The following is a 57,671-nucleotide window of genomic DNA, read 5'->3' as shown; positions in this document are numbered from 1 at the left end:
ACCATTTTTGCTACTAAGCTTAATTTTTAGGCGCAAATCGTTAGGAGAGTCAGCATGAAGAATGGCTTCTTTATAAGTGATCTCTCCTTGCTCATACAGGTCAAATAAGGCTTGGTCAAAGGTCTGCATACCACTATCTCGTGAGCGCGTCATGACACCTTTAATTTCATGAACTTCACCTTTACGAATATAATCACTGATGAGCTGTGAGTTTAATAAAATCTCAATGGCTGCACGGCGACCTTTACCATCAGGGGTTGGGATGAGTTGCTGAGCGATAATAGCTTGCAAGTTAAGTGACAAATCCATAAATAACTGGTTGTGGCGATTTGATTCAAAGAAGTGAATAATACGATCAATGGCTTGGTTAGCATTGTTGGCATGTAAGGTTGCAAATACTAAATGCCCTGTTTCTGCATATTGAATGGCGTAGCTCATAACCTCACGGTTACGAATCTCACCAATCAAGATAACGTCAGGTGCTTGGCGCAAGGTATTTTTTAGCCCTGCTTCAAATGAGTGGGTATCAATACCGACTTCACGCTGCGTCACAATACAACCACGATGTTGATGTACAAATTCAATAGGATCTTCGATGGTAATAATATGACCATGAGAGTTTTGATTACGGTGTCCTATCATGGCAGCGAGGGTCGTAGATTTACCAGTCCCCGTTGCCCCTACTAGTAGAATAATACCGCGTTTTTTCATAGCCAGTTCTTTTAACGCTGGTGGTAAACGCAGTTCTTCAACGGTAGGAATTTTATTTTCGATCTTCCGTAAAATCATTCCTGCCATATCACGCTGTATAAAGGCGCTGACACGAAAGCGTGCTTGCTGTGCCTGATCAGCAATGGCAAACTGACATTCGTTTGTTTCTTCAAACTCTTTTACTTGGCTTGGCGTCATGACACCTTTCACCAAGCGCATGGTTTGCTCTGAGGTCAAGGGGGTTTTGCCGACAGGTAGAATTTTCCCATTTACTTTCATGGAAGGTGCTACATCAGCGGTAATAAAAAGGTCAGAGCCATTTTTATTGATCATTAACTGTAATAATTTATCAATGTCCATATCGTACCTGTACTGGATATAAATCGATTAAAAAAAGATCTAAAGTCATGTTTGAAAGATCGCTAATAACGAACAATAAAAATAGGCCTACAAGAATGCATCAGGCTGTTTGGCGTACGGACGAGCAACGTCTTTACTGATAGTGCCTTTGGATACTAGATTTTTTAGTGTTTGATCAAGTGTAATCATACCGTCGCCAGCACCTGTTTGAATAGCAGAGTACATCTGAGCAATTTTGTTTTCACGTATCAAGTTACGAATCGCGGGCGTACCTAGCATGATTTCGTGTGCAGCAACACGTCCACCTGCTTGACGCTTTAGTAGGGTTTGCGAGATAACCGCTTGTAGTGATTCTGATAACATGGCACGAATCATGTCTTTTTCTTCTGCAGGAAATACGTCGATGACACGGTCAATTGTTTTAGCAGCTGAGCTGGTGTGTAGGGTACCAAATACCAAGTGACCAGTTTCGGCAGCAGTCAATGCCAAGCGAATAGTTTCAAGATCACGTAGCTCACCAACCAGAATAACATCCGGATCTTCACGTAGCGCTGAACGTAATGCAGGTTCGAAACCTAAAGTATCACGATGAACTTCACGCTGATTAATCAGACTCTTTTTGGAGTCATGAACAAACTCAATCGGGTCTTCAATGGTCAAAATATGTTCTTTACGGCTTTCATTGATATAATCAACCATGGCTGCTAGCGTTGTTGATTTACCAGAACCTGTTGGACCAGTGACTAATACAACACCACGCTTAAAGTCTGAGACGCGTTTGAATACTTCACCCATACCTAGATCTTCCATCGTTAATACTTTGGAAGGAATGGTACGAAATACGGCTCCAGCACCGCGATTTTGATTAAAAGCATTTACCCGAAAGCGTGCTAAGTTAGGAATTTCAAAAGAAAAATCCGTCTCATAAAATTCTTCAAAGTCAGCACGTTGCTTGTCATTCATGATGTCATAAATAAGCTGATGCACGACTTGATGGGTCATCTCTGGCATATTAATACGTGTCATTTCACCATCGACACGAATCATAGCGGGCATACCGGCTGAAATATGTAAATCTGATGCTTTGTGCTTAACGCTAAAGCGTAGCAAATCTTCGATGCTTAAATTATTTTTTTCAGCCATAATTAGGTATTCCTATCAATCAATAAGGGTAGGACAAAAGAGCATAAAATTGCGTGGTCAATAACCAATAAAAGGTTTACCTTAAATCAGTTATGATAATAGAAAATAAGCCAAGGCTTTTACCATTACTACTATATTCAGTAGTATATGTTAAACCATGTAACAATATAATAACAAGACTGTCGACATTTAACCATCTACTAGGCTAAGAAAATGTAAATTAACCATTCACACATTTTATGGACGTAGGTGTGACTATGATATTGTTCGATGATGAAGAAGGCTTGTGGCAAGTTTAACCTTGAATAATAAATAATATTGGCAAAAACGTTAAGAGTCATTGATTGAAAAATGTTCAAATTATCTTTGAGAGTGTTATATGAATAAGAGTGAAAATAATATTGATCAGCCAGGTTTGATAGAGAACTGGCGGCAAGTCTGTACTCAAATGTCTCAAGCGTGTGATCATGCGGGACAACAAGCCAAGAGTGTTACGTTATTGGCTGTTTCTAAAACAAAACCTGCGGATATGATAGCTGTCTTAGCGCAGCAAGGGCAGCGTCATTTTGGTGAGAACTATCTACAAGAAGCCATTGAAAAAATGAACACGCTAACATCAAAACCTGAAAGCCAAGATATTGTTTGGCACTATATTGGCAGTATTCAGCGTAATAAGACCCGCGATATTGCTGAAAATTTTGATTGGGTGCAGACAGTAGAGCGTGACATCATTGCCAAGCGTTTAAATGACCAACGTCCCGCTGAGCTACCACCGTTGAACGTGTTGATTCAATTAAATATTGATAACGAAGAAAGTAAGTCAGGCTGTTTGCCAGACCAGCTATCTGAATTGATAGCTACCATCAAAGGATATGAGCGGCTAGAGTTGCGTGGATTAATGATTATTCCTGCTAAGGCAGATACTGATGCTTTTTCTCGTACCAAGCAGTTGTTTGAAATGGTTAAGCAAAACCATCCAGAAATCAATGCTTGGGATACACTAAGCATGGGTATGAGTGGTGATATGAAAGAAGCAATTGCTGATGGATCGACGATGGTACGTGTTGGTACGGCTATTTTTGGTGCAAGATCTTAAACTAGAATGTGTTTATAGATTCATGGGCTAAGGCAGGTCTTCAATTCAATCGATAGTCATCTGAATAGAGCAACAATGGCTAGATATTGCTAAACATCATACAATAGCTGGTCAACACGCCCTAATATTATCTGCGCTATTTTCTTGTTTGACGGTGATTGGTCTCATCGTTATCAGCATTTTTAAAATGACGACAGGCCCTAATTTACTTGCTCATACTTAATGCTGTTTTAATCAGACAACATCATCAATGATAGTTACTAGCATTTGAGTGATTTTGAGATTATCGGTGGCGATAATTTCAAAGCGATAATTGGCATACTCAATAGTATCTGTTTTCTTTGGAATTTTGCGGAGCATATACATCATAAAGCCACTGATGGTTTCGTAGTTTTGATTTCGTGGCAGATTGACAATGCCTAAAGTGCGAACAACATCTTCAATGGGTGTCATACCATCTATTAACCATGAACTGTCTGTACGTTGGACGATAGGCTGTTCTTCTAGAGTCACAAGCTCACCCATGACGATACTCATTACGTCCTTGAGTGTGATGACGCCTACCACTAGTCCATACTCGTTAACGATAACGGCAAAGTCAGCCCCCGTGGATTTAAACATCTCTAGTACTTCAAATAAAGATAAGGTATCAGGCACGAAGAGTGCAGGCATCAATAACTCTTTGCTTGTCAAACTGACTTCTTGCTGATTGAGAATCAATGCTAAAAAACTGCGTGACTCGACATAACCAACAATATGCTCTAAGTCATCGTCATGACAGACCAAAAATTTGTTATGCGGTTGATCAATCATAACCTCGACAACTTTTTCAGTGCTCGTTTTGGTATCAAAGTAAACAATATTTTCGCGTGGGTTCATCACCGAGGTGACCGTGCGCTCTTGCATATCAAAAATGTTTGCTATCAGGTGATGCTCTTGTTTCTTAAGCACACCAGCTTCGGCACCAGCATCCATCACGGCATAAATATCTTCTGGTGTCATATCATCCTGACGTGTGGTTGAGATACCAAGCACTTTAAAGAGAACATTAGCTGCACCATCAAATATCCAGATGACGGGTTTAAAGATAAAAATTAACAGCATCATGGGTCGTACGAGTCGTACAGCGATTGTCTCAGTGTTTGACATTGCCAATCGTCTAGGCATCAAGTCAGCGAGTAGAGAAAATAAGCTGGTAATCAACACAAATGATATAACCGATGACACCGCTTCATTATTAAACAATATCCGTAAGTAAGGGCTGACAGCTGATTCTCCTACTGCACCAGCCGAAATAGCCACAGCGTTCAACACTACTTGTACGACAGTGATAAAACTGCCAGGGCTGTCCTGCATTTTTAGGACGTCAAGTGCACGGACATCGCCTTCTTTTGCCATGATTTGTAGCTTAATTTTGCGACCTGCTGCGATGGCAATCTCAGCAGCAGAGACAAAGGCACTTAAGGCCAGCAATAAAATAAGAAAAATACTAGCAGTTAGCAAACTCATGACATACTCGGTAAAAATAGGAATTAACAATGAAAGTGGTGAATGATGAAAGGAAATGATGGTCTGTAAAAATTCAACTTATAGAACCTAAAAAAGCTGGGTAAGCACCCAGCTAGTCATAGAGCAATCCGATTTTCTATAAAAAAGGTAAGCTATCAGTGCTGCCCAAATTTCAGGTAATAGAAATTGGACAAGCACTGATATTTAATCTTGTTTAGCCTTTTATTGACCATTTATTGACTAATGGATAGCGGCGCTCACGTCCAAAAGCTTTGTGGCTGATTTTGGTGCCGATCGGTGATTGCAAACGTTTATATTCGCTATTGTCTACCATCTGGATGACCTTTGCGACCATTGCAGCATCGAAACCTTTATCAACGATATCTTGATAGCCCATGTCCTCATCGATGTATGACATGAGGACATTATCTAGTACATCATAGTCAGGTAAACTGTCCTGATCTTTTTGATCTGGACGCAGTTCAGCTGATGGTGGGCGGGTGATGACGCGCTCAGGGATGACAGGAGTGTCTTCTAAACGATTGCGATAACTGGCTAATTTATAAACCTGTGACTTATAAACATCTTTTAGTACATCAAAACCACCTGCCATATCACCATATAATGTTGAGTAACCCACCGCCAGTTCGGACTTGTTACCAGTGGTGATCACTAAATGACCAAACTTATTGGATAATGCCATCAAGACAACACCGCGTGCACGCGCTTGGATATTTTCTTCAGTGGTATCTGCAGGAGATTTATTGAACAGTGGTGCTAGGGTATGACGGATGCCTTCTACGGCATCAAATATAGGACAAACCGTGTAAGATACATTCAAGCGACGTGCTTGCGCTTGTGCGTCTTCTAAGCTGATTTGAGAGGTGTATTCATAAGGCATCATCACAGCATATACCTTGTCAGCACCCAAAGCATCCACGGCGATACATAATGTTAAGGCCGAGTCGATACCACCTGATAGACCGACGATGATGCCTTTGAATCCTGAGTTGTTGACATAGTCGCGTAGGCCCACAACAAGTGCCTGATACATCTCTGACTCACGGCTCAGTGTCAACGGTTCTTTATCTTGGTTATCAAACTGGGCTGTTTTGACGTCTAAAGTAGCTAGAGTCAACTGGTTCATAAAGCGAGGAGCTTCGTGTGCAACACTGCCATCAGCCTGTATTGCCATAGAGCCACCGTCAAACACCAAGTCATCTTGGCCACCAACAGCGTTGACATAAATGATTGGTAAGTTGTTTTCGCGGCTGCGCTTGGCAAGCATTGCTTTACGATTTTCTTGTTTTTCGATTTCAAAAGGAGATGCATTTAAACTAACGATTAGATCTGCACCTTGCTTTTTGAGCTCAGCAACAGGGCCTTTTTCCCATAAGTCTTCACAAATCAGTAGACCGATGGTGATACCTTTATAGTCAAATAGAACTTGATTACGACCTTTATCAAAATAACGACGTTCATCAAAAACGCCATAGTTTGGCAAGATTTGCTTATGGTAAAAGCCTTTTTGATGACCATTGTGTAGGATAGCAGCAGAGTTGAATGTGCCATGATGATCGACATGTGGATAGCCAACAATCATCACGATATCATCAATATCGCTTAAACTAGAGAGAGCATTTTTGACGCGACCTGATAAGCTTGGGCGTAGCAGCAAATCTTGTGGAGGATAACCCAATAGTGCGAGCTCTGGGAAGATAATGACATCCGCGCCTTGATCGCGTGCTTCTAATGCTAATGAGCGCATTTTGTCGGCATTGGTAGTGATATCACCAACCAAAAAATGTGACTGAGCCAAAGCAAAAGTAACGGTTTCTTGTGATTTCTTAGTCTTACTGGCCTCGGTTGAGGGATTTATATTGGGATTATCAGTGTCTTTTGACATTGTTATTGTTCCTATCGATATATTATTTAAAATTTGGTGGGTCAGTATTGATTTAAAATAAAATCATAGTCATCCGAAGTTAACTAAAAATAGCACTTTTTCATATTGAGTTCTAATAGTGAATCTATATGATGAGCTTAAATGATGCATAAATTATTACATAACGCTTGCGAGATACAGTGTTTACGAAGGCTTACGCATAATATCCAAAATTATGGAGCCACTCTAAAGGTTATATCTTATGATGGTCTATAGAGGGTCGATAAAAGAGGGTTGTGGCATATAGTTTGATAAAATCGGTGGCAGTGTAATGGTTAAAATAAATAAGACCATACAGACCTAACTATATTGAAAAGCTTAAAATAATTGCTTTAGTATAACATCAATTGTCGCTACAAATAGAACGCGCCAGTGAATTAGCTCACAAGATATTGCTATAGCATGTCAATGTAAAATGGGCTATTAGGGCATTGTTTTTATACATTAAACCGATGTACTCATTTTTATCTGCTAGTGTTCTAGTCTGGTAGGCTAATGCGCAGAAAGTTGTAAGTAAAGATTACAACATAGCGTTATATAGTTACTGGATTTTATTGCATAATAAGTGCTGATAATAACTTATGGTTTATCCTGCTTTGGTCAAAATTGTAGTCGGTAAATATGTTACGGTACTCTATGATTTAATACTTGCAAAGTAGGCTTTAAAGCATGTTCTTATTTAGTTGATTGATAACCCTCGCTAATGGATGCCACTAATAGACAAGGTCTATAAGTTGCGCTCCATCTCACATTTATAAACTCGTCAGCGGAGTCATAATAGGTCTTTGCTGTCTGCAATTGGTTTATACGCTATGATTGAAAATTGGACAAAAGAGTTTATTATTCAGCGCTTATTGGCCATTACTTTATTGGTCGTGCTGTTTGTATTGTGTTTTCAAGTGATACAGTTTTTTATCGTGCCAGCACTATGGGCAGCTATTTTAGCGTATGTGACTTTTCCAGTTTATAACTTTTTTTATGAAAAGGTGAAGCTGAGTCCCAATTTTAGTGCTGCCATCATGACGATGAGTATCTCTTTAATGATAGGTATCCCACTTGTTATTGGCGTATTTATTCTACAACAAGAAGCTTTAAGTTTAATCAGTCACTTGATATATCGTATCAAAGTTGGCTATTTAGATGTGCCGGACTCTATTAAGGACTTACCTATTGTAGGTCAGCAGGTCAAAGATGTACTGTGGAGAATTAATAAAAATCCTGAAGGAACGCTAGAAGCCTTTCGTGTTTGGGTGCAGTCACATTTATATTATGGAAAAGTAGCATTTGATGTGGTGTTTAGTAGCCTTGCCAAGCTAGGTATGGCGCTGATGACGTTATTCTTTTTCTATCGTGATGGCACCAGTCTTATTCGCCAAATCCGCCAAGCATTACGCAATATTATTGGTAATCGAATTGATGGATATATCGACTCTGTGGGTACGACCACGCGTGCTGTAGTATATGGTATTGGTCTAACTGCATTAGCGCAGGCGATGCTTGCGGGCATTGGTTATTATTTTTCTGGCGCACCAAGTCCTATTTTATTGAGTATATTAACCTTTATTATTGCACTAATTCCATTTGGCACGCCGTTCGCTTGGGGCGGTGTCTCTATTTGGTTGATGAGTCAAGGGCATACGGCAGAAGGTATTGGCTTGGCATTATGGGGCGTATTAATCATTAGCTGGGTTGACAATCTAATCCGTCCTATTGTTATTAGCGGCGCGACCAAAATCCCATTTATTATTATCTTTATTGGGGTACTAGGTGGTCTGACAGCATTTGGCTTTGTTGGCTTGTTTATTGGTCCTGTGGTACTGGCCATCGGACTTGCAGTTTGGCGTGAATGGATATCGCAGCATAAAAATGAAATATTTGCGCCACAAGAGATGGTGTTGTCCGATAGCCAAGCATCACCACCAGTAAATGAACCTAAATAAAGCTATTTCTATAGAAAAGCTATAGCTGTTCGACTATGTTATTAATTATGTGGCAAAACCATGAAGGGTAGGGTAAATACTATTAAACATATTACTATTTTGGCGGATAGCAATATCGCCAGTTTGGACAAGTTTTTTAACGCATCTACACTTGGTCAATCATCAGAGCAGGCTGTAGATATCATCACTGTTGCTGGACGAGATATCAATGCATCATTACTTGCAGAAGTGCAGCCTGATGTTTTATTAATCCGTTCGGTGACGCAAGTAGATGAGGCATTGTTGGCTGGTAACAATAGTGTGCAATTCGTTGGTTCTGCAACCATCGGCACCGATCACGTTGATCAAGATTACCTAATGCAGCGTTGTATCACTTTTGCCAATGCTTCAGGTTGTAGCAAACACTCTGTCGCGCAATATGTATTGACAGCGGTTCTAACGTTGCGTCCACAGTATTGGCAACAACCTATGACCCTTGGTATTATTGGCTTGGGCAATATTGGGAGTACACTTGCTCAGTATGCCAGTGATTTGGGCTGGCAAGTATTAGGTTATGATCCACTATTACCAAAATCCAAGCTTAATAATGCGAGTTTAGAGCAGGTGCTCAGCCAAAGCGATGCGGTTAGCTTGCATGTACCTCTGACAAATGAGAAAGGTGATGCGCATCCTGGAGGTAGCAATTATCCAACACGGCATATCATTGATGCCGATGCATTGGCCATGATGCCTGCTGATACAATACTCATTAATAGTGCGCGTGGACCTGTAATTAACGCGGATGCGCTGGTAGCAGATATTGAGCGTACTGGGCGACAAGTAGTGCTTGATGTGTTTGAGCATGAACCTCAGATTGCAGAGCCTTTATTATCCAAGCTTACCTTTGCTACACCGCATATCGCTGGCTATACGCTAGAAGGTAAGCTGCGTGGTACGCAAATTATTTATGATGCGCTATGTGAGAAATTAGCAGTCACACCTGTTCAGTCAATGCAGGCATTACTACCGCTTAACTTATTTCTATGGTCTGAATTAAAGGCGCATCCAGACAGACTAATAAAGTTTTATGATATTAGGCAAGACGATGCCTCCTTGAGAAATAAGGAAGTCGATGGACAGATAAACGGTACTGATTTTGATGGATTAAGACGTGATTATCATTTACGCCGTGAATGGCAGTTTTAAAAATCAAACACTCAATTACCAAACTGATTATTTAACAATCGTAGTAGACCACAAATGACTCAAGCAAATAACATTTCTGCGCAGCCTATTACTTCTAAGTCTATCAGTTCTAAGCCTAGCTACGCACCGACCATGGCATTATCTATGGCGCAGCAGCGTGCGCGGTTTATAAGCAATATCCGTCAGTTTTTTGCTAAAAAGCAAGTGTTAGAGGTGCAGACACCGCTATTGTCACAAGCCGGTAATACCGATACTTTTTTGCAGTCAATCGCGGCACAAGTCACTTATCAAGACAAACCACAGACCTATTATTTGCACACATCACCTGAATTTTCGATGAAGCGTTTATTGGCTAGCTGGCAGGTACCTATCTATCAGATTTGTCCTGTTTTTCGAAATAATGAAATAGGCGTGCAGCATAACATTGAATTTACGATGCTCGAATGGTATCAGCCAGATTATAGTTTGGATGATATGGCAGTTGAGCTTGGCGAGTTATTAGAAGTGCTTTATGGCAGTTCTGTAGTGATGAGTCACTATCGTTATGTCGATGCCTTTATGGATTTCGTCGGTATACATCCACTGACAGCCAGTCTTGGCGCATTACAAGCAGTGGCAGAAGATAAGGGTTTAACAGGCTTCGACTTTAACAGTGAGGCGAGTAGAGCCGTGGATACTGAAGAAGATCGACGTCAAAGTTGGTTGGACTTATTGTTTAGTCATGCAGTCGAGCCTAACTTGGGACATGATTTACCAACCTTGATTATTGAGTATCCGCCAGCGACGGCGGCTTTGGCAAAAACGGCATTAGATAAAGAAGGTAATCGTATTGCCAAGCGTTTTGAGTTGTATATTAATGGCGTAGAGATTGCTAATGCGTATGACGAGTTAGCAGATGGACAGGCGTTGAGAGCGCGTTTCGAGCAAGATAATGAGTTGCGTCAGCGTCATAATCTACCACAAATGCCAATCGATGAGCATCTACTAGCGGCATCTGATGATTTGGTACCCAGTAGCGGTATTGCAGTTGGTATAGATAGGCTGCTAATGGTCATTACAGGAGCTAGCAGTCTAGAAGAAGTCATTCCCTTCCCAAGTGGTTTGGCATAGTTACTCTTTAGAGGCTAAATATTATTACTCATCTAATAATATAATCTCAAATAACAGCCATAAAAAAGCGAGCAAACCTTTCGACTTACTCGCTTTTTTTGCTTCAATAATTATAACCTTTCGATCGCTTTATCGATGGCTATCTCACCGTTTTGCATACTAAAGACGGTCTTGATAGTATTGTCTGCATTTAACACAACTGCCAAAGTAGTAGCGACATCTTCAATTGAGTTCTCACCTGCGTCATCACTGTTAATAGTAATTTTGCCAGTTGCCTCACGCTCTTTTAATGCGCCTGCTTGGACTATGGTGTAGTCCAAAGTGCTGTCGTTGATTAACCATTGGTCAGCATAGTGTTTACAGATATAGTATTCTTTTAGGTCGGCAATTCTATCCCATTTACTGGTATCTAATGAGAATACCGTGCTGAGCATGATATAACGTTTGATACCTTTGTCTTGCGTTGCTTGGATGGTTTTGACTGCACCATGCAGATCCACTTCTAAAACGTCTTTACCACCAGAGCCTGCAACAAAATAAACGGCGTCGATATCTTGGTCTATTTGCGTTTGAATGTCTTCTTTTTCAGCAGTAATGTCTAAGTCTAGTTGACTGTATTTTTCATCGTCAAATAGTTTTTTATCTTGACGAGTAGTACCGATCACTTGATGATTGTCAGCCAATAACTGCTTAACCAAATCTGTACCCACTCGACCGCTTGCACCAATTACTAAAATTTTCATAATCATTCCTATTCTTATATGCGTTGTCTTTCGTATAAACTGTATTTTTTAAAATAAATATCGAAAGTAATATCAAAAACTGATTATAGGTTAACAAAAAAATCGGCACGCTTCGTTATGAAGCGTGCCGATTACATAGTGTTTGGTTATAGACTGTATAGAGATTGAAAGAAATACAATGTTAGAAGTTAACGTACCAGTTTATTTAATCCATCGGCAAAGGCTTTTTTGTCACGATCACCGTAAGGCTTCTGTCCGCTCATCTCTTGTAGCTCTAGTACACCAGTACCACGCATGGTGTCCATAAAATCACGCATATTAAGCTTTTGCTTAATATTGTTTTTGTCATAGACCACACCGCGAGTGGTCAAAACCATGCCACCTTTGTCCAAGATATCGTTGGCTAAAGGTATGTCGCTAGTAATGGCCAGATCGCCCGGTTGTATTTGCTCAACGATATAGTCATCTGCTTTGTCAAATCCTGACGGCACCACTGTCATAGTGAGCAGTGGTGACTTGCGCAGTTTAATTGGCTGATTGGCAACGAATATCGCCATGGTTTGTGTGCGTTCAGCTGTTTTGATAATCAAATCTTTGGCAATCAATGGTACTGAGTCTGCATCCACCCAAATCTGCATTATTTCTTAGCCTTATTTGCTTTTGCTGCTACAGTCTTATCGGATGCGGCAGTTTCATTGCTTGATTCGGTATTTTCTACAGGTTTTTTAGCATCAGTATGTTCCTGATTATCTAACGCTATTGGCTGTTCATCAGCTGCCACTGATTTTTTCTCAAGTCCCATTTTATTGGGTAGAGTCGCGACGAGCTTGGCTAGAGCTGGTTCTAAATCTGCCACATCATTGGGCATCAAGGTAATATGCGCAATTTTACGATCGTTACGTTCGGCTTTATGATAGCTATGATAGTGTACACCATCGATATTTAGCACGGCGCTGATGTCAGGATATTGCCCCAAGACATTGAGCATAATCGCTGGATGGACATTGTCTGTATCACCTAATGGCAGATTGACTACTGCACGGATATGATTTTCGAACTGGCTAGTAATAGCACCTTCGATGCTCCAGTGCCCAGAATTATGAACACGTGGGGCAATCTCATTTGCCAGTAACGTGTCATGACCACGTGCATCTTTGGTCACAAACAGCTCAAGCGCCATTACACCGACATAGTTTAGATGGTTCATGACAGTGGTAATGGCATCTTGAGCTTGCTTAAATAAATGGCTAGTACCAACAGCAGGGGCTTGGGTTTTGGCTAAAACACCTTGATGATGATGGTTTTCGACCAAATCATAACAGCGAACCTGACCGCTTTGTGCACGTACAGCGATAATAGATAGCTCGCGGCTAAAGTCAATAAAACCTTCGGCAATCAATGGTGCTGGCGTTGGTGTCAGAGAGCCTTTACCTGTGACCGCATCTTTTAATTCTTGCCAAGCAGCTTTGATATCGCTGTCTTGTTTGATGACGAACTGACCTTTACCATCATAACCACCGCGACTGGTTTTTAGGACGATAGGCAAGCCCAGCTTGTCACATGCTTGCTGCAATTCTGCTTCAGAATTGACAGCCATAAAAGGTACTGTGGCGATATCAAGGTCATTAAACATCTGCTTTTCTTTGAGACGGTCTTGTGCGATATCAAGAGCCATTAGCGGCGGAGACATGCCATGTTTTTTACCAGATTTTGATAACTCAGTAAGCTGTTCGACAGTAGATGTCGGTGTGTTTTCGAACTCAAGAGTAAAAACATCAGCGGCTTCGATAAATGCTGCTAATTGTTCACTATGAAAGACGCGTCCATATAAGCTGGCAGGGCAGTCAGCGTTGTCTTCTAAAAAAACACATTGATAACCAAGCGGCAAGGCGGCTTCGGCAAGCATCATACCAAGCTGACCACCGCCTAAAATACCGATGGTACGAATGGTTTGGGTAACGGGATAAGCGTTTGCTGTAGTCATGGTAAGCTCTTTGAGTAAAAAAAATATTGGTGTATTAAAATAGGAAAAGGTGCACTGTATGCACCTTGTATTAAATAAATCTTAGTATTAAGTAAAACCCATCTAAAAATAAATATCAAGTGAATAAGTTTGGTGGTCACTTTGCTTGAGCTAAGAATGATTAGCTATTGATAATTAGTTATTGATGATACCGGGTGTTGGGCTGGCTAAAATGGTTTCGGTTTGCGTCTCACGTAAGCTGTCTAGTTTAGTCGCAACGGTCTCATCGTGTAGGGCTAAAACTTGAATCGCAAGCAAAGCAGCATTATAAGCCCCTGCTGTACCAATCGCTAATGTCCCAACAGCGACACCTTTTGGCATTTGTACGATAGACAGTAAGCTATCCCATCCGCTGAGCATCGATGATTTTACAGGAACACCGAAGACAGGTAGCGGCGTTTGGCTGGCGCACATGCCGGGTAGATGCGCAGCACCACCTGCACCAGCGATGATCACTTGTAAGCCCTTACCTTTTGCATTTTTGGCATAATCAAATAATCTATCAGGGGTACGATGTGCTGAGACCACTTCGCACTCAAAGGCAATATCAAAGTCTGCGAGTAGTTGTGCCGCACCGCTCATGGTTGCCCAATCAGATTGCGAACCCATGATGATACCAACTTTTGGTTGACCAGCAGGAGAAGTGATAGGTCCGTTTTGTTCAACAGTGTTAACAGTCGCTGATGTGGTGCTCATGCTTTGATATCCTCAAAAAGACCATCATACAAAAATTGTGCCGTCTTCGTAAAGCCAAGTTTACTTTTTAATACTATAGATGAACAATCTTATTGGGATTGTCGACCTATATCAATGTTTTCATTATGTCGATGTTGTACGAAGTTTTCAGGTTTGAGTGGTAGAGGCTGCTGAGTATCGAGCTGATAACAAGTAAGGTAGCCGCTATCTACTGCAGCTGAATAGTCGGTACAGACAACCTTTTGGCTAAGTGGTTCAGGCATACCTGTTAACCAGTAATGACCAACAAAGACAGGTTTGTGCGTCTTTATAGCAAAGTTGATGTTTTCGGCCATCGCATCTTTGGGGATTTGCGCCATGGCGGATGAAGGCGCACGTGCAATCTCATGTAGCGTACGTTTTTCTAATTCGTCAAGCCACCAACGTACCCGTACCCGTGAGCGTTTAGTGCCTTCTTTATCAATCATCACCAAACCATCAGGTAGCGGGGTTTCAACGCCTTTTAATACTCGCTCTAAGGCATCGAACTGTGCGGTGTCTTCTTTGGCGGTAGCGATTAAACCTTGTGGCGTTAGGCAGTTGGCATCAGTCAATAATGGTTTTAGCATCGTCATACTATCTACATCCCAGCAAGCATGTACAAAGCAGGCATAATCAGTTTCGATCCACAATGGAATCTCATACAACCGTTGTAGCCAATACTGATGAGCTTCGGAATCAAATGGTAGTTCTGCTAAAAATGCCTCATGCTGGCGTACATGCACCTCATTGTGTGAGCGCAGATATTGAGTAGGGTTATCAGGATCGAGCGTGGCAAAAGCCAGTGCATTGTACTCATGATTACCCATCACCGCATCAGCCACACCAGCATCTAGCATGGCAAAGACAATCTCTAGTGTCGCTACCTGCTGTGAACCACGGTCGACTAAATCACCGATGAATAGTGCACGATGACCTGCGGGCGGCATAAAGCACGTACCATCATGCACGTAGCCTAATTGTAGTAGTAGGCCGACTAACTTGTCTGCATAACCGTGAATATCACCGATAACATCTATAATCATAATTAACTATTACATCTTAATATATAAAAAAAGTGAGTAGTTTATAACAATACAATAGGGTTGGTCATTATCTGCCAGAATTTCAGAGTATCATGACTTGAGAGCATCATGACTTTCGAGCATCATGATTTTAAAAAGTGGCTGCTAAAGACTAGGCGACAACAAAGCATTGATAAAATGTAACAATATGCGCGGATCTAGAATAATCGTGGCTATTACGCCAAAAGCACCGCCCCACATATGCGCCATGTGATTAATGTTTGAACCACCACGTTTATCTGCATAGATGCTATAAGCGACATAAGCGACAGCAAATAATATGGCTGGAATAGGAACAACGGCAAACAAATAGATTTTGTCCCATGGTGCGAGCAGAATAAAAGCAAATAAGACAGCTGACACACCGCCTGAAGCACCAAGGCTCAAGTAACTGGCATTTTTTTTATTTTTCAGGTAGCTTGGAATCATTGCAACAACAATGGCCAATACATAAAAAATCACAAAGCCATAACCAAATAAAAATGACCGATACAACCCTTCAATCGCGCGTCCAAAAAAATACAAGGTAAACATATTAAAGAGCAGGTGCATACTGTCAGCATGAATAAAGCCATGCGTTACAAAGCGATCCCATTGGCCGTTGTTTACCGCTGGTGGATAAAAAATTAGTCGATTAAACAAGGTTTTGTTTTGCCATGCTAATAAGCTGACAATAACGGTAATGATAATAATCAGGGTCGTATGATCGAACAACGGGAAATCCTTAGGCTACGCCTGATATGGAGCAGCACTATAAATGGCGATGTGACAAATAATTAATAGTGAATTATTGAGCGCTAATATTAACAACAAAGTTATACTAATAGTAGTTATGATGCTATGAAAAAACTATTGTGCGACAAAACAATGCACTTTTATGCTTTTATAGTCAATAATATAGCAATGTGTCAGACATAGTACGTAATGCTTCGTATGATGACCGTAACGATGACTGCTGATTTATGACTGGCTCTAATATAGTCACCGCACTCTAAAATGGCCATAAGACAGCCGGCTTCAGATTGTAGAAGTAGTGCCTTTAGAAAAGGTAGTACTGTAGCAGTTTATGGTTTTCTGACTATATATAAAATAATAATGAGCACCTCATTCTTTTTCAGATGTAAAGCAAAGGCCGCAAGAGGCAATAATTTATGAGTATTATCGACCAATTAGAAAAAACCGTTACTCCTGCTGTATTAGGGGAGTGTGATAGTAAGGACAGCGTGGCTTATGTCAGTCTACTTGAGCAGTTTTATGCCATTTTAGCAGCGCGCCTCGCGTTGCCAGAGATTTACTCGCAATTACTTCGCACAGAGGAAGTTACAGACCAGTCGCTTTTCAAACAGTTATGGTCAGAAAATGATATGCAGCAGGTTGTCATCCAAGAGCTAGCAGCGACACATCATATTGACGATTTGATTACTGAACAGTTACTTATAAACTCAGCACCATTGGTTTATAGCGAGCTTAAAATATTGGCCAATGGCCAGTTTTTACCAGCATTCCTGCAAGGAGAGCAGTCAGCGTTACGTAATTATTTGCCAGTATGGGCGGCAGAGGTTATCAATGCTTATCAAGACAGCGACAAACAATCTACCTCAAGCAGCATCGCAGATACCATTACTGTGCCAGTAACTGACAACTCCTCAATTGCCTCTTTAGATAAGCCTGATGAGTTCAGTGCAGAGACAAGCTCAATTATCACATCGACATCGCCTGATATAGAAAATATCACGGCAGAAGATAATGAAATACCAGCATCTGACGACGATTTTGCTATGAATACTGATGCGATTCATGCCAATCCTTCAGATCATCATTTGGCAGAAAGTGGTAGAAATTCGCGAGGAAAAGTACGTACCCGCAGTCAGCGCAACGATTTATTGGTCAAAATAATATTATTAATAATAGCTATTATGGCGTTAGCACTGGCTGCTTGGGCCATATTAATTAGGCCTAATAACGTTCCACCGGTAGAGCCTGTTGTGCCAGAGCCTGTCGTTGCTGCACCCATGCCACCTGTGGAAGTATTGACGCCAGTCGAGCTCAACGTTGGAATGGACAACAGTGGAGGGCTATCTAGCTGTAGTGCTGTTGTTGGCGATGAAGCGCTACAGAATGCATTGCAACAAGCACTTAATACCAGTTTAGGTCAACAAGCGAGTAATTGTGAGCTGACAGTACAGGAAGGCGTCGCTACCAGTATGGTGAACCTACCTACGGAGGTGCTGCCTAATATTTTTAATCTGCTCAGGGCTGTGCCATTTGCACGTTTAGAGTTGCAGAATGATCGTCTCACGTTGGCCGCGCCAGATAGTATGTTATTGCAACGACTGGTTACGGATATCCGCACGTTGGTGCCAGCTATGAATATAGAAAGCACGGCGCCATTGCCATTACCTGAAAACGTCAATAATAATGAAACGGCAGGCATGGACGATCAATTTGGAAATGAGGGCACAGCTCCAAATGATCAGTATGTTGAAGGCTATAACGATAGTGAGTCTAGAGATTTCCAAACTGCAGATGATGATACTGATGATCGCATGTTACCTGTACCTAATCCTAACAGTTTTGACAACAATACTCGCAGTGAGTCGACTAACAATACTCCTAGTAATGTACCGACGAGTAGTCCACCACCAGGTCCTTTTTCAGAATCAGAAGTGGATGAAATGGCAAATACCGTGATTATTGCTGAACCTGCGCAAGTAAGACAATAATCAATTTGATAAAAAGGTTAGGCTAACCGTGGTTGATTTAAGGTGATGATATAAGATTCTCTTATCAACATCACTTTATTTATAATGATGTTTGACAATCAACATATTATCTAACGTATCATTTACACAACAACGTGTTGATTGTTGATTGTTGATTGTTGACTTAATACTTTTATAATAATGAAAATAGAATTTGGTTCAGAAATTTTTATGTATAGTTGGTTTAAGTAAGATGAAAGCTTTTACTTTATATCATCATGATGTCTAGCTATATCGATAAACACTAATAAATAGGGGCGTTATATTATGGATATTACCAGTCATTTGACTAGAACAGTGAGCCCAGCAGTACTAGAAGATGACCATAGTCCAGCTAGGAAAAATTTACTTGAACAGTTTTATGCTATTTTTGCGGCTCGCTTAGCGGACAGTAGTACTTATAACCGTTTTGCCGATGAAAATATCGCTCGTGATGACCAAGCGTTTTATGACCGTGTATGGACCGATGGCTCACAACGTGATCAAATTGCTCGTGAGTTGGCGGGTAAGCATGATGTCGATGCGACAGCCTCTCGTGGATTGATTGCGATGGCCGCACCACTTGCCTTTTATGAAATCAAAAGTTTGGCAGGTAGTACGCCTGTACCGCAATTTTTGAGTGATAATCTTGCCAGCTACCAACAGCATATACCTGCATGGGCAAGCACTGTATTACCGGGAACTATATCAGCTAGCACAGCGGCAGTTGAAGAACCTCTTGCTGATACGGTCAGTACCACTACAGCACCACAGCCACAGCAAGAAGAGCAACAAGGTGGGTTTTTGAAAGCACTATTGCCAATCATTGGTTTGATTATTTTGAGTGCATTGGCTTGGGCGTTACTGCGTGGTTGCCAAGAAAACCCTGAGCCTGTTGCCACGCCAGCCATGTCACAACAGATAGCAGGTGCAAGTAATGTAGAAGCGGCTTCATTACGTGTGGCCACAGATGAAAACAGTGAATTGTATGCTTGTCGTATGAGTGTGGGCGATGAAACGCTACAGACCAATGTAATGGCTGCGCTCACTGCTGCATTTGGTGATGAAGCCAATAAGTGTCGTGCTGATGTTGATGATCATTTTACGGTAGACATGCCAGTAGCAGCTCAGCTTACGACTGTTTTGCCTATTCTAAAAAGTGTACCAAATGCTAGTATGATTATTGAAGGTGACACTATCACTGTCAATACGTCTGATGCGTTAGCATTGGACAAGCTAATAGCTGACTTAAAAGCAGCGGCGCCAGCGATGAAAGTGCAGGCTGAGAGGCCATTAGACTTAAAAGATGAGATAGAGAGTAGTTTGTTCGCTGCAACTAATGCGATGAAAAATCTTGGTGACAATCCAGATCCAAGTGATGTGGCTCGTGCATTAAGTGTTCAGATTATTAATTTTTCCGTAGATGACGCAACGCTGCCGGAGGTAAATAAAGAGTTACTTGATCAGGCCGCCAAAATTATCGCCGAAGTGCCAGATATCAAGCTGATGATTATCGGTCATACAGATGGTCAGGGATCGGATGATCATAATAATGAGCTGTCTCGTGAGCGTGCCAACGCCGTCAAAGAATATTTAGTATCGCAAGGTGTCGATACCAATAAGCTTACGACGAGAGGTATGGGTGAGTCAGAACCTATCGCTGATAACTCGACTGAGCAAGGGCGTTTTCACAATCGTCGCATTGAGTTTGTTGTCAATGATGAGCCTAGCAGTGCGAATGATGGCATGACCATCAATAATGAGTCGCTTGATCCAGATTTAAATCCTCTTGATAGTGATAATGATGACGTGCTACCAGATAGTGATGATGTTACTCAAGATATGGATGTAGACACAGCAAACTAATCTATAATATTTTGAGTGAAAATAGTTCATGATGGAAAAACCGCACTTTATAAAAGTGCGGTTTTTGTTTTTTTATATTTGCCATTCTATTATTTATGGATATTTCACAAGCCCTACTTATATGCCGTAGGGTCTTTGGCACTGTCATGATTATTTGTCGCTTGCGGCTCAGGTTTTGTGTCAAAAAAGGTTTGAGTCACATTCTGTTTGGCTTGTTGCCAATATTCAAATTGCTGGCAGGTAGATTCCAGATCTCCTTGCCATAGTGGAATATTGCCACACATGGTTTTGATACGATTTTGATTGGGGTAGGGCAACTCTTGTGCCGCTTCAGCTGCTTCATGGGCGGCGACTCGATCATTACAAACTAGTGCGATATCACAACCTGCTTCAATAGCGGCTTTTACACGTGCGCTGACATCACCTGCTGCTTGAGCACCTGCCATACATAAATCATCAGAGAATAAAACGCCATTAAAATCGAGTTGATCACGGATAATGTCTTTTAGCCAAATCTTGGAGAATCCTGCTGGTTGGTCATCGACTTGCGAAAAAATAACGTGAGCAGGCATTAAAGCATCGAGCCATGGCAGTGTTTGTGCAAAAGGCTGCATATCACTCTGCATAATCTCGTCCAAACTCCGTGTATCTACTGCTTCAGCCACGTGTGAATCAGGAGCAATGGCACCATGACCAGGGAAGTGCTTGCCTGTAGTTGCCATACCCGCTGCTTTCATGCCGCGCATAAACTGAGTTGCCAACGCAATAATGGATTGTGGCTCCTGATGAAAGCTACGGTCACCAATCACTTGACTAATACCATCTCTATCAAGCACAGGAGCAAAGCTCAAATCTACCCCGACCGCCAACACTTCTGTGGCCATCAGATAACCACAGTCATAAGCAAGGCTCAGCGCATGGCTTGGGTCTTGATTAAACAACTCACCGAGCCTTCCCATAGCAGGCAAGGGTGTAAAACCCTGACGCAACCGAGCAACTCGACCGCCTTCTTGATCGACACCGATGAGTATATCGGGGTTGTGATAGCGTATGTCATCGCACAAGGTTCGCACTTGTGCAGCATCTGCTACATTTCGAGCGAATAAAATTACCCCGCCAACTTGTGCCTGCTTGAGTAAACTAACATCTTCAGCAGTCAGTGCGGTACTATCGATATCAATCATTAAGACGCCGTACATTGCGTAATCCTTATGGTGTTATATGATGGGTAATGCTAAAACAAGCATGAACAGTCAATATGTTCTTATTATGACAGTTATTATTAATTGAGCATAATATGGCAGACTGATGAATCCAAATCAATTTGTATAATCAGTGAGCTACCAAACCGCTACGGTGTTATTCTCCTTAGATATGCAATCTGCAGTCGGCTGCTTTGTATCTATTTTAGAATTATTTGACTGCAGGTAGGTGCTAAGTCATTAATCATAGGCGTAAATAATTATGTAGGATAAATATAATAGAAAATTTGGTATGTGCACGCGTAGCGTGTAATATTGCTTATACAGTTTGAGACAGTCCAGCATTTATGCTTATGATAATATTGATTGATTTTTAACAGTACATATTGGCAGTTAGTGGCGACATTTAATATCGGTAACCAATGCTTTAAAGTAAAGCATAGAGAGGGTAGAGTGTATGGGTTGTAATTAACTCAATCACTTTCGGTTTTTATAATATAAATAATATTACTAACGCAAAATAACTAGGTATATATAATGAAAAAACAACCAGCACAGTGGCTACTCAGTGCAGCGTCAGTGGGCATCGCCGGTATCATTCTTGCTCAAAGCTATGGAACCGCCGTAGCCGACACCAATACTGGAAGTTTCGTACAAACTCCTGAACAAAAAGTCACCACTCGCCAAGTCGCTGCATTGTTGGATCGTAGTCATTATCTCAATCAGCCTCTGGATAGTAAAACTGGTGCTGAGATTCTGTCCATGTATATTGACAGCCTTGATCCAAACCATACATTATTTTTGCAGTCTGATGTCGATGAGTTTAAGAAAAAATATGGCGATGATTTCGGTGCTAGGCTCAAGCGTGGCGATTTGTCTGCGGGAGTCGATGTTTTTGAGCGCTATCGTAAGCGCTCAAAAGAGTATTTTGAGATGGCAAGTAAAATGCTAAAAACTGATATCGACTTGACTGGTGACGACACAATCGTGCTTGATCGCGAAAAGCTTAATCATTTCAAAACCAAAAAAGAGCAGCGTGACTATTGGGCACGCCAGTTAAAATTTAGTTTGATAAGTATTACGCTTGGTCAAGAAGACGAAAAAGCCAAAGAACAAGTTTTCTTGGATAATCCAGACATTACGCGTGGACAAGACTTGGTTCGCAATGATCAGCGAACACCAAGTGAAATTTTATTAAATCGTTTGTCACGCCAGCAAGAGCAGTCACAACGCCTTACTAATGATGAAATCATGGAAACGGTTCTCAATACAGCGATGCTGACATACGATCCACACAGTAATTATTATGCACCAATTCAGGCAACTGAGTTGCAAATTCAATCCAGTTTACAGTTAGAAGGAATCGGTGTATCTATTCGTCCAGATCGTAAAAATCCAGATTATACTCGTATTGTGACCTTAGTAGATGGAGGACCAGCGGCTAAGTCTGGTCAAATCAAACCCAATGATTTGATTGTTGGTATTGCAAAAGACGGTGAGACCATGACAGATGTAGTGGGTTGGTCAACCCGCGAAATTGTCGGTTTGATTCGTGGTAAGCGCGGTACCTCAGTAACGCTTAAACTACGCCAGCCTAATACACCTGATGCCAGTGCTCGTACGGTAACTGTGGTACGCGATATCATTCAGCAAGAAGAATCGGGCGTGACCCATCGCGTTGTAGAAGTGCAGCGCCCTAATATTGATAAAACGCCGAAGCGTATTGGTGTCCTAGAAATTCCAAGTTTTTATCTCAATTATCAAGCACGCCGTAATGGTGAAGACTATCGCAGTGTCAGTATCGATACCGAAAATGCGCTGAAAGCCTTGAACAAAGAAAACATCGATGGGCTAGTTGTTGATTTACGTAATAACCCAGGCGGTTCGTTAGATGAAGTGGCTAAAATGCTTGGCTTCTTTATTAAAAGCGGACCTATGGTACAAATCCGTGACAATCGTGGCAATGTTCAAGTCTACCGTGATGACGATGGTGGTGAGCAGCTTTATGATGGTGATATGACGGTCATTACCAACTTAGCCTCTGCATCAGCCAGCGAGATATTTGCAGCGGCTATTCAAGATTATGGTCGTGGCCTGGTCGTTGGTAGTACCACGACAGGTAAAGGTTCTGCTCAAATTCAGCTAGATAGTTTGGCGTTGGGTTCTGCTACTTTAACGCAGCGCAAGTTTTATCGAGTGACTGGTGGTAGTACGCAAAATAAAGGCGTTGTGCCTGATGTTGAATTGGTCAATATCTATGATGATGCAACCTTTGGTGAGCGAGCACAGAAAAAAGCACTTCCTTGGGATACTATCAAAACAGCTCCTTACAAGCCTGAAGGGAAGTTTACTAGTGATACATTAGCGACTCTTAATCAACAGTCTAAAATTCGTCAAGAGCAAAATCCACAGTTTGTGTATTTATCAGCGTTGAATGATATTCGTGATATGGAAGATGAAAAGAAACCTATCAAACTTGATATTAATAGTCGCCGAGCTAAGATGAAGTTGATTGAAAAGCGTTCATTAGAAGCTGAAAACAAACGCCTCATTGCTACTGGAGAGCGTCCTTATGCAAATTGGAACACTTATCAAGCAGCCATGGATGCAAAGTTTGAAGAACGTAGCCGTATGAAAGCCAGTGAGCGCCCAGAGTTACCTGAAGATGAAGTCTTCATCAACGAAGCGGCTTATATCATGCTCAGTGCTAAACCTGAAATGCTGCTAAGTCCAGAAGATAAGTTGTAACAGGTTCATGTAAGCATATGCTTACGTTAATAGACGTTTATACCTCTTACTAACTATGGGTCAATCTGCGATTATAACTGTACGGCACGACTGAACGAATAGGTTCATTGGTACTAGGGATTGGTATCTTAAAAGTCGCATCAAGGATAGATGGTTTGCTGATTAAGGATGATAGGGCTGGATGCCCGAAATAGTTAGAAAATACCCCGGGATTAGGTATCTTTTAACGATGACATGGATGGTTAATGATAAAAGCCGCATAACGCTTGTCGTTATGCGGCTTTGTTATGTTTGAAGGGTAGTAGTCAACAGGTTTATGACGACATACTTATTCTTTATTGTCTATCATCTATAAAGGAGCGGAGCTACAGCGTTGACCTCGCTTGAGGTATCACATATACGCTTATACCCGATTGCTTGATATTTATCTTTAACTGAATCAACCGTATCTGACGGCATACAGTTTGACGACATAAAGCCTTAGTAGTATTTTCTATAAGTTATAGGCCTAAAAACAGGCACAAAAAAAGCCAGTAGCGATAACTACTGACTTTTTAGATAAAATGATAATAGCTTATCACCTCATCTTTTCTTACTATTCTTTAGAATAGATTAGTGCTCAACGCCACCAGCACCATGCACATGGCCATGGTTTAGTTCGTCTTCAGTTGCTGCACGTACTTCTTGAACTTCAACGTCAAACGTTAGACGCTTACCAGCCAATGGATGGTTTGCATCAACCGTTACTTCTTTGTCGTTTACGTCAGTAACGGTCACTAGCATTACTTGGCCGCCAGCTTCTGACTGAAACTGCATACCAGGTTGGATGTCATCAACGCCTTGGAAGTTTTCACGTGGTACGTGCTGTACCGCTTGCTCTTGGTATTCGCCGTAGCCATCAGCAGGCTCAACAACAGCATTTACTTGTTCGCCAGCAGATTTACCTTCTAGCTGTTTTTCAAGACCTGGAATAATGTTGCTATGGCCATGCAAATAGGCAAGTGGTTGACCTTCTGGTGATTGGTCAAGGATGTTGCCTTCGTCGTCTTTTAGTGTGTAATTGAATTTGACGGCTGTATCTTTTGCGATAGTAGTCATAAATTATCCTAAATATTATATCTATGTAAAAAATTAAATACGGTTGCAATAAACCTAAAAAATTCAATTAGCAAGCCAAATAGCCACGTCATGAGTCAATTATCATCAGTTTATTAAAGTAACTTTAACAGTTAGCATCTTTAATTGAGATGCTACATATAACTTTCAAGGTAAAAGTACGAAAAAATGCTATTTAATCCTAATAAATGCCATATTTTATAGAAAAATTTTTGCTTTTCATCGTTTGAAGACGGTTATAAGGTGTTGCTAGTTTGGCATTTGCGTTTTTGGGTAAGGCTCTCTAACATAACTATAAAAATAAGGATGAAATGACCATGACTTCAGTTACTAGCAATCAGTCAGTAGTAACCAATAACATCAAGAATAGTTTTAATAATAATGATTCGAATACGATGCCTAATATTAGCTATCGATTCGATTTTAAGCGTTTCTGTGAACATTTGGTTGATGTATCGCTTAGCTTTACCGCAACGATTGACGTTCCCCAGCTTTGGTTACCAGCATGGATACCGGGCAGTTATTTGATGCGTGAGTTTGCTCGAAACATTACCGCTGTGCATTATGAAGTGTTAGATAGCCAAATAGTAGGCGATAACAAAAAGTCCGAGAGGTATCGTGGCCAAAAAATAGACAAACATACTTGGGCGCTGCCGCATATTAAAACAGGACAGACAGTAGTCGTGCACTATGAAGTTTATTGTTATGATCTGTCGGTACGTACCGCTTATGTCGATCAGCAGCGATTGTATGGTAACTTCACTTCACTTGCATTGGCAGTATCAGGGCAAGAAGATACGGCTGTCACGGTGAGCTTAATCGTACCGGCCACATTCTTTGCAGATAAAAAGGAAGATCATGTACAGTTAGCCTCGGGCTTAGAGTCTGTGCATTTAAAAACCGACGCTCAGCACAGTTATGGGTTACAAGCTGAAAGCTATCATGAGCTGATTGATTATCCTTTTGAAATCGCAGAACAAGATAAGTTTGATTTTATTGTTCAAGATGATACGCATCAAGCGTTACCTCACAGCTTCTATTTGGCTGGTAAACACAGTGCTGATATGGGCAGAGTCCAGCAAGACGTCACTCAAATTTGTCAGACGTACTTAGACTGGCTGGGCGATGCACCGTTTAATGATTATACTTTTATGACGTTTGCCAGTGGTCAAGATTATGGCGGTTTGGAACATATCAATTCGACCAGTTTGATCATTCCGCGCCGTGATTTGCCAAGTGTCGATGAGCCAAAAATCCCAAGTGCTGAGTATCAGCGCTTTTTAGGTTTGTGTAGCCATGAGTATTTTCACGCATGGTGGGTTAAAACAGTACGTCCAGATGTAATGTTAGATGTCGATTTGCGTCGTGAAGCTTTTACGCCATTGCTATGGGTGTTTGAAGGTTTTACCTCTTATATCGACGATTTTATGTTGCAAGCGTCAGGTGTGATTGATAAGGAAAGCTATCTTAAATTATTAGCCGAACAGATCAATCGTTATTATCAAACGGCTGGTCGTGCGCACCAAAGCGTTGCAGAGTCGAGCTTTGATGCTTGGATTAAGTTGTATCGCAATGATGAGAATACAAACAATGCTGGTATCAGCTACTACAATAAAGGAGCGTTGGTAGCCTTGTGTTTGGATTTAATACTGCTGCAACACACAGATGGTCGCTATCGTCTGTTTGATGTGGTTAAGGATTTTTATACGCAAGCCAAGCAAAACGACAACAAACGAGTTGGTATCAATAGTGCTGATATGGGTGCGGTAATTGGGCAGTTTATACCACTAACTGTTTGGGAGGATTTTGAGCGTCGATATGTCAATGGTGTTGAAGAGCTCCCTATCGAGGCACTGTTGGCGGCCAATGGCACTAAAATACGTGCCAATACCAAAGAGACTGCTGATAAGCATGTGCCGTGGGGCATGCGCTGTACGGAAACACCAGCAGGACTGAAGGTCAATCGCGTACAGCGTGAGAGTGCAGCTGCTAAAGCTGGTATATCAGCGAATGATATTATCGTAGCGATTGACGGTATCAAAGCTGATACAAAACAGTTAGCATCACTTAGTACTGCCACGCGTGACGTGGAATGTCACTTATTTCGCCGTGATGAACTGATATGTGTGAATGTACTACCTAAAGCGGCTATTGAGCTTGACGCTGATGAAGGTATCGATACTAGTCATGACACGACTGTTCCATATAAAGTCAGTCTGCATTTAATCAAAGGCATGACACTGTCCAATACCAATGATAAACAGGATTTAATAGAGGAGGATTGGCAAGCATGGCTCAATGCCATGAGCCGCTATTGAGTATCGAGAGTTTTTCTATCCGTAAGTGTTATAGTAGCTACTGACAATCAGATATTAAGCGCCACCCTGTACCAAAAACAGATTTGGTGCAGGATGGCTAGGTTTATGGCGAAGAGTTATCAGCAATTCGCTATATTTTATAGACCTTAAAGTCTAATTCACTGGCTGCTCAATTTGTACTTCATCATTATCAGTGCTGTTGGTATCATCATCAATTGCGCTATTGTTGGCTTTAGGCTCATTATTAATAACTTCTAAAGCAGCAATCCAGTTTTGCATTAACTGAATTTCAGCTTGCTGTGCGTCAATGATATCTTTAGCGAGCTGACGCATCTCTTCATTAGTACCGTATTCCAGTTGAATTTTTGCCATTTCTACCGCGCTAATATGATGCGGTAGCATGCCGCGCGCAAATGCCATATCAGGTACGGGATCTGCAATTCCTAATACCATGTCACCATTCAAGACATCCATACTTCTTGCATAGGCTTCTTGCATGGCCTCAGTATTGGGTTTAGGCTTGACGGTATCAGGGTGGCTGGCAAGCCACTTATTTAAAATAGCGATCTCTACTTGCTGATTGTCAATAATATCTTGAGCCAGTTGGCGTATCTCTTCATCACTGCCATATTTCAGTTGAATTTTTGCCATTTCTATCGCACCACGATGATGACCAAGCATCGCTTTAGCAAAGGCGGTATCAGGATCGTTATAACTCATGCCAATCATCATTTCATCATGCATTCTTGTCATCGCTCTTGTGTAATCTCTGAGCTCATCCGTCATTTGGCTTTCGTCTATGGTATCTTCGTCTTCTGACAGGTCATTAGCATCGTTTTCCTCAGGGGTTTCAGCCATGTCTGTTACGGGTGAGATGGTCTCTTCGTCAAGACTTGCTTCGCTATTTTCTGTTTTCGGCTGACAGGCACTCAGTATAAGTGCAGTAGAAATACTGGTGGCCAATAACACAAAACGATGAGAAGCAATCATGAGATATTCCTAAAATAAAAAATCAATAATAAATAAATGTGGCCTATTATACATAACCAATGATGTGTTTAAGCTTAACAGACAAACCTTACTCGTTCGAGACACTCTGTTTAATAGGTCGTAAGCTATTTTCTTGAGCCCGTATTCGATGTGTATGGGATTGACGGTAGGTTAGTCTTAAATACCTAGCTGCTGGAAGTGCGCACTATCTAAATGAATTCGTATAGACTCACCAACTGCTAAATCATTCAATTTAAACCCTGCAACTGACCAACGTATCAAACGCAAGCAAGGCAGTCCCACATGTGCAGTCATGCGTCTCACTTGACGGTTTTTACCTTCATAAATAGTTATCATCAACCATGAGTCTGGCACACTTTTACGCTCACGTATCGGTGGATCACGTTGCCATAGCGGCATCGGTAGATCATCTGCACTGATATGTTTTACCTCAGCAGGGATGGTTTTGCCATCTTTTAGCACCACGCCATTTTGCAGCGCTTTTAGTTGTTCAGGAGTTGGAACTCCTTCGACTTGCACCAAGTAAGTCTTGCCTTGTTTGCGCCCGGCATTAGCTTTGGGTGGATGGGTAATCGCTTTATTGACGCGTCCATCATTGGTCAAAATCAGCAGACCTTCTGAAGCAGCATCAAGCCGACCAGCTACTCGTAAGGATTTATCAGTAAAATACTGGGATAGGGTAGTATGGTTATTATTACTGTCATCTCTGAACTGGCTTTGTACCCCATAAGGCTTATTAAATATAATGAGACTAGAAGTCGACATGGAGTGATATTTCCTGAATTTAAATCGTTAGTGAGTTATTACAACAGATATCTGATACTAAAAATAAGCTAAAAGTAGCTATAGGTTAATTACTATAGCCAATCTCATGTAAATCCGCTACATCGTCATCCTCGCCAACCATAATAGTGTATAGCTTGCACTCGGTTTTTTTGTATCGAAATTATTTAAACGTAACTATATAGTTTACATGTTTGCTTATAACACTAGGGCGTGTCTTCAATTCACCCGATAGTCATCTAAATGGGCTGAAAATGGCTAAATCTTGCCAAACATCGTCAAATAGCTGGTTAATATCTCGATATTATCTGCGCTATTTTTCTTGTTTGACGACAATTTATCTCATTTTTATCACCATTTTTGAAATGAAGACACGCCCTAGATCAATACCAAAATAATATTTGAATGTTCAACACACTCTAAAGTCATTTTGTAAAAATAGTATTCATATTTTTGATACATAAATGTGCTGTATGTAAGAGCAGTTGTTGTCTTCAAGTTTGTTTAGTTAATGAGTGTCTAAAACACTATTATAATAAAATAGCTAGCATAACAGAATGCCAGTGACGCTTGCGATATCTAACAGACAACTAAGAAGTTTTGTTTTTGGTAAAGCGATAATCCACGATGGGTATTTCCTAAGAGTATTTAAGCTTTGAGTAGTATGGTTTATAGATGTGTATCCACCCCCAGCTACTTATGTAAGTGTTTTTTATTTGACTCTCTACAAAACTTGTAGAAGACACATAAAAAAACACCTCAACGCCATAAGAGGGTTGAGGTGTTTTGTTTATTAAGACTTAATAGCCTAAATATAATCGCTTAGCTATTACAGCGATGCTAATGCTTCATTAAACAAAGCACTTGGGCGCATTGCTTGTTTGGCCAATGTTTCATCGGCATAGTAGTAGCCTTTGATATCTACAGGTTTGCCTTGAACTGAGTTAAGCTCTTCAACAATGGCAGCTTCATTTTCTTTGAGCTTTTGCGCCAATGGTGTGAATTTCGCTTTTAGCTCGCTATCTTGATCTTGTGCTGCTAGCTCTTCAGCCCAGTACATAGCTAGATAGAAGTGGCTGCCACGGTTATCTAACTCACCAGTCTTACGTGATGGTGATTTGTCATTTAATAGCAGCTTTTCTGTCGCTGTATCTAGTGTGTCTGCTAATACTTTGGCTTTAGCATTTTTGTCATGTTCTGCCAAATGCTCCAAAGATACTGTTAAGGCTAAGAACTCGCCCAATGAATCCCAACGTAAGTGGTTTTCTTCTGTTAGCTGTTCAACGTGCTTAGGTGCTGAACCGCCTGCACCGGTTTCAAACAAACCGCCACCCTTCATTAATGGAACAACAGACAGCATTTTAGCACTGGTGCCTAGTTCTAAAATTGGGAACAGATCAGTGAGATAGTCACGTAGAATGTTACCAGTAGCAGAGATGGTATCAAGACCACGAGCGACACGCTCTAAGGTATAGCGCATGGCACGTACTTGTGACATGATTTCGATGTGTAGGCCTTCAGTGTCATACTCTTTTAAGTACGTTTCAACTTTTTTGATCAGCTCATTTTCGTGCGGACGGTATGGGTCAAGCCAGAAGATAACTGGGGTATCTGATTCGCGCGCGCGGCGTACGGCAAGTTTGACCCAATCTTGGATAGGCGCATCTTTGACCTGACACATGCGCCAGATATCACCTTTTTCCACACGTTTTTCTAGCAAGACTTCATCGGTATTAATATCAACAATACGCGCAATACCTGCATCGCTAGACTCAAACGTTTTATCGTGTGAACCATACTCTTCGGCTTTTTGTGCCATCAAGCCAACGTTAGGAACCGTGCCCATGGTTTTCGGATCAAAGTTACCATGCCATTTGCAGAAATTAATCATCTCTTGGTAAATACGTGCAAAGGTAGACTCAGGCATGACGGCTTTACAATCATACATTTTGCCATCAGCGCCCCACATTTTACCACCTGAACGGATCATCGCTGGCATAGAGGCATCAACGATCACATCACTTGGTGAGTGGAAGTTAGTAATACCTTTTGAAGAGTCAACCATCGCTAGACGTGGACGATGCTCTTGGCACGCATGCAAGTCTTGTTCGATCTCTTCACGCTTTGAGGCTGGTAGTTTTGAGATTTTGTCATACAGATCGGCCATGCCGTTGTTGACGTTGATGCCTAGCTCATCAAAGAAAGCACCATGTTTCTCAAAGGCTTCTTTGTAGTAGATACGAACTGCGTGGCCAAATACGATAGGGTGAGACACTTTCATCATGGTGGCTTTTACGTGTAATGAGAACAAGATACCAGCTTCGCGGCAATCTTCCATTTCACGCTCATAAAACTCTAGCAGTGATTTTTTGCTCATGACCATCAGGTCGATGACTTCTTTATCAAGCAGAGCAATCTCAGGCTTTAAGACTTTTGTGGTGCCATCATCAAGTAGTAGGTCCATACGTACAGTACGAGCTTTATCTAAAGTGATAGACTGCTCGCCATCATAAAAATCGCCACCGTGCATGTGTGATACGTGCGTGCTTGACCACTGTTTCCATTCACCCATAGAGTGTGGATGCTTACGTGCATAGTTTTTAACGGCTTTTGGTGCGCGGCGATCTGAGTTACCTTCACGTAGGACAGGGTTAACTGAACTGCCTAAACTTTTACCATAACGCTTACGTAATGCTTTTTCTTCGTCAGTTTGTGGATCTTCTGGAAAATCAGGAATGGCAAACCCTTTGCTTTGCAACTCTTTGATACATGCTTTGAGCTGTTGTACAGAAGCACTGATGTTTGGCAGTTTGATAATGTTGGTATCTGGATCTTGTGTCAGGCGACCTAGCTCCGCTAAGTTGTCAGGTACGCGCTGCTCTTCAGTTAGGTACTCAGGGAATTCAGCCAACACTCGAGCGGCGACTGAGATATCAGTGGTTTCAACAGAAACGCCTGCTGTTTGGGCAAAGGCCTCAACAATGGGTAAAAATGACAGGGTCGCTAGCGCTGGGGCTTCGTCAGTTTTTGTATAAATGATTTTTGACATTGTAATCGGGTATCCCTTTAGTTGTCGTTAAGAATAATGCATACATATAATGTCGAATACAGTTTGAAAATACTACGTACAAACAAATTATATGATTGGATCAAGTACATCATGTGTCATCTCTAATAAATGATTAGAAATCACTTAAGTTTTTCTTTTACTTGCATTTGTTAATAGTCATTAGGGTAATGTGATTTTTTGACTGTCTACACGTGACTGCCTGAGAGTCATAAATCACTAAGTTTATATTATAGTTGATTGACTACAAACGAGCTATGATGTCAATCTTGTATAATGAACTAATTATACTATGTTCATACATACCCTATGTGTTCAAATTATTATAAGCTAATAACAACCTTATTCTATCAGTCATCAGCTTTGATATCATCTTTTCCATGCAACTACTGTCTTTTCATTGGCTTTTATTGCGTATATAAGGTGTAGAATATTTGCATTGTTATAAAAACCACCTACATTATAGTCGGTGGTTTTTTATTGGATATAGATAAGTTTTTGCAAATTGTGACAGCATGCACACAAAAATTTGTTAGGCTAACAGCTAATAAAAAGCAAAAAATAGTGAATCTTATGAGTTTACAGTATGCATTACTCAGTGATACTAGCTGGCAGGGCTTAACAAATTGGCAAACGCCTGACACGCCTTTTATGTCATTTGCTTTTTGGCAGGCATTGACGGACACAGGTGCTATCGGTGAAGCAGCAGGGTGGTTACCTATTTTTATCGTTGTTTATGAAGTCGATGATTTGCCAGACGCAGAAAGTGCTGAAACCACAGCAGTAGAAAATACCGCTGAAGTAGACATCACGCATCCAGTGGCAGTTATGCCTGTGTTTGTAAAAGGTCATCATCGAGGTGAGTTTGTTTTTGATCACTCATGGGCGGAGGCGTATGCGCGTTATGGAGTTGATTACTATCCGCGACTGGTCACCAGTGCGCCATATACCCCCATTACTGGTCAGCGTTTGTGGCTAGCTGAAGGTGAGAGCCTAAGTGCAGACATTATAAAGACCGCTATTGCTGGCGTAGATGACATTGCTCAGCAAGTCGGTGCCTCAAGTTGGCACGGTTTATTTGTCACACCTGAAATGGTCAATGTCGCTAACGATGCTATGCCGACAGGTGTCGATGTAGAACGAGCGCTCGCCGCCCAATCTACCCAAAACGGTTTAGAAGCGACCGCTATTGAGATGCCTATACTTGAACGTCAAGGCTGTCAGTTTTTGTGGCAAAATAAAGATTTGCTCAATGACAGTCAGCCTTTTGCGGACTTTGACGCATTTTTAATGACGTTAAAAGCCAAAAAACGTAAAACCATTCGGGCAGAGCGTCGTAAAGTTGCTGAGCAAGGCATCACCTGTTACCGAAAATGTGGTGCAGATATTACCGATGCTGATTGGAAGGCATTTTATCACTGCTATGTGATGACGTATGCGGTGCGAGGTCAACATCCTTACCTGACGATAGATTTTTTTATGGAATTAGCACAAAGCATGCCAGAGCATCTGATGCTGGCACAAGCACTCAATGATGCCGGTGAAATCATTGCCAGTAGTCTGTTCTTATACGATAAATCTGATAGCGGCAGTGTTGGTGGTGATATTGATGATAATGCGACTCTGTACGGGCGTTATTGGGGTGCGCTGGGTGAATATGACAGTTTGCATTTTGAGCTGTGCTATTACCAAGGTATTGAGTTTGCTATCGAGCAAAGTTTGAGCTACTTTGACCCAGGTACGCAAGGGGAGCATAAGCTGATACGAGGCTTTGTGCCAACCAAAACGCATTCGTTACATCGCATTTACGATCCACGTTTTGTGCCAGCTATCGCCAATTTTTGTACCCAAGATCGTCATCATATGGCGCAATACCGACAGCAAGCCCATGAAGCATTGCCTTTTAACGCTGATAATATGCCTGATTTTTTGGAATAGGTATTTGTATTCTTATTGGTAGCATCCCATCATTAATATTAGCTGTGAATTATGACCAATCGTTATTCTGTACTATCTTTCCAAAATGTACCGCCACCTGAATTATTGCCATGGCTGCATGCCAAAGGCTCGTTAACAGCCTTGCTAGAAGTCAAAGCGGGGCAACCTTTGCGCGTTACCCGCAGCTTTGAGGGTTATCGTCAGCTGTCTTTGATGCAAAAGCAGCAATTAGGGCTACAAGGGATGGCACTGAACCGTCCGATGCTGGCATGGGTGCGTGAGGTGAATTTATACGGTGATGATGAGTTGCCATGGGTCGCGGCTCAAAGCATCTTTCCGTTATCTAGTCTAAAAGGTCGCGCACGGCGATTGCAGCAGCTCAAAGGCACACCCATTGGTTACGTACTATTTAAGCGGCGTCGCACTCTGCCCAATCAGCGGTCTATTTGTCACACGGCAGAGGGTTGGCAACGACATACTCGTTATGATTGGTATGGGCGTCAATTTATGATTAGCGAGACTTTTCTGCCCAGTTTTTAGCAAAGGGTATTACCATAAATAACACGCCCCATATGAAGTAAAATATTATCAATTTTTATAGAAATGGGTATGATTGATAACCGTTTAAAAAATGGCTACTTGATGTGATTTACTCAGGGTAAACTGAGCTTTTTTGCGTTTGTAATATTACGTTTCATGATACACTTGCGCTAGCAATGACGAAGATACCGCATGCCTAATATTGAGTATGGCTGAACGTCATTAGCCGCTTTAATATTGGCTGCCTTTTAATCGCGCCCTTTTAATACTGACTTTGTAATCGCGCCTCTTTAATTCCAGACACTTTTCATTACAGACACTAAATAGGACATCAATATGTTTAAAAATATCTCTCTTCAAAGTTTTGATCCAGTACTCGCTGAAGCGATGGCCGCAGAAAGCGTTCGTCAAGAAAACCACATCGAGCTTATCGCTTCAGAGAACTACTGCTCACAAGCAGTGATGGAAGCGCAAGGTACTGATCTGACCAACAAGTACGCTGAAGGCTATCCTGGCAAGCGTTATTACGGTGGTTGTGAGCATGTGGATGTTGTAGAACAATTGGCCATTGACCGTGCTAAAGAGTTGTTCGGTGCAGAGTGTGTGAACGTTCAGCCACATTCTGGTAGCCAAGCAAACTCAGCAGTATTTTTAGCATTGCTAGAAGCAAACGACACGGTATTAGGCATGAGCCTAGATGCTGGTGGTCACTTAACTCATGGCGCACACATCAATTTTTCAGGCCTAAACTACAATGCCGTACAGTATGGCTTGGTAGATGGCACTGGCTTGATTGATTATGACCAAGTAGACGCTCTAGCACGTGAGCACAAGCCTAAAATGATTATTGCTGGTTTTTCGGCATACTCACAAGTGGTCGATTGGCAGCGTTTCCGTGATATCGCGGACGAAGTAGGCGCTTATCTGTTAGTAGATATGGCTCACGTTGCAGGCTTAGTTGCTGGTGGAGTTTATCCAAGCCCAGTACCATTCGCTGATGTGGTCACTACTACCACGCACAAAACCCTACGTGGTCCACGCTCAGGTATGATTTTGTCTCGTGACGAAGTACTGGCCAAGAAACTAAACTCTGCTGTATTCCCAGGCAACCAAGGTGGCCCATTGATGCACGTTATCGCTGCTAAAGCGGTTTGTTTCAAAGAAGCGTTGGAAGACAACTTCTCTACTTATCAGCAGCAAGTGGTTAAAAATGCTAAAGCGATGGCAAAAGTCGTTCAAGAGCGCGGCTATGAAGTCATCTCTGGCGGTACTGAAAACCATCTAATGCTGATCAGCCTAGTTAAGCAAGAAATGACGGGTAAAGAAGCAGACAAATGGCTTGGCGAAGCTCACATCACTGTGAACAAAAATGCCGTACCAAACGATCCAAAATCTCCGTTCGTAACCTCTGGTATCCGTATCGGTACACCAGCGATTACTACTCGCGGCTTCAACGAAGCGCAAGCGGGCGAGTTGGCAGGTTGGATCTGTGACGTATTAGACAGCCGTGGTGACGAAGCAGTCGCTACTGAAGTACGCGGTAAAGTAGAAGCGATCTGTGCAGAATTGCCAGTTTACGAAAAAAACCAGTAAGCTTGAATCTGTAATGATTTAGACGGCGCTTATTAAGCGTTGTATAACAAAAAACCGCTTAGCATTTGCTAGGCGGTTTTTTTGCTGTAGTCGATTCAATTTAAAAGTAGTACAAGACAACCAAGTGTAGATGTATATGTGATACTTCAAGCGAGGTTAACGCTGTAATACTTTTGTAGTGGAGTGGCTATATTACTCTCTATGAGTATTAGATCATCTAACGCAAACCTATGTTGATATTGTCATTTAGCGCTTTTGATTATATTTAAGTCCGTTGTTTATACTAAAAAATACTACCGACATTTTTCGGTAATTATAGTGAGCTTGACCGAGTTCGGCTATCGGTTTTAACGAGCTAAGTTAATGTTTAATTGAGAAAAACATGTAAATTTTTTTGTTTATATAAAAATATTAGTATATAGTCGATATTGAACTTTTAGTAATAATACTGATACAAAGTATAATAAATAGTTACACTTTGTGTCAGTATCGCTGTAAATGATTATATAAATATTATTTTCACTAAAGGAATTTATATGAAAAAACAATATTTAGTCGCAACGATACTGTTACTTAGTACTACTCTTACGCAAGCAGCAGAACAACAATCAGGTCTCGCAGCATTTGGCGCTGGTCTCGATAGCTTTATGGCCAATATATTTGGCTGGTTCGTCGATCTTATTTTCTTTTCAGTACCTCTTGGCGATGTCAGCTTTCCACTCATCGTAGGTTGGCTGTTAGTTGCCGCACTCATATTTACTTTTTACTTTGGGTTTATTCAATTTCGCCTCATAGGGTTGTCTCTAGATATTGTCAGAGGTAAATATACCGATCCTAACCCCGCTGTCAAAGAAGAAGGTGAAGTTAGTCATTTCCAAGCTTTAGCGACTGCTTTATCGGGTACCGTTGGTCTGGGTAATATCGCAGGTGTGGGTGCAGCACTCGCCATTGGTGGGCCTGGTGCTACCTTTTGGATGATCATGGTTGGCCTGTTCGGCATGGCATCTAAGTTTGTAGAGTGTACGTTAGGTGTAAAATATCGTACGATACTGCCCTCTGGTGCCGTATCCGGTGGACCTATGTACTACTTGAGCCGCGGTATGGCTGAACGTGGTATGGGCGGATTTGGTAAAGTTTTAGCGGTTGGCTTTGCTCTTATGACTATATTGGCGACTTTTGGTGCTGGTAATATGTTTCAGGGTAACCAAGCCTTCGCAGTCATGAGCTCTACTTTTTCGATTCCTACTGATTACAGTATATTCTTTGGTATTGTCTTAGCGGTGTTAGTCGGTTCGGTCATCATCGGTGGTATGCCTCGCATCGCAACCGTTACCGAAAAAGTCGTACCCTTTATGGCTTTGTTATATATCACGATGGCAGTCATCGTACTGGTTGCAAACTATAACCTTATCGGTGCGGCATTTACAGAGATCTTCGTTGGTGCTTTCACTGGTGCTGGTGTTGCTGGTGGTTTTATTGGTGCATTGATTCAAGGTTTGAAACGTGCGACTTTCTCTAACGAAGCGGGTGTTGGTTCAGCCGCTATTGCTCACTCAGCGGTAAAAACAAATGAGCCTGCTACTGAAGGTTTAGTAGCCTTGCTAGAGCCTTTTATTGATACCGTCATCATTTGTACTATGACAGCGTTGGTGATTACTATATCTGGCGTAAACACTGCCGCAAACTTGCAAACGCAAGCAATCACTGGTGTAGAGCTAACCCGTGCCGCATTTATGCAAACAGCGCCAATCTTCCAGTATTTCCTAGCTGTAGCTGTGATCATGTTCGCCTTTTCAACGATGATTTCATGGTCATATTATGGTCTAAAAGCTTGGACTTACCTATTCGGTGAAGGTAAAGTTGGCGAGATGATATACAAGCTTATCTTTTTGGTCTTCGTCGTTATCGGTACTATCGTACAGTTTAGCTTCGTTATCGACTTCTCAGATGCGGCTCTGTTCGCTATGGCTATCTTTAACATCATCGGTCTATACTTCTTGATGCCAATTGTGAAAAAAGAAGTTCAATCCTATGTTGCTCGTGTGAAGAGTGGTGAAATTAAGAAATATAAATAAGCTGTTTGATTGAACGTTCTATTATAACTTGATGATTAAAAAAGCCCGCTAAGATGAGTTTTAGCGGGCTTTTCGATAGCTAGTATTCGTTATTTGCTAGATAGCTATTAAATTTTAGGTAGAAGCTATCTGTGCAGAACTACCAGTTTACGAAAAAATCAGTAAGCTTAACTCTGTACTGATTTAGCCAGCTCTGATTAAGAGTTGGTCAAAAGAAAAACCGCTTGGCGTGTGCTAGGCGGTTTTTTTGTGGTCAGCTCACTTCTGCTTTGATATAAAATATACTACCTTCTTTTTTGACAAGTATGATGCCTTTACTGAAAGGCTTTATAGCGCCTTGATTCTGCGGAATAATGGCGATGTCATTCTCGAGATACCCTAACTGAGCATCTTGTGTCACATTGGTGATGTCTCCTTCAAAGTACCATAGACTATCTTCTAAAAAATTCGTTTTGTTGTCTGCTACAGTTATAGGGTTACCTTGCTCATCTTCCAACTTAAAGGTCGTAGCACCTGTCAGAGCTTCATCCAAAAAATTAATATACGTTAAATCTAAAAACTTAAGATCATTAAATTGTACTGGCACAATCTCTTTACCCAGTTTATCTACCAAGCCTACCTGAGCATTTTTGGTGACGAGGGTCATACCACTAGTAAAATGCTCAACCTTATCGTATTTTAAAGGTACCACTATTTTGTTTTTGGCATTAATAAAGCCCCATAACCCTTCTTTTTGGGCTGGAGCCAAACCTTCTTTGAATGTATCAATATAATCGTATTCGAAGGGAATTAAAACTTGGCCTAATGTGTTAATAAGTCCGACCTTATTTTCTTTGACGACTTGCGCTACACCTTTATCAAAATGCCAAGCATCATCGTACTGTAGAGGGATTATGATAGCTCCCGTAGTATTTATAAAACCTGATTTACCGTTTTTGGTAACTGCAGCAAGGCCTTCACTAAAGTCTAAGGCGTCCTCGTATTGCAAAGGTATAACAGCGTTGCCAGTTCTATCAATAAAGCCATATTTGCCGTCTTTTTTAACCCGTGCTAAACCATCAATAAATACACTGGCCTCATCGTACTGTAGGGGTGAAATAACAGTGCCTGATCTATCGATGAATCCATGTTTATCTGCTTGAGAGACATGTATGATACCGTCGGCAGTGTAGGAGATATGGTCAAACTGCACGGGTGCAATGACTTTTCCTGTATTATTTATAACACCTTCTTTTTCTTCTCTAGTGACGATGACTAATCCTTGATCGAAGCTCTCCATATAATCGTATTCTACGGGTATAACCTCGTATCCTGATCTATTGATAAAGCCAAATCTATCATCCTTCTCAACACGTGCTAGCCCTTCGTTAAAACTTTCAATAGCACTGTATTTTGTAGAGGTGACTCTATTGCCACTTGGGTCTATTAGACTCCATTTGTCTCCTTTGACCACCCGAGCTACACCATTATCAAAGGAGTAAGCATGATCATACTTCTCTGGAATGACAAAATCTCCTTTCTTATCAATAAATCCATAATTATCCTCTGAGGACGGATAGTATTCTGTCATTGATACGATAGCTAAACCCTCGCTAAAAGAGGTTGCATAACCATATTGTAGAGGGATGATTTCATCGCCCTGTTTATTGATAAAGCCATATTTTCCAGCTTTTTCGACGAGGGCTAACCCCTCAGAAAAAGAGTTTGCATAGTCATACTGGATAGGGATAACAATCTCTCCAGCTCTATTAATAAAACCCCATTTATCACCTTTTTGAACGCTTGCCACGCCTTCAGAAAAAGAGCTGGCTTGACTATATTGTAATGAGATGACTTCCTCTCCAGTTTGATTGATAAACCCGCTGTTGCTGTTTTTCTCAACCCTAGCTAAGCCTTCAGAAAAAGATCCAACATTTTCATATTGCAGTGGAGCAATAATTTCGCCATTTTTATTGATAAAGCCCCATTTATATAGAATGACTATATTTGCCAATGGGCGAGATGTCGCGACAGCTGCGAGCCCTTCTTGAAAAGATCTAGCCTTATCATATTGTAGCGGCACCACGATTTGACCTGAGGTATCAATATAACCATGTTTGTGATAAAAATATGGACGTTCAAAGGTAGAGCGTATAACGACAGCAAGTCCTTCGCTTAAGCAATCAACGCTGTCGTAGCCTGCTACAGGAGGTTTCTGGCATATCTCAGTCGATGAGCCATTTGCCCAAGTTGATACAGCGCAGAATACTGTCGCTAGAGCGAGGAGAATAGGTAGTTTAGGTAAAGTAAGGTTTGAACTCATAAGAATCTGCAATAGTCGTCATTAGTTTGATAATAGGTGGGTGACTGAATTAAGTCCAGAGAAATATATAGGCGTATCTGAGTCAATTGTATGTTTGGCTTTACTACAACTTATCACCATTTTTAAATGAAAAGATGCCATAGAAGTAGGGCTATATAAATTAATTTTGATAAAGGGATTTTGGTATTGAGGAAAGGTTGAAAATTTGGGCTTGGTATTAGCTCCGATAAGTAACGTTAAAGTATAGAAAGTAAAAGCCCCGATTATAAAAATATAATCGGGGCTTATTCACATCAATGCAGTCTAAATTTTTACCAAGTAGCCTACATAAACGGCAATTTAGTAAATATCTGCAATACTGTCGCATTGACGATATCGACAAAGAAAGCGCCAACCATCGGTACGATTAGGAACGCTTTAGGCGAGGGTAGATAGCGATCTGTGACGGCCTGCATATTGGCAATCGCGGTTGGCGTTGCACCCATACCAAAACCGCAATGACCTGCCGATAGTACCGCAGCGTCGTAGTTTTTACCCATCACTTTAAAGGTGATGAAGTAAACGTATAGAATCATCACAAACGTCTGTACCAGTAATATTATGAGTACAGGGCCTGCCAAGTCTGTTAGTTCCCACAGTTTCAATGATAACAATGCCATCGCCAAAAACAGACTCAATGACGCATTACCAATCACATCAATGGCGCGGTCAAACATATCAAAGTTAAAAATCATGGTTAATGAGTTACGCAAAATCACACCACCTGCTAGCGCCCATACAAAGGTAGGTAGCTCAAATGAGGTTCCTTCGGCAACCAATGTCATCAAATCAGCAAATGCTAATGCACCTGCAAATAAGGCTAAGGTTTCAATGGTTGATGAGGCGGTAATCAGACGAATGTTATCAGGTTTCTCAAACATTTCCTGAGTGCCATTATCATCGTTTTCGCTGTGTTTGGTACTGTATAAGGACTGCTCTCCAGCGAGTTTTTCGACGTCGCTTGGATTCATATTAGCGGGTGCGGGTTTTAAGCCAAGCTTGTTGATCAATCTGCGAGCAACAGGACCACCAACGATACCACCTGCGACCAAACCATAAGTAGCCACGGCAATACCGAGGGTAGTGGCACCAACCACACCATACTCTTGCTCTAATACAGCGCCCCATGCGCCAGCTGTACCATGACCGCCGGTTAAAGCGATAGAGCCTGTAACCAGTCCGAGCAATGGGTCAAGCCCTAATGCGCTGGCCATGGTTACGCCAACGGCGTCTTGCAATATAATAAATACTGATACCACAATAGTGAATATCAGTAGGGGTGTGCCACCTGCTTTCAATCGACCAAAATCAGCACTCAGACCGATAGAGGCAAAGAACATCAGCATGGTGGCTGTCTGTAACCCTTGATGAAAATTAAAGCTATAGCCCCAAAAAAAGTTAAGGGCGTACACGATAACCGCAGCAATCAAACCACCTGCTACTGGCTCTGGAATATTAAAATCTTCTAAAAATTTAACTTTTTTGACCAAAAATCGTCCAAGCAATAGCACCAAGGTGGCAAAGATTAGGGTGTAATAACCATTTAGGGTAATTTCCATGGGTTAATCCTTTCTATAAAAATAAATTAACCTGAATTTGAGATAAATATGGCTTTATCTCGAATTCAGGTTTGTCTAATGATGATCGACTAAGTGTTATTTGTAGATGGCATGATCACCCATAACGTTGGCTGGCCAAAATCTCTATAAGCATCTTCGATGATACTTTTGAAGGTATTAAAATCTTCTGTATCTATTTTTTTGATAGCTGTTAGATCTAACGTTAAGTCGGTAACATCGCTGTCTGTTAAGCAATCCCATGCACTGTCCCAGTTGTGTGAATAGTAGCTGGGAAAATCACAGGCGTATCCTAAACTTGTTAATAGTGTTGTCTTGTTCAGTATGTCATCGATGACTATGTTAACAGCCTGTGTTGGAACGCTAGCGTTTAGTGCTGTACCGTTTTGGTTACTGTCTTGTTCGTTATGTTGTTTGCAGTTTTGATTAAGGTAGTGAATGGCTTGGCTCATATTATTTTACGTCCAATTTTTTGAAGCTGTCATAATGGTCAACGGTTAAGTAATAGACCGTCGGTGGATTGCCACCAGTGACGATACGCCTTGCACCGCGGTGTGATACGCCAGGAGTGGGTACGGTGTATTCGCGATAGTAGCCTTGAGACTGGGCAGGTAGCCTACCTTCTCGGTTGTAAAAGCTGGTGCCATCTTTATTGGGATAAGGAAATGGCCCACCTTGCTTGATCAGCATGATGGTCTTATCTATTTGTGCGTCACCCGTGACGGAAGAGGCTGGCGCTGAATTTGAGCCGCCTGATGAATTTTGAGATATAGCGGTGGGCGCTGCGCTATCCGAAAAGGCAGTCGACTTTATATCATCAAAGAAATAAAACGCGACTGCGATAATAGCGATGAGGCTAAATAAAGTAGATAGTGGGCTTTTTTTGTTTCGATTGCTATTGTGCTGGCGAGTATTTTGGTTGTTATGCGTATTTTGTGTGCTTGTATTATTGTTATTCGAGTGATGCTTAGGAAGGCTCGTTTCATTACTGTTTTCAACACTGTCTTGAAGACTGAGGTTAGTAGACGTCACTTCTGTTGCGCGCAATTGGTTTTTTTCATTACGTTTGCTATTAAAGTAAACGGATTGTCCCTCTGCGATGGGCTGTGATAATCGTACGGTACTGATATGAAAAAACACGTCTTCACTTTGGTTGTCTACGTCAATAAAGCCATAGCCCTTGTCTTTATTCCAATGTTTGATTCTGCCACTCTGCATGAGCCTACTTTCCTATCGCATGTTTGTGTTATGGTGCAAAATTACGGTTGCGCCGCTTATATAACATATTCATCTCTAATAAAAAAACGTCAGCAATCGAGCTGACGTTTTTTGTGGATTATGCTGTCTGTGAATTATACGGTAAGTCAGCAGATAAGTGCTAAGTTGAGTCAATACGCTATAAGTTAAGCGCGCGTCTCGCCATGACCATAGACGATCCATTTTTGTGAGGTCAGACCTTCTAGCCCGACAGGGCCACGCGCATGGATTTTGTCCGTTGAGATACCAATCTCAGCGCCGAGACCATATTCAAAACCATCGGCAAAACGGCTAGAAGCATTAATCATCACGCTTGCCGAATCGACTTCACGGATGAAGCGCTGTGACTTGGTATAGTTATCCGTAATGATGACATCGGTATGATGACTACCATGCGTATTGATATGTTCGATGGCTTCGTCAATCCCTGCCACTATTTTTATCGCTAGGATAGGCGCTAGGTATTCGGTATCCCAATCATCAGAGGTTGCAGCTGATAGATGACCTTCAAGTTTAGCATTTTGATTTAGAATAGCTTGTGATTTGTCATCAAGGCGTAGTTGCATGGCGTTATCGGCGTCTACAATAGCTTCTGCAATTTTAGGCAATAGCGCATTAGCGACTGCTTCATCAACCAATAGTGTTTCCATCGTATTACAAGTACCGTAGCGATGCGTTTTGGCATTGACGCTGACTTTGATGGCAATCTCAGCATCTGCATCACTATCGATAAAGGTATGGCAGTTACCATCTAGATGCTTGATGACAGGGACTTTGGCATCATTACTGATACGTGCAATCAGACCTTTACCGCCACGTGGCACGATAACATCGACATATTCAGTCATGGTAATGAGCTCGCCTACGGCAGCACGATCTGTTGTCTGTAAAACCTGTACGCTGTGCTCAGATAGATCTGTATGACTAAGCCCTTGTTTGATACATTTGGCAATGGCTTGGTTAGATTCAAAGGCCTCAGAACCACCGCGTAAGATAATGGCGTTACCTGATTTAAGCGCCAATGATGCCGCCTCTAGTGTTACGTTAGGACGTGACTCATAAATCATACCGACCACACCCAGTGGCACACGCATTTTACCCAAGTGAATACCAGATGGACGATAGGTCATGTCAGTGACTTCACCAATAGGATCAGGAAGACCAGCAACGTCTTTAAGTCCTTGGAGCATACCGCTGAATCGCGCTTCATTTAGTTCAAGGCGATCAAGGAGTGCGCTATCAAGGTTGTTGTTTTGACCGTTTTCCATGTCGATTTTATTGGCAGCCAAAATGTCTTGTTTGGCATTGACTAGCTCATCATGAATGGACATGAGTGCCGAGTTCTTATCACCAGTGTTGGCCGCAGCGAGTGTGCGAGAAGCAGCTCTTGCTTGCTTGCCGACAGACTGCATATAGGTCGTAATATCCAATTGACTCATAAATTACTTTCCTTATGTAATACAGGTTTCTATAAATAAAGGCGCCCAATTTTATATAGGTAAAAGTACCTAAAAAGGCGAAAATGTCGCAAAAAAAAAGAAGTTTTGAATGCCCATTTAAATAGCGATAGGTCATTATGCTATTTAACATAGAGTAGATGAGGTCGATAGTAAAGTTGATTTTGTGAACAGCATTTGTTTTATAAGGTATATATGAGCATTGTTTTATGCTGCTTTACTGATTTTGTTCGAGTACGGTCATGACTTATCGTTTGTTAAATCTCGGCGAAAAAACAAATATATCATTACATGCTTTCAACAGAAATGCGTTGTAAGTACTAAGGTAGTCACGACCAATCATCAGTATAGTGAGTTTAAGGTTAAAACTTTTAGAGGCATAGCTTTCAAGAGCATAACTTTTAAAAGTATAAATAATTACGATGGACGGAGTATTAAAATGGCTATTTTAAATAATTATATCAAAAAAGGCGAGATGCCCAAAAGCTGGCTAGTGATTGGCTTAGTTGCAGCGACGTTGGCATTGAGTGCCTGTGGTAAAGATGAGGCACCTATGGAAACTGAGCCAACAGCTGATGCACAAACAGCGGTAGAAGAAGAGACTACTGCCAGTAATGCTGATGATATAGCGATTGCTAGTGCTGATGAGGATATGGCAGTGGGTGAGAACGATGATGTTGCAGTAGCGACTGCAGATGATACAGAAATGCTAGACGGTACCGAGAGCGAAGAGCATGTCTCGACTTACTAGTACGTCTCGACTGACTAATCGACTGACTAAGTAGTTACCAATGAACATGCTTTAAACAGATAAGGCAACGCCTCGTTCGCTAAAGTGATAAAATAAGGCTCAGCGCTGTAAATGCGGTCTGGGCTTTTTTATGTCAACTACTTAGTGATGCATAGTTAATGGCTTATTGGCTTATTGGCTTATTGGTTAAACACAGCGTTTGCCTTTTTACTGTGGAATAAGAGACAATATGTCACTTTTTTGCTTTGTTTGACTATATAAGCTGAGTTGCCGCTTATGTGTTATACCGCATTTTTATTCGTGTTTTCATTCATATTTATTGGAAGTCTGCTAAACCATGCCTGATATTGAAAAAAATCCGACTCGGCCTATCGCCTTAGATTTACAAGACATCCATAAAAGCTATGGCTCATTGGCAGTGCTAAAAGGGGTCTCCCTGACCGCATATGATGGTGATGTTATCTCGATTTTGGGCTCATCTGGCTCAGGTAAGTCAACCTTGTTGCGTTGTATTAATTTGCTTGAACAGCCTAACCAAGGCCGTATCATCATTGGTGATGACGAACTGATGCTAAAGCCCGCTAAGTCAGGCGAACTACAAGCAGCAGATACGAAGCAATTAGAAAGCTTACGTGCGCGCGTGGGATTTGTCTTTCAAAACTTTAACCTATGGCCACACAAAACGATTTTGCAAAACATTATCGAAGGGCCCACGCAGGTCTTAAAAATTAAAAAAGCCCAAGCCATTAGCGATGCCGAAAAACTGCTTGATAAAGTGGGCCTGCTTGATAAGAAGGACGCTTACCCAGCGAACTTGTCAGGTGGTCAACGTCAGCGTGTTGCTATTGCTCGTGCCCTTGCTATGCAGCCGCAAGTGCTATTGTTCGACGAACCAACCTCTGCTCTAGATCCTGAACTGGTCAACGAAGTGCTCGCAGTCATGCGTGAGCTAGCAGAAGAGGGTCGCACCATGCTTATTGTCACGCATGAGATGCGTTTTGCCCGTGAAGTATCAAGTAAGGTGGTGTTCTTACATCAAGGTGTTATTGAAGAAATTGGCACTCCTGAACAAGTCTTTGACAATCCTACCTCCGAGCGTGTTAAAGACTTTATGGCGTCACATCGTCCAAACTAGGTATTAATCCAAACTAAGTATTAAGTAATCACTGTCTCAAAATATTTTAACGATTAATAATGCGTGTTTATGAGTATTTAACCTATAAATACCTAGCCTGCGAATACTTGGTTTATAAGTACCTATGTCTATAAATATCTGTGTCTATAAGTATCTATGTCTATAAGTGTTTAGCCTATCCAATGCATCTATTCAAACAATAGGGTGGTAAAGCGTTTATCATCCTGTTGTCATGTTGGCTACGAAAATTACTGTTACGTAAATATCGTAAACCATTTATTACTCAATAATAACAGTCCGTATGCAAAACGTTTGTTTTTGATATTTTACTCAGGTATTATCGAAAGGTTCATAGGTGGTCAATAATAACGGTTGCCTGTCTATCTATTCTGCTATCTATATTGCTTGTCTGTCAGGGACGTCAGAGAACAAAATATCAGAACCCTAAGTCAGAAAATCCTGTCAAAAACTTATGTAAAACCCATTAGAATTTAAGGAATGTATGATGTCGAATTCTCGCCTATTATGGTCGTCGATGACCGTTACCGCAGCATTGATGTTGAGTGCTTGTAGTCAACCTGCCAATGAAACTGCCGATACCAGTGCTGATGCCCCTGCAGCAGAAACGGCTGACAAGACCATTCGTATTGCAACCGAAGGTGCTTACCCTCCTTTTAACTATACCAATGCTGATGGCAGTTTGGCCGGCTTTGATATCGATGTTGCCAATGCTTTATGTGATCAAATGCAAGCCAAATGTGAAATTGTGGCTCAAGATTGGGACGGTATTATTCCAGGTCTATTAGCGCAGAAGTACGACGCTGTTATCGCTGGTATGTCGATTACGGCAGAGCGTCAAGAAAAAGTGGATTTTAGCGAACCATATTTTGCGAATACAATGGTATGGCTGACAGATACCAATGGTGGCTTTGATCCTATGGCGATTGAAAACGTAACGCTTGGTGGTCAACGCTCAACCACGCCTGGGGCTTATCTACAAGATAACTATGAAGGTAAAGACGGCAATACCGTACAGTTATATGATAATTATGATAATGCTTATTTAGACCTAAAATCTGGTCGTAGTGATGCGGTATTGGCTGAAAAAGTCTCTGCAAAATCATGGTTAGTAGATAACTCAGAAGGCTTTGGTATCGTCGGTGATGAAATTGATAACGATGACAATATTGCCATTGCTGTCCGCAAAGATGATGCACTCAAAGCAGAGTTTGATAAAGCGCTTAGCGAAATCCGTAGTAACGGTGAGTTAGCGCGTTTAGAACAAGCCAATTTTGGCCAATAAAATTGTGTGTCTAGAGAATATAAACCAATATAGTAAAGGATAGTAAAAATGACAATTTCAATGACATCATCAATGGGCAAAAAAGCATTGTGGCTAGCACCGCTTAGCGCGGCAATGCTTATGTTGGCAGGCTGTAATAATAGTGCAACGCCAGAAGCAGACGCGACTGCTGATACCACGGCTGAAGCACCACTAAGTATAAAAATCGCTACCGAATCAAGCTATAAACCATTTAGTTATACAGACGCTGATGGCAAGCTGATTGGTTACGAGATTGAGCTGGTTGATGCCTTATGTACTCAAATGAAAGCTGACTGTGAAGTGATCTCTCAAGATTGGGATGGTTTGATTCCAGGGCTGAATGCACAAAAATTTGATGCAGCCATTGCTGGTATGTCTATCACACCTGAGCGCAAAGAAGTGGTCGATTTTAGTGAGCCGTATTTTCATACTGGCATTATCTTGATCGGTAAAAAAGGCGACGATATCAGCGTTGCTGATTTGAACACTCAGCCTGTTGCTGCACAGCGCTCAACAGTCGCTGCACAGTACTTGCAAGACGAACATGCTGAAGCTGAAATCAAGCTTTATGACACGCAAGACAATGCGTATTTAGACCTTACTTCAGGTCGTGTGCGCGCGATGATGTCTGACAAAGTAACTGGTAACGATTGGCTCAAAACCGATGCAGGCAAAGAATACGAAATCAAAGGTGACGAGATCAGCACTGATGATGATGCGATGGGTATTGCATTCCGTAAAGGTGATCCATTAGTCGCTAAATTTAACACAGCATTGGCTGAGCTAAAAGACAACGGTACTTATGATCAAATCACGGGCAGCTATTTTGGTACTAGCTCAACAGCTGCAGCGCAAGAAGCAGTGGCTACTGAGGACACCGATGTGATGGTTACTGAGGAAGAGCAAGCAACAAATTAATATTGCTGCGCTTTACATTGCTCATCTCTGTTTTATGGTTTTTGATGAACAGGGATGAGTACTACCTGATAAACAAATCATCAAGGATGATCATGAATAAGCAATTTGACCAACACAATGCTATCTCGAACGCATCAGCCATCAGCAATATCAAGGCACGACGATTTTCAGTACCTTTTGTGACGATGGCTGCGCTTTTAACTTTAGCTGGCTGTAGCAACGGTCAAGATGATGCTCATGATAATGTCAATCAAACTGCTACTGAGGCAGACACCGCAGGTGAAGTGTTGCGTATTGGTACTGAAGGTGCTTATGCGCCTTTTAACTATACCAATGCCGATGGCACGCTTGGTGGTTTTGATATAGATATTGCCAACGCTATCTGTGATGATATGCAAATGACTTGTGAGATTATTGCACAAGATTGGGACGGTATCATTCCCGGTCTAAAAGCAGGTAAATATGATGCTATCGTCGCCGCTATGTCTGTGACCCCTGAGCGTGAGCAACAAGTCAGCTTTACAGAGCCGTACTTTAGCAATACGTTGGTTTTTTTAGCCAAAAAAGACAGCAGTTTTGATCCCAGTAATAGTAATGATATCAATACAAACTCTATTGCGGCGCAACGCTCAACCATTTCTTCGCAATGGTTTGAGGAGACTTACCCAGACGCTAATATGAAGCTTTATGATACGCTGAGTAATGCGTTTTTGGATTTGGGTTCCAACCGTGTTGATGCGATGGTATCTGATAAGTTGCCAGCACTAGAGTGGCTTGGCTCAACGTCAGGCAGTCAGTATGCGCTCAAAGGTGAAGAGATTGATATCAATGACAACTTTGCCATTGCGGTACGTCCAGGCGATGAGTTGCAAACGAAGATTAACCAAGCATTGGCTAATATCAAAGCTGATGGTACTTATGATGAGATCAATCAAAAGTATTTTGGGATACCAGAAGCTAGTGCTACAGAAGCTACTGAGACGGCTACGACAGCAGATTCTGTTGAGTAATTATCGGTGATGTAGTAAAGCAACCGTTAGAGCAATCGCATTTAATGAGTTGGCTTTTGAGATAGTTTAATCAGTAAAAAGGGTATGACCATCATGGTGATACCCTTTTTTTATTTTTCTAAAAAATAGTTTGCTACTGCTAATGTTGACTGTGTAGTTTGCGAAATGATGCCCAGTTATGTCTTTTTTTTAGACGATAAGAGCCTATTTAGGTGCTGCCTTTACATGTGAGTATTAACATAGTTTGCAGCGAATATGATAAAATCAGCGCTCATTTCTACTGTGTCAATTTTCGTTGCAATGATTGTATCTCTCTGACATCGATATATGATGCAAAGTGCTTATACCTGATTTGGTATAAAATATAATTGTTGGCAGCGTTCAGCCATTGATGCTGATTCTTTTAACTCATATTTTGCAAATTGCTAATATAAAGAGACTGAGTGGATAATTGTGTTTGATTTACAAGGATTTGGCGCGCTATTACTAAGCGGCGCTACCGTCACCATCAAGCTCGCTGTAACCAGTTTAATCATTGGTATGGCTTTGGGGTTGCTCGGTGCCACTGCCAAGCTGTCTAATGTCTGGCTGCTACGTAAGCTTGCGACGGTATATACAGCCACTATGCGCGGTATTCCTGAGTTGCTGCTAGTGCTGTTTATCTATTACGGTGGCTCAATGCTGCTGATGACCATTCTCAAAAAATTCGGCTATAACGAATATGTTGAGATTAGTGCCTTTTGGGGTGGCGTCATGGCGCTGTCTATCGCTTTTGGTGCTTATGCGACTGAAATTTTTCGCATGTCCATTCAAGAGATACCGATAGGACAGGGTGAAGCAGCGCAAGCGATTGGTATGCGTCCATTTCAGACGTTTTATCGCATCACTTTGCCGCAAGTATGGCAGATTGCGTTGCCAGGATTGGGCAATTTATTTTTGGTGTTGCTCAAAGATACGGCGTTGGTCTCAGTCGTGGGTCTCAAAGATATTATGTATCAGTCTTCACGTGCCGCGCAGTCAACGCAGCAGCCGTTTACCTTTTATATGGCCGCCGCGATTATTTATTTGGGTCTGACCATGTTGATTACTGGCTTTATGATGTGGCTTGAATGGCGTGCCAATCCAGCAGCACGCTATGCTAAAAAGCTGAGCCGTCAGTCAACTCACAGTCAATCGACCATAGGATAGAGGAGAGCTACTATGGATTGGAATTGGCAGGTCATTTTTGACCATATCCCTGACTTACTAGGTGGTGCAGTACTGACTGTACAGCTGGTTGTGATTTCAGGCATTATCGGACTGTTTTTCGGTTTGATCTTAGCATTGCTACGCCTATCCAAAAATTGGCTAGTACAAGTACTTCCGTTTCTTTATATTTTCTTTTTTCGTGGTACGCCGCTACTGGTACAGATATTCCTGATTTATTACGGCTTGGGTCAGTTTGAGGCTGTGCGTGAGTCGTTTCTGTGGGAGCCTGTGCTTAGCCAAGCGTATTGGTGTGCCATTATTGCCTTCACGCTAAATACCAGTGCTTATTTGGCAGAAATCATTCGTGGTGCGATTCAGAACATTCCTGTGGGCGAGCTTGAAGCAGCTGATGCAATTGGCATGTCAAAGTGGCAAAAGCTTACACGTATTACCTTGCCTCGTGCCTTTGGTATCGTGATTCCAGCCTACAGTAATGAAGTTATCTTTATGCTAAAAGGTAGTGCCTTGGCCTCCACTATTGCCTTGATGGATATCACAGGTGTCGCACGTACGATTAGCGCTCGTACTTATACTTTGATGGAGCTGTTCTTTGCTGCTGGTATTGTGTATCTTCTGTTGTCATGGGTGATTTTATTCAGCTTTAGATTGTTTGAAAGAAAGCTTAATCGCTACATGACTTATGTGCCACCAGATGTCACCACCCGAACCATTCCGTAGTTCTATGTTTAATGTTTTTTTTGCACGTAATGGCTATTGATATCTTTGTATGAAAGGCTTATAACTATCAACAATAATCATTATTGTGAGAGCTTATTATGAGTCAGTCATCTACTGCGATTGGTAAAGTGGTTTGCGTTGGCCGAAACTATGCCGCGCATGCCCACGAACTGGGCAACGAAGTGCCTAAAACACCCATACTATTTATGAAGCCTGCCTCATCAGTGGTGACTATTGCTCATCACTCGACCAACCAAACCATTCTACGTCCAAATCCCGAAACTTATGGTGATACACACTATGAGGCAGAGCTGTGTATTCAGCTATCTACAGATTTGCGTGCTGCTACTATTGAGCAAGCCAAGCAAGCGATTGGTGGTGTGACACTTGGGTTGGATTTGACCTTGCGTGATTTGCAAAGCAAGCTTAAAGAAAAAGGTCAACCATGGGAGCGTGCAAAGTGTTTTGATGGTGCATGTGTGTTAGCAGATTGGGTCGACCCACAAGCCTTTGGTGATTTTAGCAACGTAGAGTATCAATTGTATATTAACGATACGCTAACACAAGATGGTGACAGTGCTTTGATGCTGTTTCCGGTATATGAGTTACTGGTCGAAATCAGCCATGCGTTTAGCTTGCAAGCAGGTGATGTGATTATGACGGGTACGCCAAGCGGTGTTGGTATATTGCACGCAGGTGATCGATTAAAACTAAAGTTAGGCGAGCATGAGTGGCACGCAGTGGTAGAATAACTGCTCCTTTAAAACGCAACTTTTCAACACACCTCTGCTATAAAAAATCCCAAGTCATGACTTGGGATTTTTTGTTTTCTATTATCAGTGAAGTCTTATCATCAAAACCTATTATCAAATCTGTGCTATCAGACCTAGGTTGTCAAACCTGTGTCATTAAACCGTCATCTAACGTTCAACATATTGTCATGAATGTTAAGTAGGATAGCGGCTACTTCATATTTTTTTGGCGCTGTTAATAGCAATGCCATGATGTTTTTTATGACAATCCAGCCGAATAGCAAGGTGACTGATAATGACCCTATTAAATAATAAGCAAGCAAACAACAAGCAAATCAATAATGAGCAAATAAATAACAAGCAAAATTTGGCTCATGAAGTTGTAGAAGATTCTAATCCTACCAATAATATGGATTTTCAAACCATTATCAGTCGTCGCTTGAACCGCCGTAGTTTATTAAAAGGTGGCACAGGATTAACCGCTGCCGCCTTTTTTGGTGCCTTGCCATTGGTTGGTCATACTAAAGACGCCAATAGCACCATGACCATTCGTAATGGTGATGATGCCGCTGTGCCAGCACACGGTGATCGAAGCCGTCCAGAAACCTTGAAATTCACTGCCGTGGCGCATTCGACTGCAGCAGAAATGAGCGTGGCAGACGGTTACAAGGCAGAAATGATATTACCATTGGGTACGCCGCTTATGTCGGGTATCGAGGACTGGAAAGACAACCGTGAGCAATCAGCTGAATCATTTGATTGGCGTATGGGTGACAACCACGATGGTATGTGGTTTTTTGGCAAAACAGGTAACAATTACGATGTGAAAGCCTCCGAAAGTGGTTTGTTGGTCATGAATCATGAATACGTGAACAGCGCGGAATTAAGTCCATTTGGCTATGATGTGAAAAAAGACAGCAGCGCCGAGCCTATTTTTCAAGAAGTTCGCCGAGCCACTGACGTGCGCCGTGAGGTCAACTGTCATGGGGTTTCTGTGGTCGAGATGAAACGCCGAGACAGCGGCAAGGGTTATGAGATGGTACGCGACTCTAAATACAATCGCCGTATCACCAGCAGCACAACCTCACAACTGACTGGCCCTGTAGCTGGCTCTGATTTGGTCAAGACTAAATTTGACCCCACTGGTATGAAAACGCGTGGCATCAATAATAACTGCGGGGCAGGATTGTCACCTTGGGGCACTTACTTAACCACTGAAGAAAATTTCTTGGGTGTATTCGCTCGCGGTAAAGATGCCAGCCAGTTAAGCGCAGCTCAGAATTATGGCCGTGAGCGTTATGGTGCAAAAGAAGATCATGCTACTTGGGGTTATTTGTGGCATACACCCAAAGCAGCAGACGCTACCATGACTGATGAATTTGCGCGCTGGAATATGACCGTCGCAGGTAAAACGGCTATGGATGACTATCGTAATGCGTTCAATACCTTTGGTTATATCACTGAAATTGACCCATTTGATAAAAACGCCATGCCGCGAAAACGTACAGCATTGGGTCGTTTCGCTCATGAGAACTGTGCGTTTGCGCCTGTTAAGCAAGGTCGCCCTGTTGTGTTTTACATGGGGGATGACTCACGCGGTGAGTATATTTATAAGTTCGTATCTAAAGCCAAGTGGTCAAAAAGCGATATCGGTGGCGGCCTAAAAGCGGGTGACAAATACATGAACGAAGGGACGCTATATGTTGCAATCTTTAACGAAGATGGCAGTGGCACATGGCAGCCATTGGTTTATGGTCAAAACGGATTAGATAATACCAACAGCGTGCTACCATTTAATGGTCAAGATGACGTATTAGTATTTGCGCGTGCAGCTGCTGATGTGCTGAGTGCCACGAAGATGGATCGTCCTGAATGGGTATCGGTCAGCCCCGTTACTGGTGAAGTGTATGTAACCTTGACCAATAATAAAAACCGCGGTGTCGATGACGATCAGCCTGTTTCAGCCAGTAACCCGCGCAGTTATGACGTGGATGGTAAAGCTGCTGGTAATGATAATGGTCATATTATCCGCTGGGCTGAAACCAATGGCGACCATGCCGCCACCAGTTTTGAATGGGACATTTACCTATTTGCTTCACCTAGTGATAAGTCTGCAGAAAACCTATCAGGATTGAATGCCAATAATGATTTGTCTTCTCCAGATGGTTTGTTTTTTGACCCGCGCGGCGTATTGTGGATTCAGACGGATGACGGCGCGTATACAGATACCACTAATTGTATGGTTCTAGCTGCACTGCCAGGTAAGGTTAATGATGGGTCAGTTAAAACAGCTTCGACAGGGCAGGATACTCGCCTAGGCTTGGCCGCGACTGATGACAATCTCAAGCGTTTCTTTGTCGGCCCTGAAGGTTGCGAAGTGACAGGTATCACTATGACACCAGATTTTAAAACCTTGTTTATCAACATTCAGCATCCTGGTAATGCTTGGGGTGCCGTCAAAGGCGGTAGCACACCACGATCTGCTACGGTAATGATCACCAAAAATGATGGTGATGTGATATTAGCAGAGTCGTTCTCGTAAATTATTGACGCTATATAGAACGAATGATAGTGATGTAAGCTTGACTTATTCATTAATAAAAAATCTCAAGCAATGGCTTGGGATTTTTTTAGATTCAGTATTAAAAAAAGACAAGTAACATCAACTACCTATCAACACTTCCTAACAATATTTTCTAACAATAAATACACTGCAAAACTCAATGATTTTCTTCTATTTATGCTGTTTAAAGACTAGTATAGAAACTTACCTCTTTGCTAAATGTGCCAATACAATGAGTGTTATAAACAACGTGATGAATAGTCCTGATGGTTGTCATGATGAGCATATAAGCCATGGCAATACTGGTAGTAACGCTTGTATGCGTCATGAGCTCGAAGCGCATTTTGCCCCAAAGACTGATATGCCAGCACACAGCGATGTGTATGAGCAGATAGATCAACTGGAAGCCATCGATGTGGATGAGCTGGTGAAACTATTGGCAGATGATGGTCATAAAACGACGGTGAAGCCAGTTGCTTTGGCTGAGTTTTTTGAAGGGTTGGCACAGCTGGCGACTACGGGTGTGGTGGAGGTGACCGATATTGTAGAGGCTATCCATCGCGAAGTGATCTTACGTCCTTTGGGCCGTTTCAATAAAAATCATATCAACAATTGGCAACACGGTATTACTGGGCGTATTTATGGCACGGTACGTCAGGTTATGCTGATGGTGGGTGGTAATCTGGCATCGGTGCTGAGAGTCTATCAGCGTATTGTTATGCAAAAACAAGTTCAGCCCCTGCCTGATGCATTAAAAAAGCTCGTCAATGTATTGAACGGTGTCATGGGTGATCATCTCGTTAATAATAAAAACCCACTGGCTGTGCCAATGATACTATACGATAGCGAGGGCATACCAAAGTGCGAAGTACCGTTAGGACAAGAAGAGCCATCAGCACCTAAAGAACCAGCAGGATGTGAAGAGTTATCAGGACGTGTTGTTATTTTATGCCATGGTCTGTGCATGAGCTATTTGAGCTGGCAATCGCAAGAGGGCGATGGCTTAGGTGATGCAATCAAACGCAGTCAACCAGATACTACTGTGCTATACCTCGATTACAATACAGGACGTCGTATCTCTCACAGCGGCCGACAATTCTGTCAAATGTTACAAGGTTTGGTCGACCGTAACCCTCATATCAGTCAGATAGATTTGGTTGGTCACAGTATGGGCGGTTTGGTCTCACGTAGCGCGCTGTTTTATGGTGAGCAAGATCATTTGGATTGGGTGAAACGTGTCGGTAACCTCATCACCTTAGGCTCGCCACATCACGGCGCCGTGCTAGAGCGTATTGGCAATTATGTGCAAGAAATCATCGGAAAATTACCATTTGCCGGTTCACTTGCTAAGCTTGGGGATATGCGCAGCGCTGGTATTATTGATCTGCGTCATGGCAGTATTCGTGATGTGGATTGGAAGTCGTTAGAGGGACGTAGTGTGTTACCGCAAGACTTTCGTCATCCTACAGGTTTGCCCAGTGGCATCAAAACCTACTTTGCGGCGAGTGCTTTGGTTGAAACGCATTATGACTCTAAGATGACGGACTTGTTAGGTGACGGTCTGGTATCGGTAGCGTCTGCGCTGGGTGAAGATGATACTGAGCATGCGTTGTTTGTGCCAGAGGGTCATAAAGCCGTGTTTTATGGTGTGAGCCATATCAATTTAATTCATAGTAGAAGGGTGCGTGAGCAAGTCGTCGAGTGGCTACTGGATAATGGTCAGCGCGACTATACGGGTGAAGATCGGATATATTCTTATCCTAGGAGCTGGGATGTGGCGGTGTAGAGGTTGTTTTCGAGTCTATCCCACCTGTTAATCTCTGTTTAATAATTACGGTATGGATATAGTCTGAGTATTACTTCTTAAAAGAATTATGTCTTGATTGAAAATATAAAAACCATATTGTTCCATACCCATACCTGTATGTATTGATTCATAATAAATAGAAAGCTGACAACGTATTAAAATATCTATTAATATCCTTCGCATTGTATTTATAGTTTTACCTGTCTCATCATTATCTTGGGCGTAGTTACCCAGCGCAGTTTGTTCAAATGCTAAATTATATAACGAAAAATTAGAGGTGATTTTAATAAT

43 protein-coding genes (1 of these 43 running past the window's edge) are annotated in these 57,671 nt (G+C 41.8%); 22 read left to right on the top strand and 21 right to left on the bottom strand.

Features of this window, described 5'->3' with window-relative positions; translation table 11 throughout:
• A protein-coding gene (locus ACT3QP_RS05060) for a PilT/PilU family type 4a pilus ATPase (protein ID WP_444519133.1) crosses the window boundary here: on the bottom strand, nucleotides 1-1,071 show its 5' portion. Its footprint begins 51 nt before the window's first position; 1,071 of the gene's 1,122 nt are visible here — the first part of the coding sequence; its start codon is at nucleotides 1,069-1,071; its stop codon lies beyond the left edge, outside the window.
• An 87-nt stretch (nucleotides 1,072-1,158) separates the two neighbouring features.
• Nucleotides 1,159-2,214: a type IV pilus twitching motility protein PilT gene (locus ACT3QP_RS05055; RefSeq protein WP_192519151.1), complete on the bottom strand. Its 1,056-nt coding sequence runs from the start codon at nucleotides 2,212-2,214 to the stop codon at nucleotides 1,159-1,161.
• A 379-nt stretch (nucleotides 2,215-2,593) separates the two neighbouring features.
• Here ACT3QP_RS05055 and ACT3QP_RS05050 point away from each other — a divergent pair, with 379 nt between their 5' ends.
• The gene (locus tag ACT3QP_RS05050) at nucleotides 2,594-3,310 is read left to right on the top strand and encodes a YggS family pyridoxal phosphate-dependent enzyme (RefSeq protein ID WP_444524699.1); all 717 of its coding nucleotides are present in this window, start codon (nucleotides 2,594-2,596) and stop codon (nucleotides 3,308-3,310) included.
• A gap of 234 nt (nucleotides 3,311-3,544) precedes the next feature.
• Here ACT3QP_RS05050 and ACT3QP_RS05045 read toward each other — a convergent pair whose 3' ends face one another.
• Complete coding sequence (locus ACT3QP_RS05045; RefSeq protein ID WP_444524698.1) at nucleotides 3,545-4,819, bottom strand: hemolysin family protein; 1,275 nt, start codon at nucleotides 4,817-4,819, stop codon at nucleotides 3,545-3,547.
• 214 nt (nucleotides 4,820-5,033) lie between these two features.
• The gene (locus ACT3QP_RS05040) at nucleotides 5,034-6,725 is read right to left on the bottom strand and encodes an NAD+ synthase (RefSeq protein WP_444524697.1); all 1,692 of its coding nucleotides are present in this window, start codon (nucleotides 6,723-6,725) and stop codon (nucleotides 5,034-5,036) included.
• Nucleotides 6,726-7,576: 851 nt separating this feature from the next.
• On the opposite strand from ACT3QP_RS05040, the gene ACT3QP_RS05035 reads away from it, so the two are divergent.
• From ACT3QP_RS05035 to epmA, 3 genes are all read left to right on the top strand, one after another.
• Complete coding sequence (locus ACT3QP_RS05035) at nucleotides 7,577-8,704, top strand: AI-2E family transporter (RefSeq protein WP_192519155.1); 1,128 nt, start codon at nucleotides 7,577-7,579, stop codon at nucleotides 8,702-8,704.
• Nucleotides 8,705-8,785: 81 nt separating this feature from the next.
• Nucleotides 8,786-9,889 (top strand): 4-phosphoerythronate dehydrogenase, encoded by a 1,104-nt coding sequence (locus tag ACT3QP_RS05030; RefSeq protein WP_444524705.1) that lies wholly within the window; start codon nucleotides 8,786-8,788, stop codon nucleotides 9,887-9,889.
• Nucleotides 9,890-9,943: 54 nt separating this feature from the next.
• Entirely contained in the window at nucleotides 9,944-10,999 is a 1,056-nt protein-coding gene (gene epmA / locus ACT3QP_RS05025; RefSeq protein WP_444524696.1) for an EF-P lysine aminoacylase EpmA, read from the top strand.
• A gap of 110 nt (nucleotides 11,000-11,109) precedes the next feature.
• Here the strand turns inward: epmA and ACT3QP_RS05020 are convergent, their stop codons facing one another.
• The 6 genes from ACT3QP_RS05020 to ACT3QP_RS04995 form a co-directional block, all read right to left on the bottom strand.
• On the bottom strand, nucleotides 11,110-11,742 hold the full coding sequence (locus ACT3QP_RS05020) for an NAD(P)H-binding protein (RefSeq protein ID WP_444524695.1): 633 nt from the start codon (nucleotides 11,740-11,742) through the stop codon (nucleotides 11,110-11,112).
• A 188-nt stretch (nucleotides 11,743-11,930) separates the two neighbouring features.
• A complete protein-coding gene (locus ACT3QP_RS05015; protein ID WP_192519158.1) occupies nucleotides 11,931-12,380 on the bottom strand; it encodes a YaiI/YqxD family protein in 450 nt (149 codons plus the stop codon).
• Nucleotides 12,380-13,726, bottom strand: coding sequence for a 5-(carboxyamino)imidazole ribonucleotide synthase (locus ACT3QP_RS05010; RefSeq protein ID WP_444524694.1), 1,347 nt, complete (start codon nucleotides 13,724-13,726; stop codon nucleotides 12,380-12,382). The genes ACT3QP_RS05015 and ACT3QP_RS05010 overlap by 1 nt, the downstream gene beginning before the upstream one ends.
• 174 nt (nucleotides 13,727-13,900) lie before the next feature.
• Nucleotides 13,901-14,461 (bottom strand): 5-(carboxyamino)imidazole ribonucleotide mutase, encoded by a 561-nt coding sequence (gene purE / locus ACT3QP_RS05005; protein ID WP_444524693.1) that lies wholly within the window; start codon nucleotides 14,459-14,461, stop codon nucleotides 13,901-13,903.
• 89 nt (nucleotides 14,462-14,550) lie between these two features.
• A complete protein-coding gene (locus tag ACT3QP_RS05000) occupies nucleotides 14,551-15,525 on the bottom strand; it encodes a metallophosphoesterase (protein ID WP_444524692.1) in 975 nt (324 codons plus the stop codon).
• Between the two features lie 144 nt (nucleotides 15,526-15,669).
• On the bottom strand, nucleotides 15,670-16,278 hold the full coding sequence (locus ACT3QP_RS04995) for a rhomboid family intramembrane serine protease (protein ID WP_444524691.1): 609 nt from the start codon (nucleotides 16,276-16,278) through the stop codon (nucleotides 15,670-15,672).
• Between the two features lie 437 nt (nucleotides 16,279-16,715).
• Between ACT3QP_RS04995 and ACT3QP_RS04990 the strand changes: the two genes are divergently transcribed.
• Nucleotides 16,716-18,287 carry a hypothetical protein gene (locus tag ACT3QP_RS04990; protein WP_444524690.1) on the top strand — a complete coding sequence of 524 codons (1,572 nt, stop codon included), beginning with the start codon at nucleotides 16,716-16,718 and terminating at the stop codon, nucleotides 18,285-18,287.
• Between the two features lie 306 nt (nucleotides 18,288-18,593).
• Nucleotides 18,594-20,171 (top strand): OmpA family protein, encoded by a 1,578-nt coding sequence (locus tag ACT3QP_RS04985; protein WP_444524689.1) that lies wholly within the window; start codon nucleotides 18,594-18,596, stop codon nucleotides 20,169-20,171.
• Nucleotides 20,172-20,284: 113 nt separating this feature from the next.
• On the opposite strand, the gene nagZ is transcribed toward ACT3QP_RS04985, so the two are convergent.
• A complete protein-coding gene (gene nagZ / locus ACT3QP_RS04980) occupies nucleotides 20,285-21,370 on the bottom strand; it encodes a beta-N-acetylhexosaminidase (protein WP_444524688.1) in 1,086 nt (361 codons plus the stop codon).
• A 540-nt stretch (nucleotides 21,371-21,910) separates the two neighbouring features.
• Here nagZ and ACT3QP_RS04975 point away from each other — a divergent pair.
• Nucleotides 21,911-24,121, top strand: coding sequence for a carboxy terminal-processing peptidase (locus tag ACT3QP_RS04975; RefSeq protein ID WP_444524687.1), 2,211 nt, complete (start codon nucleotides 21,911-21,913; stop codon nucleotides 24,119-24,121).
• A 612-nt stretch (nucleotides 24,122-24,733) separates the two neighbouring features.
• Here ACT3QP_RS04975 and ACT3QP_RS04970 read toward each other — a convergent pair.
• Nucleotides 24,734-25,219: an FKBP-type peptidyl-prolyl cis-trans isomerase gene (locus tag ACT3QP_RS04970; RefSeq protein WP_192519662.1), complete on the bottom strand. Its 486-nt coding sequence runs from the start codon at nucleotides 25,217-25,219 to the stop codon at nucleotides 24,734-24,736.
• Nucleotides 25,220-25,632: 413 nt separating this feature from the next.
• Between ACT3QP_RS04970 and ACT3QP_RS04965 the strand changes: the two genes are divergently transcribed.
• Nucleotides 25,633-27,555: a M61 family metallopeptidase gene (locus tag ACT3QP_RS04965; RefSeq protein WP_444524704.1), complete on the top strand. Its 1,923-nt coding sequence runs from the start codon at nucleotides 25,633-25,635 to the stop codon at nucleotides 27,553-27,555.
• 153 nt (nucleotides 27,556-27,708) lie between these two features.
• On the opposite strand, the gene copM is transcribed toward ACT3QP_RS04965, so the two are convergent.
• From copM to ACT3QP_RS04950, 3 genes are all read right to left on the bottom strand, one after another.
• Nucleotides 27,709-28,545, bottom strand: a complete 837-nt coding sequence (copM, locus tag ACT3QP_RS04960) for a CopM family metallochaperone (RefSeq protein WP_444518981.1) — start codon at nucleotides 28,543-28,545, stop codon at nucleotides 27,709-27,711.
• A 177-nt stretch (nucleotides 28,546-28,722) separates the two neighbouring features.
• On the bottom strand, nucleotides 28,723-29,331 hold the full coding sequence (locus ACT3QP_RS04955) for a pseudouridine synthase (protein ID WP_444524686.1): 609 nt from the start codon (nucleotides 29,329-29,331) through the stop codon (nucleotides 28,723-28,725).
• A gap of 847 nt (nucleotides 29,332-30,178) precedes the next feature.
• Complete coding sequence (locus tag ACT3QP_RS04950; protein ID WP_444524685.1) at nucleotides 30,179-32,398, bottom strand: NADP-dependent isocitrate dehydrogenase; 2,220 nt, start codon at nucleotides 32,396-32,398, stop codon at nucleotides 30,179-30,181.
• Between the two features lie 591 nt (nucleotides 32,399-32,989).
• Between ACT3QP_RS04950 and ACT3QP_RS04945 the strand changes: the two genes are divergently transcribed.
• The 4 genes from ACT3QP_RS04945 (at nucleotide 32,990) to ACT3QP_RS04930 (ending at nucleotide 38,562) form a co-directional block, all read left to right on the top strand.
• A complete protein-coding gene (locus tag ACT3QP_RS04945; RefSeq protein WP_444524684.1) occupies nucleotides 32,990-34,354 on the top strand; it encodes a GNAT family N-acetyltransferase in 1,365 nt (454 codons plus the stop codon).
• Nucleotides 34,355-34,405: 51 nt separating this feature from the next.
• Complete coding sequence (locus ACT3QP_RS04940) at nucleotides 34,406-34,894, top strand: chorismate--pyruvate lyase family protein (RefSeq protein ID WP_442073395.1); 489 nt, start codon at nucleotides 34,406-34,408, stop codon at nucleotides 34,892-34,894.
• 336 nt (nucleotides 34,895-35,230) lie between these two features.
• Complete coding sequence (glyA, locus tag ACT3QP_RS04935) at nucleotides 35,231-36,487, top strand: serine hydroxymethyltransferase (RefSeq protein ID WP_444524683.1); 1,257 nt, start codon at nucleotides 35,231-35,233, stop codon at nucleotides 36,485-36,487.
• A 536-nt stretch (nucleotides 36,488-37,023) separates the two neighbouring features.
• The gene (locus tag ACT3QP_RS04930; protein WP_444524682.1) at nucleotides 37,024-38,562 is read left to right on the top strand and encodes an alanine/glycine:cation symporter family protein; all 1,539 of its coding nucleotides are present in this window, start codon (nucleotides 37,024-37,026) and stop codon (nucleotides 38,560-38,562) included.
• Nucleotides 38,563-38,815: 253 nt separating this feature from the next.
• On the opposite strand, the gene ACT3QP_RS04925 is transcribed toward ACT3QP_RS04930, so the two are convergent.
• The 5 genes from ACT3QP_RS04925 to ACT3QP_RS04905 form a co-directional block, all read right to left on the bottom strand.
• Entirely contained in the window at nucleotides 38,816-40,864 is a 2,049-nt protein-coding gene (locus tag ACT3QP_RS04925; protein ID WP_444524681.1) for a WG repeat-containing protein, read from the bottom strand.
• Nucleotides 40,865-41,187: 323 nt separating this feature from the next.
• Nucleotides 41,188-42,462 carry a sodium/glutamate symporter gene (gltS, locus tag ACT3QP_RS04920; protein WP_192992132.1) on the bottom strand — a complete coding sequence of 425 codons (1,275 nt, stop codon included), beginning with the start codon at nucleotides 42,460-42,462 and terminating at the stop codon, nucleotides 41,188-41,190.
• An 89-nt stretch (nucleotides 42,463-42,551) separates the two neighbouring features.
• Nucleotides 42,552-42,932: a barstar family protein gene (locus ACT3QP_RS04915; RefSeq protein WP_444524680.1), complete on the bottom strand. Its 381-nt coding sequence runs from the start codon at nucleotides 42,930-42,932 to the stop codon at nucleotides 42,552-42,554.
• A 1-nt stretch (nucleotide 42,933) separates the two neighbouring features.
• Complete coding sequence (locus ACT3QP_RS04910) at nucleotides 42,934-43,698, bottom strand: ribonuclease domain-containing protein (RefSeq protein WP_444524679.1); 765 nt, start codon at nucleotides 43,696-43,698, stop codon at nucleotides 42,934-42,936.
• Nucleotides 43,699-43,883: 185 nt separating this feature from the next.
• Complete coding sequence (locus ACT3QP_RS04905; protein WP_444524678.1) at nucleotides 43,884-45,176, bottom strand: glutamate-5-semialdehyde dehydrogenase; 1,293 nt, start codon at nucleotides 45,174-45,176, stop codon at nucleotides 43,884-43,886.
• A 457-nt stretch (nucleotides 45,177-45,633) separates the two neighbouring features.
• On the opposite strand from ACT3QP_RS04905, the gene ACT3QP_RS04900 reads away from it, so the two are divergent.
• The 10 genes from ACT3QP_RS04900 to ACT3QP_RS04855 all read left to right on the top strand — a co-directional run bounded on the left by ACT3QP_RS04900 (nucleotide 45,634) and on the right by ACT3QP_RS04855 (nucleotide 57,359).
• On the top strand, nucleotides 45,634-45,945 hold the full coding sequence (locus ACT3QP_RS04900; RefSeq protein WP_444524677.1) for a hypothetical protein: 312 nt from the start codon (nucleotides 45,634-45,636) through the stop codon (nucleotides 45,943-45,945).
• Nucleotides 45,946-46,282: 337 nt separating this feature from the next.
• Nucleotides 46,283-47,080 (top strand): ABC transporter ATP-binding protein, encoded by a 798-nt coding sequence (locus ACT3QP_RS04895; RefSeq protein WP_192520501.1) that lies wholly within the window; start codon nucleotides 46,283-46,285, stop codon nucleotides 47,078-47,080.
• Nucleotides 47,081-47,582: 502 nt separating this feature from the next.
• Nucleotides 47,583-48,383: a transporter substrate-binding domain-containing protein gene (locus ACT3QP_RS04890; RefSeq protein ID WP_444524676.1), complete on the top strand. Its 801-nt coding sequence runs from the start codon at nucleotides 47,583-47,585 to the stop codon at nucleotides 48,381-48,383.
• Between the two features lie 48 nt (nucleotides 48,384-48,431).
• Nucleotides 48,432-49,322: a transporter substrate-binding domain-containing protein gene (locus tag ACT3QP_RS04885; protein WP_444524675.1), complete on the top strand. Its 891-nt coding sequence runs from the start codon at nucleotides 48,432-48,434 to the stop codon at nucleotides 49,320-49,322.
• A 185-nt stretch (nucleotides 49,323-49,507) separates the two neighbouring features.
• Nucleotides 49,508-50,332 carry an ABC transporter substrate-binding protein gene (locus ACT3QP_RS04880; protein ID WP_444524703.1) on the top strand — a complete coding sequence of 275 codons (825 nt, stop codon included), beginning with the start codon at nucleotides 49,508-49,510 and terminating at the stop codon, nucleotides 50,330-50,332.
• Nucleotides 50,333-50,785: 453 nt separating this feature from the next.
• Nucleotides 50,786-51,520: an ABC transporter permease gene (locus ACT3QP_RS04875; protein WP_192520498.1), complete on the top strand. Its 735-nt coding sequence runs from the start codon at nucleotides 50,786-50,788 to the stop codon at nucleotides 51,518-51,520.
• A gap of 12 nt (nucleotides 51,521-51,532) precedes the next feature.
• Nucleotides 51,533-52,258, top strand: a complete 726-nt coding sequence (locus ACT3QP_RS04870) for an ABC transporter permease (RefSeq protein ID WP_192992140.1) — start codon at nucleotides 51,533-51,535, stop codon at nucleotides 52,256-52,258.
• A gap of 98 nt (nucleotides 52,259-52,356) precedes the next feature.
• Nucleotides 52,357-53,010: a fumarylacetoacetate hydrolase family protein gene (locus ACT3QP_RS04865; RefSeq protein ID WP_444524674.1), complete on the top strand. Its 654-nt coding sequence runs from the start codon at nucleotides 52,357-52,359 to the stop codon at nucleotides 53,008-53,010.
• 295 nt (nucleotides 53,011-53,305) lie between these two features.
• On the top strand, nucleotides 53,306-55,552 hold the full coding sequence (locus ACT3QP_RS04860; RefSeq protein ID WP_444524673.1) for a PhoX family protein: 2,247 nt from the start codon (nucleotides 53,306-53,308) through the stop codon (nucleotides 55,550-55,552).
• A 253-nt stretch (nucleotides 55,553-55,805) separates the two neighbouring features.
• A complete protein-coding gene (locus tag ACT3QP_RS04855) occupies nucleotides 55,806-57,359 on the top strand; it encodes a PGAP1-like alpha/beta domain-containing protein (protein ID WP_444524672.1) in 1,554 nt (517 codons plus the stop codon).
• Nucleotides 57,360-57,404: 45 nt separating this feature from the next.
• Here ACT3QP_RS04855 and ACT3QP_RS04850 read toward each other — a convergent pair.
• Nucleotides 57,405-57,671: hypothetical protein (locus ACT3QP_RS04850; RefSeq protein ID WP_444524671.1), on the bottom strand; the 267-nt coding region annotated here is incomplete at its 5' end.

This window comes from Psychrobacter sp. AOP7-B1-24 (genome assembly GCF_052376215.1).
Classification (GTDB): Bacteria; Pseudomonadota; Gammaproteobacteria; order Pseudomonadales; family Moraxellaceae; genus Psychrobacter.
The sequence above is the reverse complement of the archived record's forward strand: the minus strand, read 5'-3'. Positions and strand labels throughout refer to the sequence as shown.

What these genes read in the sequence shown, in the direction of transcription:
- ACT3QP_RS05055 (WP_192519151.1), bottom strand. Translation starts at nt 2,214, where the DNA reads ATGGCTGAAAAAAATAATTTAAGCATCGAAGATTTGCTACGCTTTAGC.
- ACT3QP_RS05050 (WP_444524699.1), top strand. Translation starts at nt 2,594, where the DNA reads ATGAATAAGAGTGAAAATAATATTGATCAGCCAGGTTTGATAGAGAAC.
- ACT3QP_RS05045 (WP_444524698.1), bottom strand. Translation starts at nt 4,819, where the DNA reads ATGAGTTTGCTAACTGCTAGTATTTTTCTTATTTTATTGCTGGCCTTA.
- ACT3QP_RS05040 (WP_444524697.1), bottom strand. Translation starts at nt 6,725, where the DNA reads ATGTCAAAAGACACTGATAATCCCAATATAAATCCCTCAACCGAGGCC.
- ACT3QP_RS05035 (WP_192519155.1), top strand. Translation starts at nt 7,577, where the DNA reads ATGATTGAAAATTGGACAAAAGAGTTTATTATTCAGCGCTTATTGGCC.
- epmA (WP_444524696.1), top strand. Translation starts at nt 9,944, where the DNA reads ATGACTCAAGCAAATAACATTTCTGCGCAGCCTATTACTTCTAAGTCT.
- ACT3QP_RS05020 (WP_444524695.1), bottom strand. Translation starts at nt 11,742, where the DNA reads ATGAAAATTTTAGTAATTGGTGCAAGCGGTCGAGTGGGTACAGATTTG.
- ACT3QP_RS05015 (WP_192519158.1), bottom strand. Translation starts at nt 12,380, where the DNA reads ATGCAGATTTGGGTGGATGCAGACTCAGTACCATTGATTGCCAAAGAT.
- ACT3QP_RS05010 (WP_444524694.1), bottom strand. Translation starts at nt 13,726, where the DNA reads ATGACTACAGCAAACGCTTATCCCGTTACCCAAACCATTCGTACCATC.
- purE (WP_444524693.1), bottom strand. Translation starts at nt 14,461, where the DNA reads ATGAGCACCACATCAGCGACTGTTAACACTGTTGAACAAAACGGACCT.
- ACT3QP_RS05000 (WP_444524692.1), bottom strand. Translation starts at nt 15,525, where the DNA reads ATGATTATAGATGTTATCGGTGATATTCACGGTTATGCAGACAAGTTA.
- ACT3QP_RS04990 (WP_444524690.1), top strand. Translation starts at nt 16,716, where the DNA reads ATGAGTATTATCGACCAATTAGAAAAAACCGTTACTCCTGCTGTATTA.
- ACT3QP_RS04985 (WP_444524689.1), top strand. Translation starts at nt 18,594, where the DNA reads ATGGATATTACCAGTCATTTGACTAGAACAGTGAGCCCAGCAGTACTA.
- nagZ (WP_444524688.1), bottom strand. Translation starts at nt 21,370, where the DNA reads ATGTACGGCGTCTTAATGATTGATATCGATAGTACCGCACTGACTGCT.
- ACT3QP_RS04975 (WP_444524687.1), top strand. Translation starts at nt 21,911, where the DNA reads ATGAAAAAACAACCAGCACAGTGGCTACTCAGTGCAGCGTCAGTGGGC.
- ACT3QP_RS04970 (WP_192519662.1), bottom strand. Translation starts at nt 25,219, where the DNA reads ATGACTACTATCGCAAAAGATACAGCCGTCAAATTCAATTACACACTA.
- ACT3QP_RS04965 (WP_444524704.1), top strand. Translation starts at nt 25,633, where the DNA reads ATGCCTAATATTAGCTATCGATTCGATTTTAAGCGTTTCTGTGAACAT.
- copM (WP_444518981.1), bottom strand. Translation starts at nt 28,545, where the DNA reads ATGATTGCTTCTCATCGTTTTGTGTTATTGGCCACCAGTATTTCTACT.
- ACT3QP_RS04955 (WP_444524686.1), bottom strand. Translation starts at nt 29,331, where the DNA reads ATGTCGACTTCTAGTCTCATTATATTTAATAAGCCTTATGGGGTACAA.
- ACT3QP_RS04950 (WP_444524685.1), bottom strand. Translation starts at nt 32,398, where the DNA reads ATGTCAAAAATCATTTATACAAAAACTGACGAAGCCCCAGCGCTAGCG.
- ACT3QP_RS04945 (WP_444524684.1), top strand. Translation starts at nt 32,990, where the DNA reads ATGAGTTTACAGTATGCATTACTCAGTGATACTAGCTGGCAGGGCTTA.
- ACT3QP_RS04940 (WP_442073395.1), top strand. Translation starts at nt 34,406, where the DNA reads ATGACCAATCGTTATTCTGTACTATCTTTCCAAAATGTACCGCCACCT.
- glyA (WP_444524683.1), top strand. Translation starts at nt 35,231, where the DNA reads ATGTTTAAAAATATCTCTCTTCAAAGTTTTGATCCAGTACTCGCTGAA.
- ACT3QP_RS04930 (WP_444524682.1), top strand. Translation starts at nt 37,024, where the DNA reads ATGAAAAAACAATATTTAGTCGCAACGATACTGTTACTTAGTACTACT.
- ACT3QP_RS04925 (WP_444524681.1), bottom strand. Translation starts at nt 40,864, where the DNA reads ATGAGTTCAAACCTTACTTTACCTAAACTACCTATTCTCCTCGCTCTA.
- gltS (WP_192992132.1), bottom strand. Translation starts at nt 42,462, where the DNA reads ATGGAAATTACCCTAAATGGTTATTACACCCTAATCTTTGCCACCTTG.
- ACT3QP_RS04915 (WP_444524680.1), bottom strand. Translation starts at nt 42,932, where the DNA reads ATGAGCCAAGCCATTCACTACCTTAATCAAAACTGCAAACAACATAAC.
- ACT3QP_RS04910 (WP_444524679.1), bottom strand. Translation starts at nt 43,698, where the DNA reads ATGCAGAGTGGCAGAATCAAACATTGGAATAAAGACAAGGGCTATGGC.
- ACT3QP_RS04905 (WP_444524678.1), bottom strand. Translation starts at nt 45,176, where the DNA reads ATGAGTCAATTGGATATTACGACCTATATGCAGTCTGTCGGCAAGCAA.
- ACT3QP_RS04900 (WP_444524677.1), top strand. Translation starts at nt 45,634, where the DNA reads ATGGCTATTTTAAATAATTATATCAAAAAAGGCGAGATGCCCAAAAGC.
- ACT3QP_RS04895 (WP_192520501.1), top strand. Translation starts at nt 46,283, where the DNA reads ATGCCTGATATTGAAAAAAATCCGACTCGGCCTATCGCCTTAGATTTA.
- ACT3QP_RS04890 (WP_444524676.1), top strand. Translation starts at nt 47,583, where the DNA reads ATGATGTCGAATTCTCGCCTATTATGGTCGTCGATGACCGTTACCGCA.
- ACT3QP_RS04885 (WP_444524675.1), top strand. Translation starts at nt 48,432, where the DNA reads ATGACAATTTCAATGACATCATCAATGGGCAAAAAAGCATTGTGGCTA.
- ACT3QP_RS04880 (WP_444524703.1), top strand. Translation starts at nt 49,508, where the DNA reads ATGGCTGCGCTTTTAACTTTAGCTGGCTGTAGCAACGGTCAAGATGAT.
- ACT3QP_RS04870 (WP_192992140.1), top strand. Translation starts at nt 51,533, where the DNA reads ATGGATTGGAATTGGCAGGTCATTTTTGACCATATCCCTGACTTACTA.
- ACT3QP_RS04865 (WP_444524674.1), top strand. Translation starts at nt 52,357, where the DNA reads ATGAGTCAGTCATCTACTGCGATTGGTAAAGTGGTTTGCGTTGGCCGA.
- ACT3QP_RS04860 (WP_444524673.1), top strand. Translation starts at nt 53,306, where the DNA reads ATGACCCTATTAAATAATAAGCAAGCAAACAACAAGCAAATCAATAAT.
- ACT3QP_RS04855 (WP_444524672.1), top strand. Translation starts at nt 55,806, where the DNA reads ATGAGTGTTATAAACAACGTGATGAATAGTCCTGATGGTTGTCATGAT.